At 46.7% G+C, this 53,145-nt stretch carries 48 protein-coding genes (1 of these 48 cut by a window edge); 40 read left to right on the top strand and 8 right to left on the bottom strand.

The window, feature by feature from the left end; translation table 11 throughout:
- Positions 1-266 carry the 3' portion of a serine palmitoyltransferase gene (spt, locus tag C8E01_RS18610; RefSeq protein ID WP_089320857.1) on the top strand. 976 nt of this gene lie to the left of the window's left edge, so the window shows 266 of its 1,242 coding nt (coding positions 977-1,242); its start codon lies beyond the left edge, outside the window; it ends in the stop codon at positions 264-266.
- A 13-nt stretch (positions 267-279) separates the two neighbouring features.
- Here spt and C8E01_RS22200 read toward each other — a convergent pair whose 3' ends face one another.
- Positions 280-1,140 (bottom strand): hypothetical protein, encoded by an 861-nt coding sequence (locus tag C8E01_RS22200; RefSeq protein WP_373422663.1) that lies wholly within the window; start codon positions 1,138-1,140, stop codon positions 280-282.
- A 221-nt stretch (positions 1,141-1,361) separates the two neighbouring features.
- On the opposite strand from C8E01_RS22200, the gene C8E01_RS18620 reads away from it, so the two are divergent.
- From C8E01_RS18620 to C8E01_RS18660, 9 genes are read left to right on the top strand one after another with little or no spacing between them, the layout of a single operon-like run.
- Positions 1,362-2,354, top strand: coding sequence for an NAD-dependent epimerase/dehydratase family protein (locus tag C8E01_RS18620; protein ID WP_089320859.1), 993 nt, complete (start codon positions 1,362-1,364; stop codon positions 2,352-2,354).
- Positions 2,355-2,389: 35 nt separating this feature from the next.
- A complete protein-coding gene (locus C8E01_RS18625; RefSeq protein ID WP_116544968.1) occupies positions 2,390-3,718 on the top strand; it encodes an inositol-3-phosphate synthase in 1,329 nt (442 codons plus the stop codon).
- A 10-nt stretch (positions 3,719-3,728) separates the two neighbouring features.
- Positions 3,729-4,190, top strand: a complete 462-nt coding sequence (locus C8E01_RS18630) for a phosphatidylglycerophosphatase A family protein (RefSeq protein ID WP_116544969.1) — start codon at positions 3,729-3,731, stop codon at positions 4,188-4,190.
- On the top strand, positions 4,191-4,562 hold the full coding sequence (locus C8E01_RS18635; protein ID WP_116544970.1) for a GtrA family protein: 372 nt from the start codon (positions 4,191-4,193) through the stop codon (positions 4,560-4,562).
- A gap of 28 nt (positions 4,563-4,590) precedes the next feature.
- Positions 4,591-7,158: a DUF5686 and carboxypeptidase-like regulatory domain-containing protein gene (locus C8E01_RS18640; RefSeq protein WP_243409698.1), complete on the top strand. Its 2,568-nt coding sequence runs from the start codon at positions 4,591-4,593 to the stop codon at positions 7,156-7,158.
- A gap of 18 nt (positions 7,159-7,176) precedes the next feature.
- Entirely contained in the window at positions 7,177-7,896 is a 720-nt protein-coding gene (locus C8E01_RS18645; RefSeq protein ID WP_116544971.1) for a CDP-alcohol phosphatidyltransferase family protein, read from the top strand.
- Between the two features lie 16 nt (positions 7,897-7,912).
- Positions 7,913-8,473, top strand: coding sequence for a DUF4833 domain-containing protein (locus C8E01_RS18650; protein ID WP_116544972.1), 561 nt, complete (start codon positions 7,913-7,915; stop codon positions 8,471-8,473).
- A gap of 7 nt (positions 8,474-8,480) precedes the next feature.
- Positions 8,481-9,101: a sterol desaturase family protein gene (locus C8E01_RS18655; RefSeq protein ID WP_116544973.1), complete on the top strand. Its 621-nt coding sequence runs from the start codon at positions 8,481-8,483 to the stop codon at positions 9,099-9,101.
- Position 9,102: 1 nt separating this feature from the next.
- Positions 9,103-10,053, top strand: coding sequence for a phosphatase PAP2 family protein (locus tag C8E01_RS18660; RefSeq protein WP_116544974.1), 951 nt, complete (start codon positions 9,103-9,105; stop codon positions 10,051-10,053).
- Positions 10,054-10,264: 211 nt separating this feature from the next.
- Here C8E01_RS18660 and C8E01_RS18665 read toward each other — a convergent pair whose 3' ends face one another.
- Complete coding sequence (locus C8E01_RS18665; protein ID WP_116544975.1) at positions 10,265-11,251, bottom strand: aldo/keto reductase; 987 nt, start codon at positions 11,249-11,251, stop codon at positions 10,265-10,267.
- A 356-nt stretch (positions 11,252-11,607) separates the two neighbouring features.
- Between C8E01_RS18665 and C8E01_RS18670 the strand changes: the two genes are divergently transcribed.
- Positions 11,608-12,396, top strand: a complete 789-nt coding sequence (locus C8E01_RS18670) for an SDR family NAD(P)-dependent oxidoreductase (protein WP_116544976.1) — start codon at positions 11,608-11,610, stop codon at positions 12,394-12,396.
- A 301-nt stretch (positions 12,397-12,697) separates the two neighbouring features.
- On the opposite strand, the gene C8E01_RS18675 is transcribed toward C8E01_RS18670, so the two are convergent.
- The 3 genes from C8E01_RS18675 to C8E01_RS18685 form a co-directional block, all read right to left on the bottom strand.
- On the bottom strand, positions 12,698-13,123 hold the full coding sequence (locus C8E01_RS18675; protein WP_116544977.1) for a DUF6640 family protein: 426 nt from the start codon (positions 13,121-13,123) through the stop codon (positions 12,698-12,700).
- 318 nt (positions 13,124-13,441) lie between these two features.
- Positions 13,442-13,573 carry a ferrochelatase gene (locus C8E01_RS21995; RefSeq protein WP_317046915.1) on the bottom strand — a complete coding sequence of 44 codons (132 nt, stop codon included), beginning with the start codon at positions 13,571-13,573 and terminating at the stop codon, positions 13,442-13,444.
- Between the two features lie 1,272 nt (positions 13,574-14,845).
- Positions 14,846-15,949, bottom strand: coding sequence for a PepSY-associated TM helix domain-containing protein (locus tag C8E01_RS18685; protein ID WP_165820692.1), 1,104 nt, complete (start codon positions 15,947-15,949; stop codon positions 14,846-14,848).
- Positions 15,950-16,176: 227 nt separating this feature from the next.
- On the opposite strand from C8E01_RS18685, the gene C8E01_RS18690 reads away from it, so the two are divergent.
- The 8 genes from C8E01_RS18690 to C8E01_RS18725 all read left to right on the top strand — a co-directional run bounded on the left by C8E01_RS18690 (position 16,177) and on the right by C8E01_RS18725 (position 27,055).
- Positions 16,177-18,537 (top strand): TonB-dependent receptor, encoded by a 2,361-nt coding sequence (locus C8E01_RS18690; protein ID WP_116544979.1) that lies wholly within the window; start codon positions 16,177-16,179, stop codon positions 18,535-18,537.
- 144 nt (positions 18,538-18,681) lie between these two features.
- A complete protein-coding gene (locus C8E01_RS18695; protein WP_116544980.1) occupies positions 18,682-18,999 on the top strand; it encodes a DUF6686 family protein in 318 nt (105 codons plus the stop codon).
- A 441-nt stretch (positions 19,000-19,440) separates the two neighbouring features.
- A complete protein-coding gene (locus C8E01_RS18700; RefSeq protein ID WP_116544981.1) occupies positions 19,441-20,166 on the top strand; it encodes a DUF6088 family protein in 726 nt (241 codons plus the stop codon).
- Positions 20,163-21,137 carry a nucleotidyl transferase AbiEii/AbiGii toxin family protein gene (locus C8E01_RS18705; RefSeq protein WP_116544982.1) on the top strand — a complete coding sequence of 325 codons (975 nt, stop codon included), beginning with the start codon at positions 20,163-20,165 and terminating at the stop codon, positions 21,135-21,137. Before C8E01_RS18700 ends, C8E01_RS18705 begins: the two co-directional genes overlap by 4 nt.
- Positions 21,138-22,076: 939 nt before the next feature.
- Complete coding sequence (locus C8E01_RS18710) at positions 22,077-24,755, top strand: cation-translocating P-type ATPase (RefSeq protein WP_116544983.1); 2,679 nt, start codon at positions 22,077-22,079, stop codon at positions 24,753-24,755.
- Positions 24,756-25,282: 527 nt separating this feature from the next.
- Positions 25,283-25,525, top strand: coding sequence for a hypothetical protein (locus C8E01_RS18715; RefSeq protein ID WP_116544984.1), 243 nt, complete (start codon positions 25,283-25,285; stop codon positions 25,523-25,525).
- Between the two features lie 232 nt (positions 25,526-25,757).
- Complete coding sequence (locus tag C8E01_RS18720) at positions 25,758-26,096, top strand: transposase (RefSeq protein WP_116544985.1); 339 nt, start codon at positions 25,758-25,760, stop codon at positions 26,094-26,096.
- Positions 26,093-27,055, top strand: a complete 963-nt coding sequence (locus C8E01_RS18725; protein ID WP_116544986.1) for an IS3 family transposase — start codon at positions 26,093-26,095, stop codon at positions 27,053-27,055. Before C8E01_RS18720 ends, C8E01_RS18725 begins: the two co-directional genes overlap by 4 nt.
- Before the next feature lie 166 nt (positions 27,056-27,221).
- Here C8E01_RS18725 and C8E01_RS18730 read toward each other — a convergent pair whose 3' ends face one another.
- Complete coding sequence (locus C8E01_RS18730; protein WP_116544987.1) at positions 27,222-28,574, bottom strand: IS110 family RNA-guided transposase; 1,353 nt, start codon at positions 28,572-28,574, stop codon at positions 27,222-27,224.
- Positions 28,575-29,023: 449 nt separating this feature from the next.
- Here C8E01_RS18730 and C8E01_RS18735 point away from each other — a divergent pair, with 449 nt between their 5' ends.
- The 6 genes from C8E01_RS18735 (at position 29,024) to C8E01_RS18760 (ending at position 33,569) form a co-directional block, all read left to right on the top strand.
- Complete coding sequence (locus C8E01_RS18735) at positions 29,024-29,446, top strand: hypothetical protein (RefSeq protein ID WP_116544988.1); 423 nt, start codon at positions 29,024-29,026, stop codon at positions 29,444-29,446.
- A gap of 872 nt (positions 29,447-30,318) precedes the next feature.
- Positions 30,319-30,972: a DUF2490 domain-containing protein gene (locus C8E01_RS18740; RefSeq protein ID WP_116545011.1), complete on the top strand. Its 654-nt coding sequence runs from the start codon at positions 30,319-30,321 to the stop codon at positions 30,970-30,972.
- A gap of 60 nt (positions 30,973-31,032) precedes the next feature.
- Complete coding sequence (locus tag C8E01_RS18745) at positions 31,033-31,779, top strand: carbonic anhydrase family protein (protein ID WP_205943776.1); 747 nt, start codon at positions 31,033-31,035, stop codon at positions 31,777-31,779.
- Between the two features lie 172 nt (positions 31,780-31,951).
- On the top strand, positions 31,952-32,245 hold the full coding sequence (locus C8E01_RS18750) for a hypothetical protein (protein WP_116544989.1): 294 nt from the start codon (positions 31,952-31,954) through the stop codon (positions 32,243-32,245).
- Between the two features lie 10 nt (positions 32,246-32,255).
- Positions 32,256-32,504, top strand: a complete 249-nt coding sequence (locus C8E01_RS18755) for a TFIIB-type zinc ribbon-containing protein (protein ID WP_116544990.1) — start codon at positions 32,256-32,258, stop codon at positions 32,502-32,504.
- Between the two features lie 210 nt (positions 32,505-32,714).
- Positions 32,715-33,569: a hypothetical protein gene (locus C8E01_RS18760; protein WP_133242795.1), complete on the top strand. Its 855-nt coding sequence runs from the start codon at positions 32,715-32,717 to the stop codon at positions 33,567-33,569.
- Between the two features lie 663 nt (positions 33,570-34,232).
- Here the strand turns inward: C8E01_RS18760 and C8E01_RS18765 are convergent.
- A complete protein-coding gene (locus C8E01_RS18765) occupies positions 34,233-34,652 on the bottom strand; it encodes a hypothetical protein (protein ID WP_116544992.1) in 420 nt (139 codons plus the stop codon).
- A 927-nt stretch (positions 34,653-35,579) separates the two neighbouring features.
- On the opposite strand from C8E01_RS18765, the gene C8E01_RS18770 reads away from it, so the two are divergent.
- Positions 35,580-36,164, top strand: coding sequence for a Fic/DOC family protein (locus C8E01_RS18770; RefSeq protein ID WP_116544993.1), 585 nt, complete (start codon positions 35,580-35,582; stop codon positions 36,162-36,164).
- Here C8E01_RS18770 and C8E01_RS21750 read toward each other — a convergent pair.
- A complete protein-coding gene (locus C8E01_RS21750; protein ID WP_165820693.1) occupies positions 36,151-36,321 on the bottom strand; it encodes a hypothetical protein in 171 nt (56 codons plus the stop codon). The genes C8E01_RS18770 and C8E01_RS21750 overlap by 14 nt on opposite strands.
- Positions 36,322-36,363: 42 nt before the next feature.
- Between C8E01_RS21750 and C8E01_RS18775 the strand changes: the two genes are divergently transcribed.
- From C8E01_RS18775 to C8E01_RS18845, 14 genes are all read left to right on the top strand, one after another.
- Positions 36,364-36,669 carry a hypothetical protein gene (locus tag C8E01_RS18775; protein ID WP_116544994.1) on the top strand — a complete coding sequence of 102 codons (306 nt, stop codon included), beginning with the start codon at positions 36,364-36,366 and terminating at the stop codon, positions 36,667-36,669.
- A 71-nt stretch (positions 36,670-36,740) separates the two neighbouring features.
- Entirely contained in the window at positions 36,741-39,917 is a 3,177-nt protein-coding gene (locus C8E01_RS18780) for an Eco57I restriction-modification methylase domain-containing protein (protein WP_116544995.1), read from the top strand.
- A gap of 548 nt (positions 39,918-40,465) precedes the next feature.
- Complete coding sequence (locus tag C8E01_RS18785; RefSeq protein WP_116544996.1) at positions 40,466-41,155, top strand: recombinase family protein; 690 nt, start codon at positions 40,466-40,468, stop codon at positions 41,153-41,155.
- Between the two features lie 78 nt (positions 41,156-41,233).
- The gene (locus tag C8E01_RS18790) at positions 41,234-42,415 is read left to right on the top strand and encodes a DUF3800 domain-containing protein (RefSeq protein WP_116544997.1); all 1,182 of its coding nucleotides are present in this window, start codon (positions 41,234-41,236) and stop codon (positions 42,413-42,415) included.
- Between the two features lie 474 nt (positions 42,416-42,889).
- On the top strand, positions 42,890-43,531 hold the full coding sequence (locus tag C8E01_RS18795; protein WP_018480078.1) for a hypothetical protein: 642 nt from the start codon (positions 42,890-42,892) through the stop codon (positions 43,529-43,531).
- 345 nt (positions 43,532-43,876) lie between these two features.
- Positions 43,877-44,287, top strand: coding sequence for a hypothetical protein (locus C8E01_RS18800; protein WP_116544998.1), 411 nt, complete (start codon positions 43,877-43,879; stop codon positions 44,285-44,287).
- Between the two features lie 116 nt (positions 44,288-44,403).
- Entirely contained in the window at positions 44,404-44,910 is a 507-nt protein-coding gene (locus C8E01_RS18805; protein WP_165820694.1) for a Fic/DOC family protein, read from the top strand.
- Entirely contained in the window at positions 44,907-45,143 is a 237-nt protein-coding gene (locus C8E01_RS18810; protein ID WP_116545000.1) for a hypothetical protein, read from the top strand. The genes C8E01_RS18805 and C8E01_RS18810 overlap by 4 nt, the downstream gene beginning before the upstream one ends.
- 146 nt (positions 45,144-45,289) lie before the next feature.
- Positions 45,290-46,411 (top strand): hypothetical protein, encoded by a 1,122-nt coding sequence (locus tag C8E01_RS18815; RefSeq protein WP_116545001.1) that lies wholly within the window; start codon positions 45,290-45,292, stop codon positions 46,409-46,411.
- Positions 46,412-47,559: 1,148 nt separating this feature from the next.
- Positions 47,560-48,024: a JAB domain-containing protein gene (locus C8E01_RS18820; protein ID WP_116545002.1), complete on the top strand. Its 465-nt coding sequence runs from the start codon at positions 47,560-47,562 to the stop codon at positions 48,022-48,024.
- A 244-nt stretch (positions 48,025-48,268) separates the two neighbouring features.
- Complete coding sequence (locus tag C8E01_RS18830) at positions 48,269-49,210, top strand: ArdC family protein (RefSeq protein WP_116545004.1); 942 nt, start codon at positions 48,269-48,271, stop codon at positions 49,208-49,210.
- A gap of 395 nt (positions 49,211-49,605) precedes the next feature.
- On the top strand, positions 49,606-51,246 hold the full coding sequence (locus C8E01_RS18835; RefSeq protein WP_116545005.1) for a T9SS type A sorting domain-containing protein: 1,641 nt from the start codon (positions 49,606-49,608) through the stop codon (positions 51,244-51,246).
- Positions 51,247-51,539: 293 nt separating this feature from the next.
- Positions 51,540-51,833, top strand: coding sequence for a hypothetical protein (locus C8E01_RS18840; RefSeq protein ID WP_018480089.1), 294 nt, complete (start codon positions 51,540-51,542; stop codon positions 51,831-51,833).
- 769 nt (positions 51,834-52,602) lie between these two features.
- On the top strand, positions 52,603-53,040 hold the full coding sequence (locus C8E01_RS18845; protein ID WP_116545006.1) for a plasmid mobilization protein: 438 nt from the start codon (positions 52,603-52,605) through the stop codon (positions 53,038-53,040).
- Positions 53,041-53,145: the final 105 nt, after the last annotated feature.

The following is a 53,145-nucleotide window of genomic DNA, read 5'->3' on the forward strand; positions in this document are numbered from 1 at the left end:
CCACAGAAACACCCATCATCCCCATCTATGTGCGGGACAACTACAAGACTTTCCTGGTAACGAAGGTGCTGCAGGATAACGGCATCTTCGTGAACCCGGTAGTGGCGCCTGCCGTGCCTGCCGATTCTACCTTGATACGCCTGTCAGTGATGGCAACGCATACCTTCGGCCATATAGAGGAAGCTGCTGCTAAATTAGCGGATGCCTTTAAGCTCTTGGGGATTAATACCAGAAATGCATCCTATGAAGCAAGTACTGCGAGTTGAGACAAAGCGGCAGCTAAAAGCCTTTATTGACTTTCCGCATGCGCTGTACAAGGACGACCCGCATTACGTGCCGGAGCTTTATATTGCGCAAAAAGACCTGCTCACGCCGGGGAAACATCCCTTCCATGAGCACTCTACGCTGCAGCTGTACCTGGCCTACCAGGATGGAAATGTTGTAGGACGGATTGCCGCCATCCTCAACAACAACCATAATACCTTTAACAATGCAAAGGATGGCTTCTTCGGATTCTTTGACTGCGTGAAGGATGGGGAAGTGGCAAACCTGCTTTTTCAGGAGGTGCGCCAGTGGCTCACGGAAAAAGGGGCTAAGACCATGATCGGTCCGGTCAGCTTCTCTACCAACGAAACCTGCGGCATGCTGGTGGAAGGATTTGACAGTTCGCCGGCGGCCATGATGCCCTACAATTACCCTTATTACATAACGCTGCTGGAAAACTTGGGCTTTCAGAAGAAGGTGGACCTGCTGGCCTACCAGTTTGGGGCCGATGGTTACAACGATAAGCCTTACCGGCTGTCGAAGGTAATCCGGGCGAGGCTGGAGCAGAAAGGAATTACCATCAGGCCCATTAGCCTGAAAAACTATAAGCAGGAAGCAGAGAAACTGCGGGAGATCTACAACTCCGCCTGGGACAAGAACCTGGGCTTCGTGCCGATGACGCCGAAGGAGTTTGACTATATGGCCAAGGACCTCAAACTGATCGTGGACCCAGATTTTTGCCTGGTAGCGGAGCACGAGGGCAAGATAATCGGTTTCTCGCTGGCTATACCGGATATTAACCAGATCCTGAAGAAGATCAAAAGAGGACGCCTGCTGCCTACGGGCATATTTAAACTGCTGACGCAGCGTAAGCAGATAAACGCTGTGCGGATAATCGCCCTCGGCGTGGTGGAAGGCTACCGGAAGCTAGGCATTGAGGCGGTGTTCTACGGAGCGGCCATGCAGAAGCACCGCGAGAAGAAGATGCAATCGGCAGAGGCCTCCTGGATACTCGAAAACAATGTGATGATGAACCAGGGGTTACTTAAGATGGGAGCCAGGCCTTACAAGAAGTACAGGATTTTTGAGAAGGCGCTATGAAAGAGCGGGTATTGATAACGGGGGCAAGTGGTTTTGTGGGCTACCACCTGATAGAGGCGGCGCTGCAGGCAGGTATGGACGTGTATGCGGCTGTACGTGCTTCCAGCGAGGTGGCTCATCTGGAGGGGTTTGGCGTACACTACACTTCCCTCGACTTTCAGGATACCAGCGCGCTGGTAAAGGAGCTGGAAGAGAAGCAGTACCGTTACATCATCCATGCGGCAGGCACCACCAAGGCAAAGCACCCGCAGGACTACGTGAACATCAACGCGGTCTATACCCGGAACCTGGCATCGGCGGCGGCAATGGCGGACATACCGCTGAAGAAGTTTGTGTTTATCAGTAGCCTGGCCGCGCTGGGGCCTATCCCTTACCAGGAGGTAGCGCCCATACAGGAGCAGAGCAAGGCACAGCCGGTAACGGCCTATGGCAAAAGCAAGCTCCTGGCCGAGCAGTACCTGGCGGAGTTAAAGGATCTGCCTCTGGTCGTGCTGCGCCCGACAGCAGTGTATGGTCCGCGGGAGAAAGATATTTTCATCGTTCTCAAGACCCTGAACCTGGGGCTGGAGCCTTACATCAGCAACAAGCCGCAGTGGCTAAGCTTTGTGTATGTGAAGGACCTGGCAAAAGCGGTGATGCAGGCGCTCGGTACAAGTATAAGCGGGGTCAGCTACAACGTGTCCGACGGCAACAGCTACGACCGTTACGCCCTGGCCACCGCCGCCAAGCAGATCCTGGGCAAGAAGGCGGTCAAGGTGCATCTGCCGCTGGGGGTGGCTACACTGATAGCCAACCTGCTGGAGACCCTGTATGCTTCCAGCAAAGCCATGCCCGCCCTCAACAGGGAAAAACTAAGCGAGCTGGCTGCCGAGAACTGGAACTGCAGCATCGAGAAAATAAGGTCCGACCTGGGCTATGTGCCTGAGTATGACCTGGAGAAAGGCCTGGCGCAGACTTTAAAGTGGTACAAAGAGAATAAGTGGTTATAGATAAGAGCACAAAAATTAAGACACAAGTACATAAGATGAAATATAAAGTAAAAAACGCCGAAGGGCGCCTGGGTATTCTGCTTCCAGGACTGGGAGCAGTTGCCACCACGTTTATAGCTGGGGTAGAGGCTATCCGTAAAGGAATGTCACAGCCAATCGGCTCACTCTCTCAGATGGGCAACATCCGTTTGGGTAAGAGAACGGAAAACCGTAATCCGCTTATTAAGGACTTTGTACCACTCGCGAACCTGAACGACATCGTGTTCGGGGGCTGGGATGTGTACGAAGACAACGTGTACGAGGCGGCCGTAAACGCGAAGGTGCTGGAGCCAGGCCTGCTGCATGCGCTGAAGCCGGAGCTGGAGGCAATCCAGCCGATGAAAGCCGTGTTCGATAAAGCCTACGCCAGAAACCTGGATGGCACCCATGTGAAAGAAGCCGCTACAAAGTATGAGCTGGCGGAGGCACTGATGGACGATATGCGCAGCTTTAAAGAGGAGACCGGTTGCGACCGCCTGGTTATCGTGTGGTGTGGCTCTACGGAGATTTACGCAGAGATCAGCGACGTGCACGAAACAATCACCGCTTTTGAGGAAGGCCTGCGCAACAACGATCCGCGCATTGCGCCAAGTATGATTTATGCCTACGCTGCTCTGAAACTGGGTGTTCCTTTTGCAAACGGAGCCCCCAACCTAACGGTGGATATTCCTGCCATTGTAGAACTGGCGAAACTAAACGGCGTGGCTATTTCGGGCAAGGACTTCAAAACGGGTCAGACACTGATGAAAACCATTTTGGCGCCAGGCCTGCAGGCCAGAGCGCTGGGCATCAAAGGCTGGTTCTCGTCTAACATCCTGGGTAACCGCGACGGCCTTGTGCTGGACGACCCGGAGAACTTCAAAACGAAGGAAGTATCGAAGTTGGGCGTGCTCGAAGACATTCTGCACCCGGAGGACAACCCGGAGCTGTACGGCGACATCTACCACAAGATCCGCATCAACTACTACCCTCCTCACGGTGACAACAAAGAGAGCTGGGACAACATCGACATCTTCGGCTGGCTGGGCTACCAGATGCAGATCAAGATCAACTTCCTGTGCCGTGACTCTATCCTGGCAGCGCCTATCGTGCTGGACCTAGCTCTGTTCACGGACCTGGCGCAGCGTGCCGGCATGAGCGGAATCCAGGAGTGGCTGTCGTTCTACTACAAGTCGCCACAAACGGCAGAAGGCCTTCGTCCGGAGCATGACATCTTTAAGCAGCTGATTAAACTGCAGAACACGCTTCGCCACATGATGGGAGAGGACCTGATTACGCACCTGGGCCTTGACTACTACGAAGACTTTGTAGAGGAAGAGCTTTAACAGATTTAAGGTGCTTAGAATACACAAATTAGTTTCCACCAGCCTTGGCATCGGCTATATAGGAAAGGGAGGAGGTACGGTAGCCGCCGTAGCCGTTTGTCTTTGCCTGTATGCCGCGCAATGGGCTGGTGGGAGCCAGCTTGTGCTTTGGCTCCCTATCATAACGCTGTTGTTGACGGGGGTAGGCGTCTGGTCCGCCACGGAGGTTGAGCCGCTGTGGGGCAAAGACGACAAAAAAGTGGTGATAGACGAGGTGGCGGGCATGTGCATCAGCATGTTGTTTATACCTGTCACGCTGCAGTACCTGTGCGCAGGCCTGGTCCTGTTCAGGTTCTTCGATATTGCAAAGCCGCTTTTTATAAGAAGGCTGGAAAGAGTGGGAGGAGGCTTAGGCGTAATGCTGGACGACGTGTTGGCGGGCGTTTACGCGAACGTGGTTTTACAGATACTTTTATACTACAAGATTTTTTAAATGTTCACCTTCCTGAAGGCGCAGACGGCCTCTCTGGCAGCATCTGCTGTCGATTTTCTGGTGACGATCATCATGGTGGAACTGTGCGGTCTCTGGTATGTGGCCGGCACCATAGTGGGTACTGTCTCAGGGGGGGGAATGCATTTTACCCTGGGCAGAACCTGGGTTTTTAATGCTGCAGACAAGACTGTACCGGCACAAGCAATCAAATACTTCATGGTCTGGAATGGCAGCCTGTTGCTTAATGCATCAGGCGTGTATGTGATCACGCATTACGGAGGGATTAACTATGTCTACTCTAAAGTTGTCATGTCCTTGCTTGTCGGTTTTTTCTATAACTATATAATACAAAAACGATATGTATTCAAATAAGAATATATACAAGCTATATAAATATTGGTTGTTTTTTACGCTGTTACTTGTTGTTTCAGGTGTTAAGGCGACCGCCGTAAGGGCACAAGGTGCCGTTACAACTATACAGGGGACTGTTAGGGATGCCGTTTCGAATGAGGCGCTTATCGGGGTGTCGGTTTTTGTGCCGGGCACCAGCATCGGTACCAGCACAGACTTTGAGGGAAACTACCTCATTAAAACAAACCAACCTATAAACAAGGTGCAATTCTCGTACTTAGGATACGATGCCGTAACACTGGGTGTATCGCCCGGGCAGGAGCAAACCTTGGACGTGAAACTAGAGACCGGGGCCAAGCAGCTGAGCGAGGTGGTTGTGGTTGGTAAAAAGCGCAAGGTGAAGTACAGCAACAAAGATAACCCGGCCGTGGACCTGATCCGGGAGGTTGTGGACCATAAGGAGCAGAACCGGCCTGAGCACTACGACTATGTGCAGTACGAGCAGTACGAAAAAACGCAGATGTCGCTGGTGAACACGCCGGAGAAGCTGAAAAGGAACATCTTCCTGCGCAAGTATGATTTTATTACCAGCAACCTCGACACCACCCTACTGGAGGGCAAGGCGCTGTTGCCTTTCTTTGTGCAGGAGCAGCTTGCGGAGCATTATTACCGCAAGGACCCGGAGACCAGAAAAACGATCGTGAAAGCCGAGAAGAAAGTCGATTTCGGCGAGTTTATAGACAACAAGGGCTTTACCTCTTACATGCAGCACATGTACCAGGACATCGACATCTATGACAACAACATCACGATCCTGACGAACCAGTTCCTGAGCCCTATCGCCGACATGGCCCCCACATTCTACAAGTTCTACCTCACGGATACCGTCACAACGGAGAGTGGCAGAAAGCTGGCAGAGCTTCGGTTTGAGCCCCGCAACCCTGCTGCCTTTATGTTTACGGGTAAACTATTCGTGACCATAGACGGAACCTATGCCGTGCAGAGCGTGGAAATGGAGGTGGCAAAAAGCGTGAGCATCAACTGGGTGCGCGACCTGAAGATCAACCTGGACTTCGAGAAGAACCCCGACGGGCGCTACCACCTGAGCAAGAGCGTGATCAAAACGGACTTTGGGCTTACCCAGAACAGCGATGCCGGCATGTACGGGGAGCGGGTGGTTTCGTACAAAGACTATAAGGTGAACGAGCCGCAGTCGGCCGCTTTGTACGAAGGCGAAGCCGTGGTGCGCGTGGAGAATGCCATTGCCAAAGACGAGAGCTTCTGGCAGGCCAGCCGGCACGATTCGCTTTCAGCTGTGGAGGCCAAAACATATACCAACATCGACAGCCTCGTGAACATGAAGTCGTTTCAACGGACCATGGACTGGGCCACCGCCCTGATTGCGGGCTACAAGCGCCTGGGGCCGAACATCGAGATTGGCCCTCTGAACACGTTCTATAGCTTTAACCCGGTAGAGGGCTTCCGCCTGCGCTTTGGTGGCCGCACCACCACCACATTCAGCAAAAAGTACATGCTGGAGACCTATGCCGCCTACGGCTTTAAAGATGAGAAGTGGAAGTACTACCTGGGCGGCAGCTATTCGCTCACCGACAGGTCTATCTTTGAGTTCCCGGTGCGGTCTATCAGCGCGAGCTACCAGAAAGACACCAACATACCCGGCCAGGAGCTGCAGTTTGTGCAGGAGGATAACTTCCTGCTTTCCTTTAAGCGGGGCGAAAACGATAAATGGCTCTACAACGAAACCTATAACATAAACTACCTGCACGAGTTCGAGAACCATTTCTCCTACAGGGTGGGCTTCAAGAACTGGCGGCAGACACCTGCGGGATCGCTGCAGTACGTGCGCAACGTGGAAACAGCGTCGGGCGAAATGGAGCTGCTGGATGTGCCACAACTGACCACATCAGAGGCCTCGCTGGAGCTGCGCTGGGCTCCGAATGAGCAGTTCTTCCAGGGCAAGCTGTACCGCACGCCGGTTGCTAACCGGCATCCAGTGTTCACCTTACGGGCAGCGGCCGGTATGAAAGGTCTGCTCGATAGCGAATACGAGTACCAGAAAGTTGCCCTGAACGTGTACAAGCGCTTCTACCTGTCGCAGCTGGGCTATTCGGACGTGGTAACGGAAGGCGGATACATTTTCGGGCAGGTGCCGTTCCCGTTGCTGGCGATCCACCGCGCCAACCAGAGCTATTCGTACCAGCTGCAGTCATACAACCTGATGAACTTCCTGGAGTTTGTCAGCGACCAATACGCGAGTGTGCACATCGACCACAGCTTCAACGGCTTTATCATTAACAAAATACCGCTGCTCAAGAAAACGAAGCTACGGGAGTTTGTTACCTTTAAGGCGCTGTACGGCAAGGTGCGCAGCGAGAACATGCCGCAAGGCGACCCCGACCTGCTGCGCTTCCCGACCTTTGACGACGGGCGGCAGGCGACGTACACGCTGGAGGACAAGCCCTACATGGAGGCCAGTGTGGGCATCGGTAACATCTTTAACTTCTTCAGGATTGATGTGGTGAAACGCCTGACGTATCTCGATCATCCTAATGTGTCAGATATAGGTATAAGGGGTAGATTTAAATTCGATTTTTAAATTAATAGCAGGTAAAGTATGGACAAGAACTCGCTTCGTGACGCCCTGCAGCAGGGAATCTACTCGGTCATTAACCCCTTTGTGCGGTTACTGATCAGGCTGGGATTCACACCCAATGTGGTTACCACCACCGGGCTGATCCTGAACATCGGGGTTGCAGCCATTTTTATCTGGGGAGGGGAAACCAGCAACCGGGGCGAGCTCGAGTACGTGGGCTGGGCCGGAGCGCTTGTGCTGTTTGCCGGCGTGTTCGACATGCTCGACGGGCAGGTGGCCAGGCTCGGCAATATGAAGTCCACCTTCGGGGCCATGTACGATTCGGTGCTCGACCGCTACAGCGAAATGATCATGTTCATGGGTATCTGCTACTACCTGATTGCCCACCATTACCTGCTGAGTTCACTTTTTGCCTTTATTGCTCTTATCGGCTCCATGATGGTGAGCTATACCAGGGCACGGGCCGAAGGCCTGGGCGTGGAGTGCAAGGGAGGCCTGATGCAGCGCCCGGAAAGGGTGGTGCTGATAGGGGTGTCGGCAATTGCCTGCGGTATAATCTCTTCCTTTGTAGGGGCAGATTACAAAGTATACGTGGAGGGCATTCCATTCCATGTGTTCGAAACAATGTCGGTGTTTACGCTGCCTATCACCGTGATGGCGGTAATGACGAACATCACGGCTTATAACAGGCTGATGGACTCCAAAAGAGCCATGGAGCAGAAAGAGATGGCAACACGCTAAGGAGAAGTATAACAACGTGAGAAAGATTTTTTACCTGGCGCTCCTGCTGTTTTGCACAGGTATAGATAGTGTCAGTGGTAGTGACTTAACCGGTATAGCCGAGGCGAAGACTGACACCCTGCCGGTACCGAAGGGCATCAAGGAGTTACTGTTTTATGTGCAGCGTGATCCAAATCCTAACACGGTGGTATACGAACTGAACCGGACGGCGCAAGGAGCGTTAAACGAAGCGGAGCCGATTTACCCGTTCTGGATCCGATATGCAGATGGCGGAGAGCGTAAGGAGCTAAACTATATTCAGCGCAAATTTGCCTATGGCCTGAACACCAAAAAACTGGGCAAAGACCACTATGAGGTCAAGTTTGTGAGTTATGGAAAGCTGCCGCTATACCTGCGCAAAACAGCCGATGGCAAATACCGTGTATATACCACGCTAAACAAGAAAGAAGTGATTTTGGACCGCGTGTTTGTGCGGATCGAAGGCGGTACATTTTGGGTGCCCAATGTGCTGTATGTTGAGTTGAGCGGCCACGATGCCGCTACTGGAAAGGCAGTAACAGGACATTTTAAACCTTAGTTTACAGATGAAAAAGAATTTCGTGTCTAGCTCGCAGGAGTCTGTCAGGATGTTCAGGTATGATTGGATGGAGGCGCTGTCCAAAGTGCACTGGACGGTGCCGCTCTACCTTTACGTGCCGGTCATCCTCTTCCTGAGTTGGCTGGCGCTACATGTGGAGAAACTGTCTGTGCTTGCCTTTATGGGCTACGCCGCACTTGGCTTGTTTGTCTGGACGTTGACGGAGTATGTGCTGCACCGCTTCGTTTTTCATTATGTGCCGAAGGCGAAGTGGGCACTGCGCCTACACTTTATCTTCCACGGAGTGCACCATGACTACCCAAACGATGAAAAGCGGCTGGTGATGCCACCATCTGCCAGCATACCTATGGCCACGGCGCTATACTGTCTGTTTGCGCTACTGCTGTCGGGAGGGGAGCTGTACGCTTTTTTTGCAGCCTTTCTGTTGGGATACCTCTTTTATGATATTTCGCATTACGCCCTGCACCACTTTAACTTTAAAGGGGAGTTCTGGATGAAGCTGAAAAAGCATCACATGCTGCATCACTACTCCGATGCTACAAAAGGTTACGGAGTGAGTTCTTCTCTCTGGGACAAGATTTTCGGTTCTGATTTTGACAAAAAATAAAATGGCTTTAACAACTACCGCAACAGAGGGGAAGGCGAAAGTAAAACGGAAAAATGCCCTTGTTGTAGCTGCCCTTTCTGTTGGCTATTTGCTGCTGTCGTACCTGCTGGTTGGGTTCAAGTCTGATCAGCTGGTGCTGGTGGGGCTGGCAAACGCCCTGTATTTTGCGACGCCCATCACCCGTAAGTTTATCACCGGGTTCTCGATCTTTATTGTGTTCTGGGTGCTCTACGATTACATGAAGGCCTTCCCGAACTACTGGTTCAATGCCGTACACATCAAGGACCTGTATAATGCCGAGAAAGCTGTGTTCGGGATACGTGACGGCGGTGCTATACTGACTCCCAATGAATTCTGGCAGCTGCACAGCCATACCTTTCTGGATGTGCTGAGCGGTATCTTTTACCTCAGCTGGATACCGGTGCCGCTTGCCTTTGCCGGCTTTCTGTTCTTCTGGAACCGACAGCAGTTTGTGTACTTCTCGCTCACTTTTCTGCTCGTCAACCTGCTCGGCTTTGTAGTCTACTACCTATACCCGGCCGCGCCGCCCTGGTATGTGCAGCTGCATGGCTTTGACTTTATCGCCGAAACACCGGGCAATACGGCCGGTTTGGTGCGCTTCGATGAGTTCTTTGGCATTAAGGTCTTTTATTCGCTATATGCCAAAGGCTCCAATGTGTTTGCCGCCATGCCTTCACTGCACTCTGCCTATCCACTCATCGTGCTCTACTATGCCTTAAAGAACAGGCTGGAAGTGGTAGCCAAAGTGCTCTTTACCATCATTACGGGGGGTATCTGGTTTGCGGCGGTCTATACCTCGCACCACTACGTGCTGGACGTGCTGGCAGGTATAGTGTGCGCCACAACGGGCATCCTGCTCTTTAACGGGCTGATCAAAAAAGACACAGCTTTAAGCCGGGCTGTGAAAAGGCTGGTTGTGGCAGTGAAGTAGTAATAGAGCCCATCCGAAGTTTCGCCGACGAGTGCCGGAGCATGTGCAGCAGATAACCATTAGCTTTGATAAGATGGTGCGGCATTATGAGGTGACATACGCTGCTTAACTTAGCAGCAAAAGTAAACCACCTGTGTCTTCAGAACTTTTGGCACAGGTGGTTTAATACATGCGTCGGGCTGAAGCGCTTGTTTTTAAACGCAGCTAACTTTTATACATTCAGGCTCGACATCTGATCTTTTTGGTAGCGTTCTCCGGCGGCTACGCCTTGTGGCGCAATCTTGTCAATCTGCTGCAACTCTTCTTCTGTAAGCGAGACGTCCACAGCCCCCACATTTTCCTCCAGGTACTTTCTGCGTTTGGTGCCGGGTATCGGCACAATGTCCTCTCCCTGTGCCAGCAGCCAGGCAAGCGCCAATTGCGATGGTGTACAACCTTTCTGGCGTGCTATATCCTCTATCTTTTTCACCAGGTCAATGTTTTTCTGAAAGTTCTCCCCCTGAAAACGCGGTGAGTGCCGTCTGTAATCATCCTCCGGCAGGTCTTCGAAGCGCTTTATCTGGCCGGTCAGGAATCCCCTGCCAAGCGGACTGTATGGCACGAAACCTATACCCAGCTCACGGATGGCAGGAAGTATCTCGTCTTCCACGTCGCGGCTCCAGAGCGAATACTCCGTTTGCAAGGCTGTGATCGGGTGCACGCTGTTAGCCCTGCGGATGGTGTTGGCAGAGGCCTCTGATAAGCCGAGAAAGCGCACCTTGCCCTCTTTCACCAGCTCGGCCATGGCCCCTACGGTATCTTCAATGGGTGTATCCTGGTCCACGCGGTGTTGGTAGTAGAGGTCGATATGGTCTACCCCCAGGCGTTTCAGGCTTGCCTCGCAGGCCTTCTTTACATAGTCCGGCTTGCCGTTTATTCCTAAGTAGCTGCCATCCTCACCGCGCACGTTGCCGAACTTGGTAGCCAGCACCACCTGATCGCGGCGGTCTTTGATGGCCTTTCCCACCAGCTCTTCGTTCGCCCCCACGCCATACATGTCGGCAGTGTCCAGAAAATTTACGCCCAGTTCCAGTGCCCGGTGTATGGTGGCAACAGACTCCGCATCATCGCGGTTGCTGTAAAAGTCTGACATGCCCATGCAGCCCAGGCCCAAGGCTGATACTTCAGGTCCTTGTTTTCCTAGCTTTCTTTTTTTCATAATCTAGTAGTCGGTATTTTAGTAATTGATTTATGCAGGCAGTACAAGCCGCCCACTTTAAAAACGTAGTAAAGTTGAGTTTGTTCCTGCAAAACAGCCAAAGCTATTCAGAAAGAACTACTTCCATACCCCCCCAAACCAGGCCGTAATTACTAACTGCACTTGTTTAGCGGCGGCTAAGTATTCTTTTGCTGCTGTTCACTGATATAATGCTCTCACAGCAGTGGATCATCACTGCTTGCAGAGGCGGTGGGGCGGGGGGCATGACTCGCTCAAGCAGAAGGTATCCGTGGGCAAAGTGTCAGTGAAATCATCCGTATGTAGCAAAAGTGTAAAATAAACTTAATCAGATAAAAATGAATGAATCAACCTTACAGGGAAAGAAGGCGCTGATAACAGGCGCTTCCAGCGGATTGGGATTTGCTATGGCAAAAGCATTGGCGCAGGCTGGTGCTTCCGTTGCCATTACGGCCCGCAAAAGTGATAAGTTGGACAAAGCACTGGCGCAGCTAAAAGAGCAGCAGTTAGATGCCTATGCCCTGGAGATGGATGTCCGGGACGAGCATTCTATCGAAAAGGCTGTGCAGTGGGTGCGGCAGCAGTGGGGAAAATTAGACCTGCTTGTCAACAACGCTGGAATCGGGATGCGAACGGTTAACCCGGATTTTCTAACTAAACCGCAGCCTTTTTACCAGGTTAGCGCCGCAGGCTTCCGTGACCTGATCGATACCAATCTGACCGGCTACTTTCTGGTTGCCAAAGCTTTTGTTCCGCTGTTTCTGGAGCAGGGCAAAGGCAAAATCGTGAACATCTCCATGAACCACGAAACCATGAAGCGAAAAGGATTTGTACCCTACGGTCCGTCAAGAGCAGGTACCGATTCCCTTTCCCACATTATGGCTGAAGACCTAAAGGAATACCACGTTGATGTAAACATGTTGCTGCCTGGCGGGGCCACCGAAACAGGTATGATACCCGAACAGGCGAAAGAGGAAATCAAAAGCCGATTTCGGCTACTTGATCCGGATGTGATGGCCACACCAATTATCTTTCTGGCATCTGATGAAAGCAGTGGAATAACCGGTGAGCGCATTACCGCTACCACCTTCGACAGCTGGCGATCAAGCTTAGCTACAAAAAAGTAATCGCCCCATTCTTCTGGCTACTGCACCATTACTCTCTGCGCTATTTTCAGGAGGGATCGCAGCTATTACAGGAGGTGCAATACTGCAACAAAGCAATGATGGCAGATTTACAAATGATGAGACACTTGGGCGTCTCATCATTTGTCCTATTTTCATATGCGTTGTCCTGATGCCCTTTACAAGCCGATTATGATATATATAATGATTTATAAAGACAGAAACTACATAAATGGCGTTGTTTTAAATCAGCAAGATGAAGTGCGACAGATGTATGTTCCTTTAATAATTTATAACGTCCATGCTACCTGCCTTTCTTCCGGGCAATAGAATAGCCAAAAGCAAGAGCCGAAAGCATGATAGTACTGAGCAGACCTTCATTTAGCGGTATCCCACCTATTTTTTTTATTTTGTCTGGAAACTCGGCTTCTAAACCTTTAGCACCGGGAAAAGCAAAGCTAGTGGCCATGGCTATCCAGAAAAAGCTGGGGAGAACGGCACCCCCTAATAATTGTGTTTGGTTGATGTTACCTTTCTTTTGCAACAGGTACCAACCGCTACTACCCAGCAAAGCACCTAACATAATGGTCATGGCATCGTGAAACTTGGCGTGTGGAGTCCATCGGGGGTTAAACAAATGGGTTTTGTTCCAATCGGCTAAGAATCCACCCACCGCCGTAAATGCCGCCGCAGACATGAGGATGATGCGGCCTACTCTATTTTGCTTCATAGTTTTTGCTTTATGTAACAACATATATACCTTTAAACATTTACTTTCAAAACCAACTTAGGTTGCTTTCGGTAATTGGCCGGGACAGAAGAGGTATTTTTGTAAATACCAAAAACACAGTAACCAGCCCACCAACCCTTATTGCATGGTAGTAGCCCACTATCCAGTTCATCTAAAGCACCGTTGTATTTAAAACAATTTGCTTAACAGCCTCCACCCAAAGTGGATGTGTATTCAGGCTTTCTATCAATTGCCAGCGCTATCCACCTGCTTATTCAAACTTCTCTTTGGATTATAAGCCTACTTCTATTGTAGGTTCTATGTAATCTGCAACAAACGCGGGACTAAAAACCAGTACATTCTTTTTCCCTGGGCAGGTAGCTCTTTTAGCACATCGTCAGTAAATGGCTTTAGCCAAGGATCATTACCCAGGAGCGACTGAAACGAAATAGTATACTAGTGTTCTGTTATTTAGTTAATTATAATTCTTTGGCCAATAGACGCGATGTTTCAGAACATTGAGCCCTTGCCCTGGTACATAATTTTGCCAGGAGCGAGCGTGTGGGGCGATCGACAACATTTTACGCTTTAAGCGAAAAGGGCCAGTTCTGGCTTCCTGATCCCCTGCCCAGGTGATCGCTGAATTACTGCAGTCCGTGAGAAACCTTCTAGGGGATAATGCTCTGCAACTATTGATTGGTAACCGGGGAAATCAGACCTGCCAACGATACGAATAGCAATTAAGTAATGCTGCGACCTTGGAAGAACGGTTGGAGACACTGGCCAAAATCCGCTCCGAGGAAGGCTATATAGCTGAATTGAAGAAAGAGGACGATGCATAAAACTATTATCCGATCTGTGCATCGGCTACCGAACGACAGGGTTTTTGCAGAGCGGAGTTCAAGAACTTTAAATCGCTGATCGGCAAAGAATATGAGGTTAACAGAGTTAGGCGTATCATCACAGACGGCCAACGTTGTGTCTATGGCATCACTAAGTAGCGTTTCTCGCCAGCGGCAGTCAAGCGTGTAACAGGCACAATCGCTCTCACTATAATACTTAGCGATGCTTTGATAGTTCTAACGGCTACACCCGACGTTCTGTACATAGAACGATAATCTACTATCAACTGCCTACTGCTCTTCTTTGTCGCTAGCCATCGGACTGAAGAACTCTGTTTCTTATCTATTAAGACATACAACGGTTTTAATGGTAGCAAGCGTATATGCTTTAAAATTAAAGCATATACAGGGTCTTATAATTTACCTTATGTTAAGTAAGGAGTGCTTTATGCTTGTTGCCTACTATGGAAAGCTCCTCTTAGATCAGCCTGAACTGTGCCAGCTTGCCGCTCACAGGTTTCCTGGTGTGGTAGTATAAAGTAAAAAGAAGAAACCGAAGAAAGCTTCATCTATCAAAGATTACCACCGGAAAAGCCCTACATAAGCCCAAAGAAGACGGAGCTACATCTGTATAATTTTTAGCAGATTAAACTATTGTCTCTTTGTAAGCAGAATTCATAACCAAAGCACACAACTATTGAAAACCTATATGAAGACTTGACTGTCATTTTAGGGTTTTACCATTCATGTCAGGATTAAGAGCTGCTACAAACCAATAGCCTATAGATAATTTGAAGTTCTTCCTGATACTTCCCCTGGAAAGCTGCACCATACTAAAGAGCATCAACTGCAAGCATCTCGCAAGCCATGAGCTGCACCTTTACACGGCCCCTCCGGTATGCGAGTAGCGTACAGGCACTTTGCGTTTTTGCATCAACTTATCTGTTTTGTTGTTCTTTAGTCTCCATATGAAAAAGCCTGATACGGCCAGCAGACCAGGCATCATACCGAAGAAACAGTAAATAAGCTTTACTGCAGGGCCGGCATAGTCGCCGAAGTGCAGCGGCTTGAACACCAGCAGCATGCGTTCGTTCCAGGGCTTGTCTCGGGCAAGATTTACGGCCTTCACCCCGCCGGAACTTAGGTCCACCTGTATGTAACTAGAGGTAGACCCGTAGTATGCGGGATCTGATTTGTGTCTTCCGAGGATGGAGAACGCCCCGCCTGCGAAGCGGAGGTAATTGATTTCAAATTCCGGATACTCCCCTCTTACTTGCTCAAGCACAGCGTCCACGGACATTATTCCTGATGGAGCATCCTCTGCGGCACCAGCACTGGCAGGGACAAGAGCGCTTTGTACAATGGTAAAAGCAATCCAGCTACCGGTAACACTTAGAAGTAGGTTAAATACCAAGCTCCACACCCCAATTACCCGGTGCAGACTGGAGAAAAAAGAGCGGCTGCTTTTAAAGGAAACGCGCTGCCGGAAAGAAAGTACCTTCCAAATGGACCTGCGGTAAAGGATAGAGCCGGTGATAGAGAGCAAGATCAGGGACAGTCCGCCCAGCAGCACTAGTATTTTTCCCGGTGTGCCGGAGAGCAGGTTGTAGTGAAGATCAAGTAGTACATGCACCAGGCGCTTGTCCGCACGCGCCACGGTTGCCAGTGCTTTCCCTGTTTGTGGGTGCACAAAAATCCATTTACGGATGCCATCTTTCCTGATCTCATACTTCAGTGCCTGGTTCGGGTCTTTAGGAAGCTCCGGCACCCGAATGTCACTGCCAGGGTAAGCCTGCAGGATCCGCTTTATGGAGTTGTCTATCCTAAGGCCGGCAGCAGGTGCCTCCAAAGTGGAGTGGCTGGCGAATTGTGCATGGTCAATCTCATGATGGAATACCAGCACCGATCCCGTGATACTTGAGATCAACAGGAAGATTCCTGCCAACAGCCCCAGCCAATGATGGATGGAGAAAGTCCTTTTCACCCGCTTCTTCAAAATCTTAGTTTGTATCCTGTTTCCTACAGGCAGCTTTCGCAAGGCTATCTTCCGAAAGCTGCCTGTCCTGCTATAATGATGCATTGCAAATCTATGCGGGAATCACCTAATGTCAAAGCTTATTTAAAATTAATCTAAATAAGCTCTTGCCTTTTTGTTTTTCAGCCTTACTTTTGTCCAACCAACGTATTTATAATTATTCTAAATAATAACTGATGAAAAAACTTTTACCACTGCTGGCCATGTGCATGTTGCTGTCGGCCAGTGCATTTTCCCAAACGGGCAGCATAAGGGGAACAGTACTTGATACAGAGAATCAGCCTGTGTCCTTCAGCAGCGTGTTCCTCAAAGGCACCAACACAGGCACTACCACCAATGAGAAAGGAGCCTTTAATCTGGAGCGGGTGAATGCCGGAGAACACAGACTTATAGTTTCAGCCATAGGTTTTGAGCAGAAAGTCATAGCAGTTACGGTAAATGCAGGAGAGACCCAAACGGTGCAGGTAAGCCTTTCGCCAAGCCAGCAGGGGTTGAACGAGGTGGTGATCTCCGCCAGCCGCACCCCAGAAACCATTGACCAAGTCCCCTCCTCCATTACCGTGCTTTCCCGAAAAGCCATTGAGGAAGACCTGATGGTAAGCACGAACATCATAGATATTCTCAGCAACAAAGTGCCAGGCCTTGCGCCAAGCACAGGCACCAGCAGCAACTGGGGCCAGACACTTCGTGGCCGTGCCATGCTGGTCATGATCGACGGGGTGCCGCAATCAACTCCCCTTCGTAACGGCGCCGTGGATATGCGTGCACTGGATCCGGATGCCATTGAGCAGGTCGAGGTAATAAAAGGAGCCACCGCCATTTACGGAAACGGTGCAGCGGGTGGTCTTATCAACTACATCACCAGAACGCCGCGTCAGCAAAAGCCTCTTAGCGCCCGCACTTCGCTGGGCATGACAGGTTCACTGGTGGATGCTGACAACAGCATTGGCGCCAGGGTAAGCCAGATGTTCTACGGCAAGACAGGCAAGTTCGACTATGTGCTGAGCGGTGCCTATGAGCAGAGCGGTGAGTGGAAGGATGCCGAGGGGGATGTGCTTCCTCCGGACTATGGCCTGGGCGAGACCGATTCTTACAACGGCTTTGTAAAGCTTGGCTATGACTTTACCCCCTTTAACCGTGTGCAGCTGACCTACAACTACTACAGCAGTGAGCAGAAGACGAACTATGTGCCGCAGTACGGGAACTACCAGAACAGGCAAAAAAGCACAGCCGTGCTGGGCGAAACGCTTGGTGTGCCGCAGGGCGTGCGCTCCAACCACAACCTGCACCTGCGCTTCTCCGGGGAGCAAGCCTTCCTCAGCAGCCGCTACGAGGCAGACGCTTACTTCCAGTCAGTGGACAACGTGTTTTTCTGGTCTCCTAATTTTGAGTTCGGCGGGCAGTCCCTGGTCTCCTCTGTAAAAAAGGGGGCAAGAGGCTTGCTCACCACGCCTTACAAAATCAGTGCTTCTGTTGAGGGAGATGTGACCTATGGCCTTGATGTATTGAATGACATTACTTCTCAACCGCTGGTGGACGGCCGCATATGGGTGCCGGAGATGAACATGCTCAACGTCGCGCCTTTTGTGCAGCTGAAGACTGCCATTGCCGAAGACCTGATCTTTAAAGGCGGATTTAGAGCCGAGAAAGTAAATATTGAGGTAGAAGACTACACCACGCTCAGAACAGTAAACCCTACCACAGGAGAGATCGACAACCCGGGCTTTGCGGTAAAGGGCGGTGAGCTGGGCTACAATGCCTACCTTTTCAACGCCGGGTTGCGGTACAACAAATTTGAGTTGTTCACGCCGTACGCCAGCTTCTCCCAAGGCTTTTCTGTGGCCGATATTGGAGTGATGCTACGCTCGGCGAGAGTAGACGATATCAGCAAGATCAGCACCGAGGCCATCGTGATCAACAACTATGAGGCAGGCTTTGTGAGCAAGTTCCGCAAGCTGAGGTTTGAGGGAGTGGGCTTTGTCAGCACCTCCGAACTGGGGGCAAGCGGCCAGTACAAAGACGGTGTGTTCGTGGTCATGCGCACACCGGAGAAAATCTACGGAGTTGAGGCGACTGCCGACGTTTCTCTGCTGGATAACCTGAGTTTTGGTGCTACCTATTCTTTTGTAGAAGGAAAGATGGATGTGAATCAGAACGACAAGTTTAGTGATGCAGGGGATGTTTACCTGGGCGGTGAGCGCATCTCGGCTCCTAAATACACGGCCTACCTTCGTTATGCGCTGTTTGAAAACAAGCTTGGTTTCAACCTGCAGTACACGGGCATCGGCGCCAGAGACCGGTTTGAGCTGAATGAGAAGGGAACTTATAATTTCTATCAGGGGCCTGTGGAACCTTACCAACTGGTGAACCTGTCTGCCAGCTACAAAATGAGCAAGAACACTACGTTCAATATAGGCGTGGAGAACCTGTTTAACGAAGATTACTTCCCTGCGCGCTCGCAGTGGTTCACTTCCCCGACCCTGTACACAAAAGGCAAGGGGGCAGCCTTCAACGTATCAATGGTGGTAGAGCTGTAGAGCAGGTACTAAGACAAACAGGCAGCAGCGCCCCAAGTACTGGGCGCTGCTTATACTGGCAAGCCTGAAGAGGCAATGCAATGCTGCCCGTGCCCCTCATGACCACAGTGGATTAGAATGCACCAATAAAAGTAACTAAGCTTTATGTGTGATACCCGGACGCTCAGTAGCAAAAACAACACCTACATCAGCCATTGCGTAGGCTGCAGGTCCGTCAGCCTTTGGCATAACAACCTTATTGTAAGCTTCACTCCTGAACAGTTTTTCGCCTTCAGCAACCTCATCCGCAGGTACAGCTTTGCTGATGGTGCCATGCCATTTCCGGATGAGCTGGAGCGTATCATGATACGCCTACCCCATAAGGATTTCACGATGGCTTTTACCGAAGCGGAATGGGTGAATCTAGGTGAGGTTGTTGAGGAGGCACTGTACATGCGCCAGATTTACGAGATGCTGGAGTAGATGCAGCATTTGTTAGCAAAGCGGGTTTCTCTAATCATGCTTTTACACCATGCACGTTTGAATGGCTTCTGATCAAGTATATGCACCCCTCTAACTATGGAAATGTTATTCTGGCTATCGGCGTGCCAGCCATTTGCGTTAGCTGAAAAAGTAGCAGCAGTCCTTCTGAGCTTTGCCGAAGATTTCTGATGCCAATACAGGGAAGACCAACCGGCATAAAAGCCAGCCGGTTCTATTAGTAGATTGCCCCTTAATTTACCGAAATCGCCATTTCAAAAGAAAAACAGAATATTACTTCCTTCCTGAATACTCTAGAGCCGTTATCAGAGGAAGAACGGTTGTTTGAAATTTATTATGTCAAGTTTAATAACAAAAAAACTTGACATAATGGAGAGAGGAGGGCTACCTTTGCGGGAACAATATGGTGAAGAACAAACAGCTATGAGCATCATGCAGCAAGTCCGGGAAAGAATTGAACAGGCCCATCCCGGTCAGCTGTTGACTTATGCTGATTTTCAGGTAAATGATAGCCAACTGGAGGCCCTGGCAGCGGCGCTCAGCCGCCTGGCCAGGCAAGGGGTGATCAACCGACTGGCAAAAGGCCGCTACTACAAGCCGAAGGAAACTGTTTTCGGGAAAGTAAGACCATCCGAAAAAGAGATCATTAAGAGCCTGAGCACTTCCAAGGGCAAAGTCAAAGGGTACGAGAGCGGTTTGGGGCTATACAACCAGCTGGGTCTGACCACGCAGGTTCCCCGGGAGGTGACGCTGACGACCCGCAAGCAACGCCGGGTGGCGAACGTCGGGAAAACCAAAATCCGTTATGTTCAGAGCCCTACCAACTTCAAGGAGTCTGACATTGACAAGCTTCAAGTCCTGGACGCACTGCGCGGTTACAAGAAGATCCCGGACCGCAACAGCGAAAAGACGATCCTCATTCTGCTGGAGTATATCAGAAAATTAGCCGAAGGCGATATGGATCGGCTCATGGAGTTGGCGCTGGACTACAACCCCGCTACCCGTGCCCTACTGGGAGCCCTGTTGGAGCAGCTGGGCTATGCACAGGTGGCGGATAGGCTAAGGCAGTCGCTCAACCCGCTGACTAAATACAAACTGGGCATTAGCGAGAGCATTTTGCCCAACAGAAGAGACTGGAATATCATATGAACCTGCACCAAAACCCGGAGGTGTTTCGGGACGCTATTACGGCCACAGCAGAGGCCCTGCAGATCAGGGATGTGTATGTGGAGAAGGATTACTGGGTGACGCTGGTGCTCTATAGGCTGGCCCACTCCCCCTACGTGGAGCAGGCCATCTTCAAGGGCGGTACCTCCCTATCCAAAGCCTATAACCTGATCGAGCGCTTTTCAGAGGACATCGATCTGGCTATTAACGCGCTCGAAGGCATGACTAACAACCAGGTCATGCAGCTGATCCGCAAAATCTCAAAAGAGATCACAAAGGACATGGTTGAGGTAAATGATCCGCACCGAGCCAGCAAAGGCTCCCGCTTCCGCAAAACGCTGCATGAATACGGAGCCACTGTGCAGGGAGACTACGGTCAGGCAACCGACAAGATTCTGGTGGAAATCAATTCCTTTGCCAGCCCTAATCCACACCAGCTGATGCCAATCAAGACCTACATCAGCCAGTTTATGGCTCAGCGCGGCTTGCTGGACCTAATCAGGCAGTACGGCCTGGCTCCTTTCGAGGTGAACGTGGTCAGCCTGGAGCGCACCTTCACAGAGAAAGTACTCGCCTTGGTGCGGGCCTCTTATGCTGAGAACCCCATAGATGAGCTGGGTAGTAAAATCCGCCATGTCTACGACCTGCACGCCATGCTGAAAGCACCTGCAGTAGTCTCCTTTCTGCACAGCGAGGACTTCTTCCAAATGATCAAGGCCGTGCAGGCCGATGATGCCCGCAACAGCGAGTTCCAGGGGGACTGGGCTCTGCATCCGCTGGATGCCTGCCTGCTGTTTGCCGATGTGGGCAGAGCCTGGAAAACATTAAACTCTGCTTACCAGCAGGAATTCCGTTCCCTCGTGTATGGCACGCTGCCTGACCCAGAGGAGATAATTGCCGTCTTGGGAACGGTCGCTGCACGCCTCCAGGTATTTGGAGGCAGGAAGAGTTAAGTCAGATAGGTAGCATTGACTTAGTGTAATTAGTCCCACAAGCTGTGGGATTAACTGCTCCTCAAACTATAGAACTAAATAATAAGAAATCGCACAGGCCGTGCACAGCCACTTTTCCTGGTAATACTCCGCTATATCTCACCGGCTATTGGCTGGCTTCGAAGGTAAGGAAGTGGTTTCCCACCTGTATAAGCGTAGGTTTTCTTATCAGTCTGCTTCCCTTCTTTGTATCCTGAGATTTCCAATTCCATGGCGGCCGGCAGAGTCTTCACCGTCGAGAAACCATAGGTCTGGGTATGAAACTCCGTGACGCCCTCGCCTCATAGGAATAGTTCTCCTCTGTCAGGTGTTCCTGCTCCTACTCCTACTCTCTTGCCCTCCGCCCTGTTATAAATGCTTGTGATACGCTTTGGAAGTAAAGCTGCTCGACTGTATCACCAACTCATCTCATTAATCAAAATACCAGTTTGATTTGTGAGACGGCAATTCGGGACCCACTATACACAGATCTTGCATATTGCTTACAAGCATCGCTAAAACGGTCGTTTTACGGGACAACTGCTGTCAACTTATTTCTGTACAACTTAAAGCTTAATTGGTCTTCTCCTGAAATAGGTTGACAAAAGTTATTCCGCCAAACGGCAGCTTTCTGGGACGGATAATTGAGGTTTTACCGGCGGATAATTAGATAGCTTCTCCAGGGTAAATAGCACCTGACCCTCTCCGGAGCGGACCATAGACTACGTATATTGATATCTTTACTTTCAGTATTAAAATGGGGCTCTGAATAGCTGCAGGACTGATGCTGCAAGGAGCAGAGAGTACCTGAAAATATCTTCCAGTAGGTCATTGTAATTCCAATGCTCTGATGGTATATTTCACAAAAACACATCGGACCTATAGCAACAGTGCCTTAGTCGGCAACAACAAAAAAGCAAGATGAAAGATTGGTATAAAAAGTCTAAAGAGGAAGTTTTAGCAGAACTCGGAACCTCTCCTAAGGGTATTTCAGATACTGAGGCAGATGTGCGCCTGCAAGAGCACGGCCCAAACAAACTGGCTGAAAAGAGGCAGAAAAGTCCTTTTAAACTGCTGTTACAGCAATTTACCGAAACGATGGTGCTGATTCTGATAGCAGCAGCATTGCTCTCCCTGTTTCTTGGAAAGACTACAGAAGCGGTGGCCATTATGGCGATTGTGCTTCTTTTCGGTTTTCTCGGGTTTTTCCAGGAATATCGTGCAGAGCGCGCCATGGCCGCACTGAACCGGATGGTAGTTCCCAAAGTGAGGGTGAGGCGAAACGGGGCAGCCAAAGAAATATCGGCCAAGGAGCTTGTGCCAGGTGATATAGTAGAGCTGGAAGCGGGTAATGTCGTGCCTGCAGATCTTCGGGTGTTAAGTGCTTTCAATCTCAAAATTCAGGAGTCAGCCTTAACAGGAGAGTCCGAGCCAGTAGAAAAGGATGTTGATCCTATAAACCGGGAGGATGTGCCGATAGGTGACCGCAGGTGCATGGCTTTCAAGGGAACAGTGGTAACTTACGGAAGAGGGGTGGGCATTACTGTTTCAACCGGCATGGGAACTGAGCTGGGGAAAATTGCAAACTTAATTGATACCGTTGAAACAGGTAAGACACCGCTGCAGGAAAGGCTAGACAAGCTGGGTAAATTGCTGGCGCTGTTCGGTATTGTGGCCGCCGCCGCCATTTTTGGCATCGGCCTGTTACTGGGGGAATCCGCTGCGGACATGTTCCTGACAGCCGTAAGCGTGGCAGTGGCAGTGGTGCCCGAAGGGTTGCCTGCGGTGGTCACCATTACGCTGGCGCTGGGGGGGCAAAGAATGTTAAAACGGAATGCCCTGATCAGGAAGCTGCCTGCCGTAGAGACACTGGGTTCTGTTACCGTGATCTGCTCAGACAAGACAGGGACACTCACCCAAAATAAAATGACTGTAACGGCAGTAGACCTTCCTGGGCAGACAGTGGCGTTTCAGCCTGGAGCCACGGTAGAAGCAGAGGGGCCGTCAGCGGAAGCCCTTGACTTTGCGCTTGCCGTGTCGGTGCTGTGCAATGATGCTACCTTCAAAAAGGGTGCTGGCCCTGACTCGGAACAAATGGTAGGGGATCCGACAGAGACGGCTTTGCTTATTGCCGGGGGGAAGAGAGGCATTTACCAGGAAGACCTCCTGGAGAAGCTTCCAAGGGTGAACGAGCTTCCCTTTGACAGTGACAGGAAAAGGATGTCCACCGTTCATAAAGTGGATGCGGCTTCACCTGGCTATTTACAACCACTACAGAACACGTCTTTTGTGCTTTGCGCTAAAGGTGCCCCTGACATGCTTTTAACTGTTTCTGACTCTGTGTGGGTGGAGGGGAAGGAAGTGCCGCTTGATGCTGAATGGGAGGAGAAAATTTTAAAGGCAAACACCAGGATGGCCCAAAATGGGATCAGGGTGCTGGGGCTTGCCTTTAGAAGAGTGGATTCGGCAGAAGGTAAAGCGGATATGGAGAAAGGGCTTACCTTCATTGGTCTTGTGGGAATAATCGACCCGCCTCGGGAGGAAGTAAAGGCTGCGGTCGAAAAGTGCAGGCTGGCTGGCATAAGGCCTGTGATGATCACCGGAGACCATCCGCTAACAGCCGCAGCAATCGGCCGGGAGCTTCATTTCGGAGAAGGGTCAGAGGTCATAACAGGAGATCGGCTACAGAGAGCCGACGAAGATGAGCTCTTGGTATTAGCAGAAAACACCTCAGTGTATGCAAGGGTGTCTCCGGAAGATAAACTCAGGATAGTCAGCGCACTTCAGAGGCGGGGGGAAGTTGTGGCAATGACCGGTGACGGGGTGAATGACTCTCCTGCGCTGCGCAAGGCTGATATCGGCGTAGCGATGGGGATAACAGGGACAGATGTGGCCAAGGAAGCTGCAGACATGGTGCTGCTGGACGACAACTTCACGACCATCGTGGCTGCCGTGGAGGAGGGAAGGGTGATATTTGACAACCTGCTCCGGTTTATCAGGTTCTCCCTTGCCGGAAACATCGGTAAGGTGCTGATCATGTTGGTGGCTCCTTTCTTCGGCATGACAATAGCTCTGCAGCCGCTGCAATTACTGTGGCTGAATCTGCTGACTGACGGTTTGCTGGGGCTTGGCCTTGGGACAGAGCCGGCAGAGGAAGATATCATGAGAAGGCCTCCCAGAGATCCGGAGAAGGGTGCACTGGAAAAGAAAGACGCTTTTCAGTTAGTTTTAGTAGGGGCAACCATTGCCGCTACTTCGCTGGGCCTGGCCTTATACTACTATAACCCCGCTGATCCAGAAGACCACACCTGGCAGACAATGATTTTTGCCACTATCGGATTTGCACAGGTTTTCCAGGCGCTTGCCCTGCGCTCTTCAGCCCACTCAGCCTTTGCCGTAACTACCAATCCATTGATGATGGTGGTAGTTGTTGCCTCTGTATTACTGCAACTCGCTGTTATCTACCTGCCCTTTTTAGAAAGCTTTTTCAGACTTGTGCCTTTACCGTTAGAGGACCTGCTTATTTCAGTTGCGGCAGGCAGCGTAGTTTTTATTGTTATAAAGATTGAAAAGATGGTGTTAAGAGATAAGAAGCCTTGAGGCTACCGCTCTTCTACTTTGATGGTATAATCGCACTGATCAGAAATGAAGAGGCTTAATACTCGGCTTGCTCGTACCTAATGCATAAAGGAGAAGTATACTAAGATTCTTTTGAAGGGGTTATAGACTGCGACAGAACTTGCTGAAATTTGACATAGAAAAATCTGCTGCTGCAGCCACCACACCTGCTCCTGTTTTCCGATAAGTTGTGACGTAGTCTATATCTAAAAAACAATAAACACGTTAAACAGTATATCAAACTAAGAAGAGTCTCCGTCGAAACCCGATTGATGAGTGATAAGAAGGGAATAGAGATAGACTATTGCCCAAACTACCGTGGTGTATGCTTGACCGAGGAGAACTGGAGAAGAACACTGAGCGCTCGGCAGACCATTACTCCAAAAAGAGAAGTACGATTCTGACTATATAAGAATCTCTCACCAGCTGAAGGAACGTGTGTAGCCCCCGTGCATGAACTAAGGGATATTGCCTGTACTGATGCAGGCCTTCCCCGTACAATATTTTTAATGTATCTGCCAGAGTTTATCCCACTATCATTAGAAGGCAAGCTCGCCGCTATCCTGGAGCAGGGCATCTTCCTTATAATCCGCACCCAAGGAGAGCATTATGTGGCGCTCTACGACATGAGCAGTTTTTTCTGTGAGGTGTGGCACGACACTGCCACCGATAAGGTCCTGTTGGCAGTGGGCTTTGAAGGCACCAGGCGGCTGGAGCCGTACCTGCAGCTGATCGAGCTGCAGGAGCTCTAACTCTCCGGCTTTCTCCCTTTTTTCGGAGCTCCGCCTTGGTAATTAGATGCTGTCTACCTGTCTGATGTAGCGGTAGCAGGTGCCTGGGTCGAAAGAGGTGCAGCCTATTACTCACCAGAACTTCTGTGTTCAACGCTTTTTAAGACGGGCAATGTCTCTGCTTGTTCCAAAATACCCGGTATTCGATACAGCATGTCTCGTCCTGCTATAGGTTGACACAAAGTCGACAAAAATGAAGGAAAGAAAACTAAGAGAACGGATAGTAGCCGAGTACCTCCTGGGCGGGTTGAGTTATCGTACACTGGGAGAGAAACACGGCATAAATTTTTACCAGATCCGCCGTTGGGTTCTCAAACACGAAGGGCAGATGAAGAATCCACCAAAAGTTAAAAGTGTCAAGCCTTCTCCGGATTTGCAAAGAGATATCCCTCTTTCCAATGACGTGAAGGAACTCCAGGCCGAGCTTCGTAAGGCAAGGCTTCAGAATGAGGTGCTTTTAGAAGTGATCAAAATAGCCGAGGAGGAGCTCGGTATCCCAATTCGAAAAAAGGCTGGCACCAAGCAATCATGAGAGTAGAGCAAAGGAGGCCTTCCTACGCTGTGGGGATGCTTTGCTCATTGTTTGGTTACAGTAGACAGGCCTATTACCAGCAGATAAAAGCCCAGGAGCAGCAGGCCCTGCAAGAGGACCTGCTCTTGCAGGAAGTGTTGCGCATCCGTCAAACCCAAAAGCGGCTGGGCGCTCGCAAGCTGCTGGTGATGATGACCTACTTTATGAGCGAACACCGGATAGAAATGGGCCGGGACGCCTTTTTCGAACTGTTGCGTGAGCAGGGCCTGCTCATCAGGAAACGAAGGCGCTCCAGGCCCCAGACCACCTTCTCCAGTCATTGGCTCCGAAAGTACAGCAACCTGATTATAGGTTTTGTTCCAGTAGCACCTAATCAGCTGTGGGTGAGCGATATCACCTACATTCATTTGCAAAGCGGGTTTGCCTACCTGAGCTTGATTACCGATGCCTACAGCCATAAGATTGTGGGTTTTTACCTCTGTGAGGACCTCTCTGCCTATGGATGTAACTGTGCCCTGGAGATGGCTCTGAGGGGAAATCCTATCCATCAGGGGCTTTTCCATCATTCCGATCGGGGGCTGCAGTACTGCAGTTCCGGCTATGTAAAGCTCTTACAGGATCATGCTGTTGCTATCTCCATGACACAGAAAGGGGACCCGCTGGAGAACGCACTTGCTGAGCGAGTGAATGGCATCCTTAAAGAGGAACTGCTGGAGGTGGTTTACCCTACCTTCGCTGCCGCACAGCTAGCCATAGCTGAGGCCATCAGTATCTATAACTTTCAGCGGCCGCATTCAAGCGTAGACATGCTTACTCCTGTAGAGGCACACGCCAGAACCGGAGCATTGAAAAAACACTGGAAGAATTATTATGCTATCAAAAAAAGTAAAACAGGTGTTGATGGAACATCTCATGCAGGACAAACCGTGGGCGAAAAGACTATAAGTGTAAAGCTATAGCCGGACATGGAAGCAGAATCCGGATGAATAACTTTTTAGGCATCATTGCTCAAATAATATCCAGTGTAAAGGGCTTGCAGGACTAAGTATTATGTGTAAACTTGATGAAGTATTAATCTAAACAACCTGTCAACTTTTCTGTACAACTCTATTTTAAGTGGCTAAATCAGAGCGAACTTGAAAAAAGCTTTTCAAGTTCGCTCTGATTTAGTTGAAGTGCCTGGATGCGTTTTTCCACCTGCCTTAACCCATTCCGTCTGCTTTTCTCGTTACTTTCTCCTATCTCTTTTTTCTTATACGGCTCTGCCTTTGTTACCATATTCCAGATAATGACGGCTAGCTTCCTTGCTGTTGCCGTAATTGCAGCTATTCTCCCTTTCTTGAAGGCTATCCTTTTGAAAAACGGGGTGAGTTCATGGTCCTTTTGGTTGCCAATGGAATTGGCCGCCTGGCGAAGCGCTATTGCCAAACAGGACTTACCCGATGGTGTGTGACTGCTGATAATACGGCCGCCGCTTACCTTGTTATTTGGGACCAGACGCAGCCAACTGGCGAAGCTCTTGGCTGTTGGGAACCTGTGCAGATCTTTTCCCATCGTCGTCAGCAGGCAAAGAACAGTACCGTAGCTGATCCCGGAAATAGCAAGAAGGTCAGTTTTAAAGTATTGGTAGGCTATCTTGGGAACATTGAACTCAGGTGAATTCTTACTGCTCTTCTTTTTGCTTTGCTTCAAGGCTTTCTCTTCGAGTTCAGATATTATGGTCTGCGGCGCATGCTTCATCAGAGAACTCTCAATCATCTGGTCACACTCCCTGAGGGCTTCCTCGTAGAGCCTGTAGAAGTTCAGGCAAGACTTCAGCTCAAACAGCAGCTCTTCCCGCCAGGAGCCATGGAGCGCCTCGGCGATCTGCTGTTGGGTCTTTTTCATCCTCACATCCACCAGCGAGGCAAGGTGCTGCGGATCCCGGCTCCCCGCCAGGATCGCCTCTATTATCGCAAGTCCTGACTTGCCGGTAATGTCACGGATGGCCACGTCAAGCCTGATGTTCATCAGCCGGAGCGCCTTCTGCATTTTGTGCGTGTACCTGGAGATTTGCTCAACCAGGTGCTGCCTGTGGTAATAGTAGGTGCGCATCTCCTGGAGCGTGTCGCTCAGCAGAAAGCTACCCGACAATAGTCCCAGGGAATGCAGCTTCTGGATCCACATGCAGTCAAGCACGTCCGTTTTGCGCCCCTGCACATTCTTTGTCTGGCTTCCCCCGACAAGCAGCACTTCAAACCCGGCTTTCTGGAGTGCGTTGAAAAGGGTCTGCCAGTAGGTCCCGGTGCTTTCCATGGCTACTGATGTGACTCCTGAGTCACGCAAGTGCTCAATCAGCTCCTCATGGTCTTTGGTGCAAATCCCAAAGGAGCGGACATTCCCCCTGACTTGGTCTGTGGCAACGAAATGGCTGCGGGATCCCACGTCTATGCCAGCAGCGTGTGGGTTAACGATTTGAAGTGGTAGTGCTTTTCCCATGGCGTTTCTTTTTCATTTTGAAATAGCTTCAGGGAATGTATTCACTAGTATAAGATTTTTTCTGTACGGGATTCTTCGTAGAGATCACCAGTTAATTCACCAAATGCCCATGCATAGCAAAGGCCTATACATTCCAGCCCAGATTTCAGGAAGGACTTTCCAAGTACCATTAAGGTAAGGAGCTTATTACTGAAGCAAACTCAAGATAAGAAAATTCTATCTGCTGAGGAACTTCAGTTGTCATGCGTATTTAACAGTGCTCGCTCTATCCTTCGATTTCAGGGCAAGAAAGCCTTAGTTGTTAACTTAATTTGTTAGTTATTCCGTTTATCCTCCCAAACCAGGAGGATAAACGGAATAACTAATTTATATCATAATTAGGCGGTAGTTAAGTAAAAATGCAACCAGTTTATCAATCTCAGGGTCGTTATAATAAAAAGTGTATAACTATGAAAAACCATTTAAAGTTAGTGTTCCTCTTATCGCTACTGCTTTTAAGCTGTGAGAAAGACAAGTTGAGTGAGACCTTGGACTTTAAGGACTTTACAATCGAAGCACCATCTAACTGGGAAAGCTTTACAAGTCAAGGTTACGATTCAAAAACTGGAGGCATAACGAATGGAAAGGATGAATTAACTTATGATTACGGTTGGTATGCGTATGACTTTAAGAATGAAACTACTGCTACTCATACTCGAACTTCAACCACGATTGATGGAAGACCTGCTTTGATAGTGAAGCCTATTGAAAAAGGAAAAGGTGTTATTGGTGTATTTATTCAAGTTGACAGCCAAAACAAATTCAACCTTTCAGGTCTGGACATCAAAGATGAAGATACTGTTTTAAAAATTTTTGAATCAGTAAAGTTCTAAAAGAACAACAGAAAACAAGCGCCTAACACTGTACAAACTGTATGTTCGGCTGATGCCTCCACATAGCCTGTACCACCCATTGTATACAATGCCTTCATTACCGATCATTTAGTGTAGGTAGAATTATTTATATAAGTTATTTCTTAAACTATTAAAGTGTCAAGAAGTTGTACACCGTTTTAGTGTAATATTTAAAAAATTCTTATATTGATATAATAAAATTTAACCTTAAAAAGAAGTATATTATGGGAATCAAACCAGGACCAAAAAGAATTGCTGATTCAACTGGAAAACCAGACAGGCGTCAACGAGATAATAGGGAAACGCCCAAAAATACACCATCACTAAAGCCACATAAGCATAAGAAAGGGGATTAATTAATACACCCTCAAAAGTGAGAAATTATCCTTACTCCTATCGTTAAAGTCTGATAGAAATAATATGGTAAGATATTTTATCACTTGCAATAGGACATGTCACAATAGAGATTTAGTATAAAGGGACAGTAGTATCAAATATCGCTTTTAAATAAAAAAGGCTGCAGTTTAAACTGCAGCCTTTTTTATTTAAGGTCCTAGGTTTGGGACACGACAGCAACCTAAAAGCAATCAGCTTTCAACCCTGTAGCAAGCCATTGGCAACCAGGTTAAATCTATCATCTTAATTGATGCTCCTCTCATAGTAGTAGCTGAGATGCCTCAGCAAACTGTCGTTTTACGGGACAAACAACACAATGAGATTATGTTAATTATTAATTTACTATATGGTATATTCGTTAGCCCAGTTCCGGTTATCTGTCAAAAACGACAGATAACCGGAACAGTCTTCCGTTTATACATAAGTTATAGCCAATGGTAAGAACCCAACACGTAATGAAGAAAATTTTCCTGATTTTGACACTTTCCCCTTTTTCCTTGCTTGCGCAGCAAAGCGACATAGGAAACTGGTTTATCTACTTTGGTGACAAAAAGATAAACAATAGATTCAATTGGCACCACGAAGTGCAGTATCGAAACTTCAATTTTATCGGTGATACAGAACAGCTACTGCTCCGTACGGGCATAGGATACAATCTGACCGAAAATAACAACAATGTTCATTTAGGTTATGCTTTTATATACAGCGAACCATACACTGCAGGAACCGATGACAAGACCAATTTCAACGAACATCGTGTTTACCAGCAGTTTATTACAAGGCAAGTATTTGGCAGAGTTTCTGTTCAACACCGGTATCGTTTTGAGCAACGATTTTTTGAGGACGACTTTAGACTTCGTCTTCGCTACTTTCTAGCAGCAAATATTGCTCTCAACCACAAACAAATGGAAGATAAAACTGTCTATTTATCAATTTATAATGAAATTTTTATGAACACAGAGCAATCCTATTTTGACAGAAACCGACTCTATGGAGGAATTGGATATAGGTTCTCAAAATTTGCAAGAACCGAAATAGGAATTATGAATCAAACCACTAACAATGTTTCTCGAAATCAATTTAATCTGATTACCTTTCTGAATTTTTGAAAACAAGCGGAAAAGCCGAAAACCGTTCTACAAAGTAGGCAAAACAATAATAATAAACGAATGAAAAGTATTAAAATTCTAGCTGTAGCTATTGCTACTACGGTAATGGGGGCTTGTAATAATCAGCCCGAACAAAAAACAACAGAAATCCCCACAGAAGTGGAAGAGAAAGTGAAGCCACTTATCCAAGAAGTTTTAACAAAAGAACAGAGAGATGCTTTGTCCCCTGATGATGTGATAAAATCCTTCAAAGAAGGTAATGAACGCTTTGTAACCAATGAATTAACAGCAAGGGACCATTCTGCACAAGTGAGAAAAAGTGCAACAGGACAATTTCCTAAGGCGGTAGTGCTTTCTTGTCTTGATAGCCGAGTTCCCGTAGAAGATGTTTTTGACAGAGGTATTGGCGACATCTTCGTAGGTCGTGTAGCAGGTAATTTTGTGAATGAAGACTTGTTGGGAAGTATGGAATTTGGTTGTAAAGTAGCAGGTGCAAAAGTCATTTTGGTACTTGGCCACGAACACTGCGGAGCAATTAAATCAGCTATTGATGATGTGAAATTGGGCAACATTACTGCAATGCTTTCCAAAATCAGACCTGCTGTGGAGAAAGTGAAGTATGAAGGAGAACGAACCTCTGGAAACCCTGAGTTTGTTCATCAAGTTTGTGAAAGCAACGTAAAAAACACTATTGAACAGATACGAATAAATAGTCCAATCCTTAAAGAAATGGAGGATAACGGACAAATTAAAATTGTGGGAGGTGTTTACGATATGGATTCAGGAAAGGTGACATTCCTTGAATAGAAAAAATGGCTATAACGAATAAGGTTTCGTTCTGTCTGCAAGTTCGAGAATTAAACCTTATTTGTTTTGGCTAATCGTATGCGATACGACCAAAAAACAAAATCTTTGTCAAAATGTTGATGAAAGATTTGATTAACATCAAAACGATTTTAGCCTTTTTAACAATTGATTTATGAAGTATTTACCAAACAAACTTTTTGTAACTGTTGCAACAATGTTTTTCTTGACAGCCTGTGGTGACATAAGCAATAAAGTTGACAATAAACTTAACGAATTACAAAACAAGACGGAGTCTTTAGATTCTTTAATAAATAAAGAAGTTGACAAGGTTTTAACTCTTGACTCACTCATAAATATAGAAAGTGACAAGGTTAAAAAACTTGACACTTTAATAAATAAATCATCTTCTCAACTTGATTCAATCTCAAAGAGAGGAAGTAAGTTATTAGAAAAAATCACCAATTAATTTTAGTTATATGAAATGTCCAAATTGCAATGTGAATTTAGTAATGACAGACCGCAGTGGTATTGAAATTGACTACTGTCCAGATTGTCGTGGAGTCTGGCTTGATCGTGGAGAGCTTGACAAAATCATTGAACGCTCTTCACAAAATGGTAGGAATGCACAACAAGAAAATTATTCTGACAAACAAAGATATCCCACAGACAAGGAACATCAATACAAAAAGAAAAAGGGATTGTTTGGGGAATTGTTTGACTTTTAAAAAACTAAAAACTATTCTAAACTCAAGTCGACAACAGAAAATTGACAAGAACCACTGGCTATAACAGCGGTTTGGCGTAATGGCGGGTGCAGTGCTTCGTATGACAGTTTTGTGGTAGGTTCAAGTGCAGCGCTTCGATTAAACTTTTGTGATAAAAATCCGCCACTACGCCAAGCCGCAAAACGTTGTATGTTACTTATATCAAAAGATATGAACAGAATTCAAGGAGTTTTGAAACTACAACAGCTGCGATGTTCTATCTTTATTGCTTTGGTTGTTCTGCTTCCCAGCAAACTTCTTGCACAAAAAGAATTCTATACTCCAAAGTCGCTATTAATCCCTCTTCACGACCAAAAGAATCAGCTGCATCTTTCAATTGGCAGAGGTGGTGGCTATGACTTTAACCTGTCATATGCCTTTACGGACAAGCTGGCATTATTTTCTGCTGCAACCTTCGATAATGACACTAAGAAAAGAATCAGCATTATTGGCGACAGGTATGATGTTGATCGGCATGATTTTGTCATCAAAGGCGGATTAGGTTATTTTACCAAGACTGAGAATGCTGAGTTTCCCATTATAGAGGCATACGTGGGTACGGGTATCACCAAGATTGACAATTATTGGTACTTTAAAGGCGATACAGATGGAGAAGTCACGCAGGCGCGATATTGGAGCGTGTTCGGGCAATTTAATGCAGGTAAAAGAGTATCGGAAAGTGAGTACGGGCTCGGGCTAAGGTTCACATATTCACAGTATATTGATTTCAGCTTTTACGACACCTATTCTGCTTCTACAAAGAGCAGTTATAAAAAACTAAGAGGCCTGACTGCTGACCCTGCCATAAGTGCGGGTTATAATCTATATGGGGTAAACATAAATGCACAGGTAGGGGTGGGAATTCCTTTAATTGCACCATCTGTAGAGCGAACAGACACTCATACCGCATATGAAGGGACAACTGAAATAAGAACTGTTATAAATTCGGAGGAAAAAATTCGCTTATACTCTTTTATAGGCAGGTTGAGCCTACAATACAAACTAAACTTTAATAAGAAGAGGTAAAAAAGCAACATACAACAAGGTTCAGCCCTTAGGCTTGGCTACGCCTCGCCCATCAGCTGCACCAGCACGTTGGCCACCCGTCACATTCATCTCAAAAATCGTCGTTTTTTGGGACGGGGCAGAGGGTCAACAGGTCAGATGCTCCCTTTTAAGGGCTTGAGCACAGTCTGTACGGCAGGCTGCTGAAAAGTGACTACCGACATTGCCCCTCCAAATCCACCTGCGCTTCCAGGACCCGGTGCAGCAAAGAAGGTTTGCTCCTTAAGTTACTAGGTATATGCTAACAATAAGTACATACGTGCTGTACTTCCTGTTAATCAAGTATATATTTTCTTGAAATATAAAACTTGTTAGATGGCAAACTCGTTATATATTTGTTAAAAAATAAGGGCTTCCACCTTGTGGAGCCCTTACTTCGACTAGCTAGCGCTTCTTTGCATAGAAGCAGAATGGTCGACCATTTGCGCGACGGACCTTTTTGCCCTTGATCGTCACGTACATGGTGCAAACCAATTCGTAGTCTGGGTGATTGGATTTGTCAATCATCTTCTTTCTACTTTTTTGGTTGAACAATTTATTTAAATAAGCCTAGTCAGAGTTGCGACCTCTGATCTAGGTTTTTTTTTGCCCGCATGTTATTGTTTGCGGGCAATGTCTTAAGTACTATTCCTCACCCTCCTCTTTAGAGACTTTACTAATCGAGCGCTTTATATCCTTAGGTCTGCGTTTAAGCTTGTAGATATCCTCTCCGTTATACTTCTCAGCTATAATTTCAAAAATCACCTTATAGTCAGTGTAATTGATACTTAGCTTATTAAAAACACTTGTTAGGGGCAGCGAGTAGTATCCACTGGTCTTTGTTAACTTAACACAGTTGTCTTCTTCTGTTTTAAAGGGCTTGAGGAAGATGTGTTGGTAGCTGGCAATATCTCCATCAAGAGCTACTTTGAAACAAGCTACTTCGCCTAACCTCATTACTTCTGCGGCCTCTGTGTTGAACCCCAATTTGCCAGATAAATGAATCGTTGCTTTCGCCTTATTATCTATATCTGATATTGATAAAAAATTCAATTCCATTTCCATGCTTTATGTGTGCAACGCCTTTTTACTCCCTTAATGCTATATATAGGTATTAGTAACCCAATACCTGTGCACAAATATATCACTTTTTCATAATAATCATTCGTTTGTATATAGTTTTATTCAAACAATTTTCTCCATCTATAGCTGATATTCACATTTTTACATGAATATATCTCTAAATCTCTCTTAATTAATTATTATATTATTCTTCTTAATTAAGAATAATAGCTCCTTCTAATAAACCTTTTATATGTAGCTTGCTCAATAAACTCTGTTTTTAACCTTATAGTTATGTCTATACTTTCTCTTTTTTCTGCCTTTCTATTCTCTTTTATAATATCCTTATACTTCCCTTGTGTAATTGTATAGGATATAATATCTTCTAAGGTTTATTGATATCTCTATTAATAGCTTTAATACATTCCTTAGTAGAATGCTGGTGAACTTTTTTAGCGGTACTGTGGTAGGTTAACCACAGTAATACATACATCTGCGTCAAGTTATCCCCGTTATACTCAACGGGGATACTACTTGTGTATTAAACTGTGTTCACACACGCAGAAGGTGGCCCAGCTCGCTTGGCGCAAAGGAAAGAAGTCAATATCTGCTCGGGCTACTGCCGGAGCCCCGCCTCTCCGTTCGGGCTCTGTTGCTAGCATTTTCGGGAAGCAGCTAAATTATTCCAATAGTATCTAGATGCGCTGTTTAGCTGCTCTTTCTTACTAGAATCTGAATCGGTGCAGTATAATCAAGACCAAGGGGTGGTGCAGAAAAAAAATGAGCCCGACGACGCGGGCTCATGGGACAATACAGTAAGGCACTTGCCTGCCAGCTAAACCACAGCTGGCAGATTATATCTTGATTATTGCACTTTATAACATAGCTACCATTATTTAATATTTACCACCTTTGTACAAAGGTTATACGATGGGAGAATACACAACTGCAGCAGACGATAACTTATTGGGCATAGGCGATAAAGCACAACTCAACGAACTGGAGGCGAAAGGGGTGCTAAGAGCAGAAGAGTACATGTTAGACCTAGACGATTCTGTTGAGATCAGCACCGGCTTAATCTTAGATATTCATAGAACTGCATTCGGAGAGATTTATGAGTGGGCAGGAAAGTGGCGCAATAAGGATTTGCAAGTAGGGGCCTACATACCACCTAGGCACTTTGATGTCCCACGGCTAATGGCTGAGTTCACCTATGACCTTAGATATCGGCTACAGAACAAAGTTGATAAGTATAAGGATACGGAAGCACTAGTGAGGGAGCTCGCCTGGGCACACCACAGGATGGTGCACATACACCCCTTTGTGAACGGTAATGGCCGCTCGGCTCGCTTGATCACTAATCTATTGGCCTACATGCATGGCTATCAGAGCGTGGAGCTGTATCAGCGAGATGGGGACGGCAGAAAAAAATATCTGCAAGCGGTGAAGCTTGCAGATACATATGATTTCTCAGAATTGGAGCAAATGATCAGGGAGCAGCTTAAGCCTTTATAAGCCGCCGCTCTTCCTTCACCTCTGCATAAAGCTTTTCCAGGCGGTCCTTGCTTACGCCCTGGTTCTCCAGCATCATAGAGCCATGCACTGACTTCACCACCATAGAGCGCACGAATGCCTCATCCTTCAGCTTTGGGTAACGGTCTCTTAGTTTCATGGTCTTTTCTTTAATAGAGTAATTATAGCGAATGCTGCTACAATGCAAACAGCTGTCATCAATGACGTTAGCAAAGATAGTTGTTTGTACACTACAAGCAATACCAGTACCAATAATAACAACAACGATAGTGCATACGATAATTCCAACCCAAAAGATAAAGCTGGTGAGGATCCGGGTGTAGGGACAGAGCATAAGGGAGAAAAGCATAAAGAAATAGAGGGTTTTGCAGAGTCAGCAAGCATTCCTTCTGTAGGTCCTGCAAGAGCTCATCCTGTCGATGCTTATACAATCCATAGCCTGTGGCTAACTGGTGATCCTGAACAGCACTTTGTCTTGCATAGATGAAAGTAAACGTCAGATTATGCATAAAGCTAAGTTTACTTTAACTTACTGTCCGTAAACTTAGTCTCCAACCGATGGCGCAACTCTACTCCCCTATATTTTCCAGAAAATACCTCAAATCCAAAGCCCAGAATTTCCATCTGTCCCAGTTCCCAGACTTGGCAAAGAAGCGGGCACTCATTGAAAAATGGCAGAGTGGCATTAAAAGTGGCAAAATCCTGAAGCAGAAAGAAGAGGAACTGCAGAGTGAGTTCCTGAATATTTTCTTTGGGGAGGTGCTTGAGTATGTGTACAGCCCAGAGGCAACGAGGTGGAACCTAAGCAAAGAGCACAAGTCTGACTCAGACAGTACAAAGGCTGACGGTGCATTGGGTTATTTCTGGATGTTCGGTAATGAACGCAAGGCAGATGTGAGGGCTGTGATTGAACTGAAGGACGCACGAACTGACCTGGACAAGCCGCAGAACCGTCTCCACGACAAGCGGAGTCCCGTAGAGCAAGCCTTTAGTTACGTTCCGAAGGCAGGCGGCAACTGCCGCTGGGTATTGGTCAGTAATTTTCTGGAGATAAGGCTCTACCACCACTCCGATCAGAGCCGCTATGAGCAGTTTGATGTGATGCAACTGCATGAAGAGGCAGAGTTGCTTCGCTTCCTATTTCAGGTGCACAAGGACCGGCTAATCCTGGAGCACGGAGAGTCGGCAACAGAACAGCTCTATAGGGAACGGCAGGCAGAGGAGCATAAGATTACAAAAAACTTCTATGGGGACTATAAAAAAGCTCGCTTAGACCTGTTCCGGCATCTCCACAGTCAGAACCCGGAGGTACCGGAGCTAACCATATTCCAGAAAACACAGAAGCTGCTTGACCGTGTAGTATTTGTGTGTTTCTGCGAAGATTTGACAATCATACCGCCATATACCTTCCGAGGTCTGCTAAAGGCAGTAAAGGAGGACAAATTTAATCGGCAGGACACTAGGATTTATGAGCGGGTAAAGGACTTATTCTTTGCCATCGATCAGGGCTACCCGGAGGAAGGAATCAATAAGTTTAACGGAGGCCTCTTCGCCCCCGACACTCTCCTTGACAACCTACAGATTAAAGACAGCACGCTTGAGCACATCATCTCCCTCGAGAAGTATGATTTTGCCTCAGATTTGAATGTGAACATACTGGGGCACATATTTGAGCAGAGCATCTCGGACATAGAAGAAACGAAAGCCGAAATAGCCGGACATGACTTTGAAGCAAAAGCAGGGAAGAGAAAGAAGGACGGTATATTCTACACTCCTGAGTACATTACCCGCTATATCGTAAAAGAAGCTGTGGGAGGATGGCTGCAGGATCGGCAACGAGAGCTAGGCTTCGAGAAGCTACCGGAGCTTACGGAAAGTGACTACGCCAGCATCAGATTCGATGCAAAGAAAAAGCTGGTGACAAACAAGGCGGTAGAGAAGCACCTGAAAGCCTGGGATGCTTACCGGGAGGCCTTGCGTAACATCAAGGTGCTGGACCCGGCTTGCGGATCCGGTGCATTCTTAAATCAAGTATTTGATTTCCTGTTCCAAGAGGGGCAGCGCGTGAACAAGGAGCTTGCCAGATTGCGCGGCGGACAGTTTGAGGCCTTTGACCTAGACAGACACATCCTGAACAACAACATATTCGGTGTGGACCTGAACGAGGAGAGCGTTGAAATCACTAAGCTCAGCCTTTGGCTCAAAACTGCTAATAAAAGCAAGGAGCTCACAACACTTGATGCCAACATCAAGTGCGGTAATTCCTTGGTCTCTGATCCGGCAATTGCTGGAGAGAAGGCTTTCGACTGGCAGCAGGAGTTTCCTGATATCTTCAAGCTGGGAGGCTTTGATGTGATAGTAGGGAATCCACCTTATGGAATCCTGATTGGCAAAGAAGACCAGCGTCATTTCATCGAACACTTTCCAAACACGAAGTACAAGACGAACCTTTACGTGCTCTTCCTAGAGAGAATGTTTCAAGTATTCGACAAAGGAGTGGTCCATTTCATTATCCCTAAGTCCCTCCTGTTTAACTCGTACTACGAAAGCATCCGAAAACACCTAATTGAGCGATCGGAGATAAACGAGATCTTCACTATAGCCGAAAAGGTGTTTGAGGATGCGGAAGTTGGCGGGAGCTTGTTGCTGCGGTTCACGATAATGGAAAATCCTGATCCAAGTAATATGGTGCGATTAGCATCTGTCGAAACAACCGAGAACTTTATCACTTCCTTGGACATAAAGGAAAACAGTTTGCCGCAATCATTCTTCCTAAGTGTCCCTAATTGTGAAATATCAGTTGTGTCAGCAGACTCCCAGTCGATACTGCAAAAGCTAAACAAGCTTAGCACCATAAAAGCCTACTACACTTTGAAGAACGGGCTGAACCCAGGAAACGTGAAGCACATTTTGATATCGGAACACCCCGAGACAGATAAGCACAGACCCATTATCTGGGGAAAAGACATATCGAAATACAGGATAGAGTGGTCAGGCGAATACATTAACTACGACAGCTCTTTAGGAGACCGGATCAGCTTGGAGGAGATAAAGTCTAAGGACGGCATGAACAAGCAAAACCGCATTGATTTTGCCTTGCGAACACCAGACTTATTTGAGCGGAAAAAGATTGTAATCAGAAAAACCGGGGACTCTCTTATAGCTTGTGTTGACAGAGGTAGTTATTACTTCGATACGCTGGTGCATGGCATATACCAGGAAAAGGAGGAATTTAATCTCGATTATCTGGTGGCCCTGCTTAACTCAAGACCTGCTACACTGTTTTACCGCTTGTTACATGATATCAAGGGTAAAGTCTTTGCTAAGATTAGCTTGGATAACTTGGCTTCATTTCCAATACCAGAGGGAACTCCAACGGAAAGAGAACAATTAGCCACAAAGGCAAGAAATGCAGCGGAGCAAACCCAGGAACTGTTCACGCTCTCTCAGAAGTTTCTAAAGTTGCTCTCCAGTGAGCTAGGTGTTAGCAAGCCTAGCAAGAAGCTGGAGAAATGGTATGAATTAACCTGGGAGGAGTTTGCCAAAGAACTAGTTAAGTTGAAAGTAAAGTTGAGCCTGGCTCAAAAAGCCGATTGGCTCTCCTATTTTGAGGCGCAGCAAAAAGCTGCTGCTCAAATACTGCAACAACGTCAACGTTTAGATGATGAGATAGATCAGATGGTTTTTCAACTCTATGGGCTCACGAAAGAAGAAATTGAGTTGATATACGATTAGCAACGAGTACTACTTACTTTACATAAAATAACTTATCGGCTGAACCGCCACAACAGGCATCAATTCAATATATACTCAGATTGAAAGCGACTTTTATAAATAGAGAGGATAATAAAGTTTAGAGGGCACTCCCAATGTGACTACCAGTTGTGACGGCTATAATCCATTCAAATAAATCGCGAACGCATCTGTGTTTACAACAGATCGTCAACGGTGAAAGCATGAGCTATAATAAAGGCTAAAACATCCCGACAGATATTTTCATAGAGGCGATGCACTTGACGTATACATTTCCCTTCTCTTTCCCGTCCGTGAAGGTTAACACCACCTAATCTGTGACCGCGGCGGCGAGCACCTCCACCCCTGCCGCTACTGCATGAAAGCTTTGGCCTCCGCTTCTCCTTTCGACTTCCTAATTTAGAAAATCTCTGGCAGAGCTAGGGGTTTCTGGAATTATCTCACCTTATAACCTTTTACAAACGTCCGTTTATAAAAGGTTATAACTATCTTTGCCCCGAGTTTCACCTATATAATAAGGAGTAGCGAAGATGAAGTACGTAGCCTACTACCGGGTCTCCACCAAGAAGCAAGGCCAGAGCGGGCTGGGCCTGGAGTCACAGCGCGAAATGGTGAAGGGTTTCCTCAAGCCCGGCGACACGCTGCTTGCCGAGCACATTGAGGTGGAGAGCGGCAAGCGCAACGACCGTCCGGAGCTGGAGGCGGCCATCGCCCTGGCCAAGCGGGAGCAGGCCCAGCTGCTGATTGCCAAACTGGATCGTCTCAGTCGTAACGCCGGGTTTATCTTTAAGCTGCGTGACAGCCACGTGGACTTTCTTGCTGTGGACATGCCGGATGCCAATACCCTGACCATCGGAATCTTCGCCGTATTGGCCCAGCATGAGCGGGAGGTAATCAGCTCCAGGACCAGAGCCGCGCTCCAGCAAAAGAAGCTACAGGGTTTTGCCTTGGGTACGCCTGAGAACCTGACCCAGGGAGCCAGGACGAAAGGACTTCAGATACGGCAGGAGAACGCAGCATCGCACAAAGCCAACCGACAGGCCACGGAACTGATCCAGATGTATCGGGAAAAGGATATGACCTATCAGCAAATTGCTGACCGGCTTAACAGCCATGGCTTCACCACCCGCAGGGGGAAGAAATTCTTTGCCATCACCGTTCAGCGGCTGCACATCCGACAAGGGCAGCTTGAAACGGATGCCCTCACCAGCGTAGTTTAGGCTTACTATATTTATATTGAAAGTGCTTCATCTTTTGTATCTTATGTGGCATAAGAGTTATCACCCTATACTCCTCCTATGCAACATGTACATATTTTTCTGGATGAATACGGAAACGCCAGCCTAAACCTGGATAAAGCCGGTACCTTCTCCCATTTTGTTCTGACAGCCGTGCTTTTGGATGATACGAAGCTGGAGCAGGCCCGGCAGCTAAGGGAAACAATTAGCCACCGCTTCTTTCAAGGCCAACCCATCAAGTCTAGCCGTATTCCCAATGATGAGAAGGGCTTCCGGAAAAGATTGGAGGTATTAAGGGAGCTGCGCCAGTTGGACTTCGTGGTGCTGGGGATGGTCATCAACAAGAGCAAGCTGGAGGGAGCAGGTTTTGATCATAATGATGTGTTCTATAAATACTTCAACAGAATCTTTCTCAAGCAGTTTCCCAAAAACTTCACTGCTTTTTCGATTCATGCCGATCAGCTTGGCTGGCCAGAGTTTCGGCGCAGCCTGCACCATTACATTGAAACTAAGGTTATTCAGCGGGATCTGTTTACGCCGGAGCGCTCTTATCGCCTGGTGGAGGATAAGGCAGAGGAGCCCCTAGTGCAGCTGGCAGATTTTCTTTCTGGTTGCCTGGGCAAGATTTACTGCACCAGTCACAGCCACGAAAAGGCATCCGCCCTGTTCGATCTGCTGCACGACCGTACGTTCATTGATTTTTTCCCTTTTGAAAGAACAGACTATCTCCTCTCCCCTACCCCCGAAGACCGGCAGAAGAACCATCTTATTCGAAGAATAGCATCGGAGTCCGCCCAAGAGGCACTCTCTGGTAGAAACAGCCTTTCGGAGGAGGCGCTTGCCGTGTTGCAGTATCTGTACCTGATGTTCCGCACCGCGCCTGACCGCCTCATCGAGAAACGGGAGATCATCGATAAGCTAAAAAGAAGATTTCCGACTTTTTCGGAGCAGCAGCTGCGGGTTTGTGTTCAACACCTGCGCGACAACGGGGTGCTAATCGCAAGTATCCAAGGTAAGTCAGGCTATAAGCTTCCTGACGGCGTGGAAGATATTGCTGGCTTCTATAACCGTTACCTCAACAGCATTGTTCCGATGCTTAACCGCATCAATATCTGTAACCGAAAGTTGATGGTGAATAGTGTGCAGGAGGTGGATCTGCTTCAATCAAACTCCGCTTATTCGCTTTTGAATGAGTTGATCAACACACTGGATAAGGAGAAGCATGCCTCTTTAATCGAGTAAATTGTTGTTTTTTAAGTACGGTGCTTTGGGAGATACTAGAACACTCTTTCTGCCTGTCACAGTTATACCTAAATTTCAGTAAGGTGCATTAAGATGACTTCCTAGCAAGAATTCAATCAAATAATATGTATTACGTAATAATTATTATTTAATATGTTTTAAGTAAAGCGTAATATATTTAATTGTAGAATTATTTTATTTCATCATAGCGTAGGTGCTTTATAAGTAACCAGTTACCATGAAAAGAAGAACGCGGCCCTGCCATGACTACTCCTTTAAGCGTTCTCTTTCACTTAAGATCTTCCATAAGCTAACACTGACTGATTAATTTTATCGGGGGTATTACATTTGGAAGTCGTTGCTTTATGATAACTAGAACATCTAGTATATTCGTTAATCCAATTCCATTTATATAACATTCGCGACTGGCTAAGTGGAATAACCTCCTTCAACTTGCGACCTGTAATTTATAATATGGCAATACACATTATCGATCAGCTTGAAACAACTGAATGCGGACCAGAGGCAAACAATGGAAAGGATTACTTACAAGAGGTTTTTCTAAACCAAGGCTCTATTGACGGTGCTTGTGGACCTTACAGTATTCTTATGGGGCTTTTAGCTCTAGGATTAGCAGATAGAAATGAAGTGATTGCTTTTAATACAGATGGACGGACAAGGTTAGGCAAGCTGATAAATAAGTTGAACAATGATTATACTAGCTTATTTAAACATGGTACTTATCTAGATGATTTAGAGAAGATCCTATTAGATAGTTATGGCAGCTTAATTGACGTAGAAACTAGGGAAACAAAGAATAAGGATTTAATCAATTTTACAATTCAACATTTAAGGGAGAACCGTCCTACTATCGTTGGGATAAATTTTTCTGGAGGTGGGCATTGGATGTTAGCTGTTGGATTTGAAGAAAATAAAGAAAAGGAAATTTTTAGGTTATTGTTACTTGACCCTTCTGGTGCCAAACCCATAGTGTCTTCATGGAATTCAATCATTGATCTGAATGTAACACAAAAGGGAAAGTACCCATTTAAGTGGTGGACAAACTCTTGTCATGTACAATTTGAGCAGGCAATAACAATGTGGCGCAAAAGCTAAAATAATAGGTATCAATGTATAAATATAGCAGATAATGCTGCCTTTAGGCATCAATATCAAGGTCATTAGAGGGCATCTGCTTTAATTCGTAAATATTACCCTTCTACTCACGATGATATTGCTCGCTGTTTAGTTCGATTACTTTTATGGATTCCTCTTGCTTAATAAGCATTATTTAATAAATAATACTTATTAAGCTTTCCCTTACTCTATTAATCAATATATAATATGTTCGGTCATTCCTGGTTATAAGTAAAGCCTACTTATACTTGTTAATGTAACAATATATTGTTACATTTGATAAGCCTATTTCGTATACCAATACAGGCATTACCATGAGTTAGCATGAACAGAGTAAAAGGCATTTTGCAGAACGGGACCACGATCATACTGGAAAACTATGACCAGAGCAACGTGGATGATATGTACTTCATCAAAGCCATAGAAGCTACGAACCGGTGCAATCACAGAACTATAGCAGAGTACTTCAACGGACTGATCAGAAGCCTGGAGACAGTGCAGCAGGAGGTCAGGGAGCAGAAAGTACAGCAGCTTTTATCTCAGTACAGAGACAGGCCTGTGGTATCGGAAAAGGTTCGCCAGGAGCGGAGGGAGCAACTCGGGCAGACAAACCACATCGCTGCCTGCGAGGGCTACGAGGAAGAGGAGCTCAACAAGGTGCTGGACGAGCTGTATATCAACGGGCAAATCACCCCTGAGGAGATGACCGAGGTATTCAACTTAAAGTATCTGTGATGAACGACAGGTACTGCTATCCCGGCACCAGTGTGCTGATCAATCATTTTGACATCAGGGACGCAGCAAAGTTAAGCAAATTAGAGCTTACTCATTGGAGGCATAACGTATTGGCTTTGCCTGATAAACTGCCCAGCCAGCTAAAGTTTGATTTAACGCTTTGGCAGCTGATCCACAAGGAAACATTTGGCTCCGTCTACCCTTGGGCAGGGGAGCTCCGGAGTGTGATGATCTCCAAAGGCAATGCCGTACATGCCGCGCCACGTATGATTGAGCCCTATACCAATCACTTACTCCAGGAGCTGAAGGCAGCAGGGTATTTAAAGGGACTGGACAGAGAGCAGTTCCTGTTGAAGGGATCTTATTTTTTTGAGGAGCTGAATGCCATTCACCCTTTCCGGGAAGGAAACACCAGAACACTAAAGGTTTTCTTTTCCCTTTTGTCCCGACAGGCGGGGTATGAAATAGACTGGCGCAAGGTTTCGGCACAGCAGTACCAACAGGCAGAGCAGGCTTCATTTGCTGCAGGAAACAAAGGCCCCTCCCCTTTTTACCCGCTGTTTAAGGCGGTCCTTCAGCCTGTTGAGTTATCTAATAAGCAGTCTATCAGGTTCAAACTATGAATGAGATTAACCAAGGGGAGACATGCGCAGCGTGTGATCCTAAGACCCACATCAGCGCAGAGGTGAAGGCCATGTTTAAGCAGGCAAACCTAACGTGGGAGAAGTTGGCAGAGCTCGATGAAGGCGTTGGCCGTGGGAAAGGGAGCTATAGGCAAACCTTTTTGGCCAGGCTTGTCAAAGCCCAGGAAACGCTACAGAAGGTCGGGTACAGCATCCGAATCGAGAAAGGTTAGTTCTGTAAAGATTTATATTTTGTACATTGTTAACTTTGAAAGAATTTAACTTACCCAAAGATTTTTATCAACCTGTTTCCTGTAAGGAGGAGGAAGGACTGTACCAGTGGCTGAGTTGCCAATTCGTACCTGTATTTTTGTAACTTATGCAACACGAGAACAAACCCTCTGAGGCCCTTTTAAGCGATCCGACCTACTTCCTAAGTAGGATTGACCGGAGCGTAGCCGATAACATCAGAGACATTGAGAAGTCCTTTGATGAAGATGCCGGTATTGTAAAAGACTTCATCGTCTTCATTTCGAGGAAGATGAAAAAGGACCTATTTGGTTTCACGAGGTTCACGCTTTCAGAGTTCTGCAAAGAGACAGGGCGCAACAAACAGACCTTGTGTGAGGTGCATCCCAAGTTCAAAAATAACCCCAAAGCGGAAGTGCCGGAATATTTCGGTCACAGGTTTGAGACAACCTTTGACTATGCCTTGTTCCATATGCTGAGCAATAACATCATCTTCTCTCGTTCCTACGAGTATAAGCATCAGGATAAGGTGATAGAGCTGAAGAACTTTGCCATTCTCAAGGATATTAAGGTTAGCATCGACAGACATACCAACACCATCAAGATTTATGATGTCCGAATATCGGATGAGCTTATGGAAGGGTTCTTCCGTAGGTACTATACCATCGACACCAATGGCTATAAGCATGTAGGAAAAGGGCGTGGCGGCGACGGGCGCAAGAGCCTGTACATTTTCCTTTACAAGACGCGTCACCAGCTGCTTAGCTCAGGTAAACGCATCACAAAGTTGCCTATAGATCTGTTGGCCTCGGTTGCCCATATTGAGTCAAAGGAACCTCGGTTCAAGAAAAAAAGTGTGAAGAGGGTACTGGACTACATTCGGGAAAAAGGAAAACTGCCTTTTGACTATACTTTTGTCCAAGGGGACCCAACAAAAAAGTACCAGGAGCTCTATTGGGTTAGTTTGGACTTCTCCGTATATCACGAGGTTATGGAGGCGAAGGAGGATCACAACTTTTACATTGCCTTGTTGGAGCGCATGCGGGATCTTTTCGACCATACATATGGGAACCATGTCCAAATCACTGGAGAGAAAGATACTTTTCAGCGTTGGCTTACTAACTCGGACGCGGACCTTACGCACAAAGCAAATGAGCTTTGCAAAGCATATTTTAAGGTGCACAACAAGGATATCACACTGGCAATGGCGAAAAAGCTTATTCGGGGAGGTCTATTCTCCGACGATAATTAAAACGCTATTCAAGTATTGTCACACAGGGCATAACTAAAGTCTATATGGAAACTCCCTACATTGCCCTTGGAAGGACTTTAAGCAAGTGTTCTAGCCTATTATTCAAGTATTGCCACGCATACAAGACATAAAGAGCCAATCTAATATATGGATGAGATATGACTTTTGCAAAATACAAACTTGGAGAAGATGTAGAAGTAAGCGGTACGTTCACAGGATTAGGTGACTAAAAAGGTAGAGTCACCGAAATAGTGTATGACAAGCTGAGCAGCCAATTCTTCTATAACGTGCAATGTGGAGAGAATCGACATTATGCGCAGGAACGATTTGTCTCTACTGTACAGAGACTTAACGAAGGCACTTGAATATTGATAGAAACTTCTAGCGGATGTCTCCAGAATGCCACAAGCGTTCTTTCTGAGGGTCTCTTGACAGGTTACGTTACTGCAAGCCATATGAAGCGGCAGGTTTAATGTATCGCATCGATATTTTCCCTTATGGATGCCTTCTTGAGCCAAGAGGATATTTACTATTCAAGTATTGCCTCACTCTGTCAGAGCCGTTCATGTATTGCCTCAGTAGCCGGAGCCGTTCAAGTACTGCCACAATCCATTCAAGTATTGTCTCAAGTCGTTCAAGTATCGCCACAAATTGGCTATTCCCCTCAACAATAGCTGTTTTACCTACTCAAGTATTGCCTCAAGCCATTCAAGTATTGCCACGCTTCTCCAAAGCTGTTCAAGTATTGCCTCAGTAGCAATAGGTCATTCAAGTATTGCCACACCCACAATGCACCCCATTGGCTCTATTCCGTACAGCCGTTCAAGTATTGCCACTAAATATATATACTTCTATATACTTCCTTATAAATAGTAATTTGAAATGTCGGAGGGGTTCGTGAACAATAAAGATTTAACAAAAGGGAAGAGAAAGAGACTTGCGCTGCGAAAATTACACAACTTCTTCACAAAAACAGCTAAAATATGACCAGTGCTTTAATAACTAGCTATGAAGTCTAAAGATTCCTACACAGGGCCGGGGAAAATAAGATAAAAGCATAAAAATTATACATACATAATGTAACTTTTAATATACATATCGTATATATTAATATATCTTTTATATCAACCCCTTTAAATTTTGTGTGTATGGAACAGACTTCAACAACCGTCAGCCAGATTGCAGAGGTAAAGCTCAGCTACCATCCCCAGGTGAAGCCCTCCGAGCGCCCGCAGATTAGGAGTTCTAAAGACAGTTACACTTTCTTCCTACAGCTATGGGATGAGGGCAGCATACAGTTCCGCGAGCAATTTAAGGTTATGTTATTAAGCAGGGCAAACAAAGTGCTGGGAATATTTGAGGTTTCTACCGGTGGCGTGGCCGGTACGGTGGCAGATCCCAAACTTATCTTTGTCGCTGCGCTCAAAGCCAATGCCAGTGGGATCGTTTTAGCTCATAATCACCCATCGGGCAACTTAAAGCCTAGCAGTGCAGATATTAGCCTTACTAAAAAGGTGAAGGAGGGCGGTAACTTACTTGATATTGCTGTTCTAGATCACATCATCCTTACCAATGAGGGTTATTATTCTTTTGCAGACGAGGGACTTTTATAAAAGTCCCTTACTCCTTCAAATCTCGGCTGTAAACCAACCGTAGCGGCCCGCCTGACGGCGGGTTTTCTTTTTTTCTTTCTGTAGTAATGCCTGTTCTACAATACCACACAAGCAATTTAGCGCTAACATAAGGGGAAATAAAAACTCTATTTTGTGGATAAATTTAATATACCAAATGTAACTAAATAAATACATTACGTATATATTAATATAAGTTTTGTTTAACCTTCTAAAGCTAAAAGTTATGAACGCTTATCAAAAATTCATTCAACTGGCAGATCAGGTAACAAATGAGGTCATCGAGCAATTAGAACAAGGCCAGGTATTCTGGAGAAAGCCATGGACATCTTACGGATTGCCTAAAAACTATGTATCTGGCCGCTATTATGAAGGCTTCAATGCTTTCTTTCTGAACTACCTGACTGATAAGAAAAGCTTTAGGACGCCCTATTTTCTTACCTATAAACAGGCTAAAGAGCTGGGCGGGCATGTAAAGAAGGGAGAGAAAGGAACCCAAATCATCTACTGGAAAGTTTACGCCAAAAGTGATACCAGGGAGGATAAAGGCACTTCAGGAGAGACAGAGGAGGTGTATCAGAGAAGGTTTGTCCCTTTTATTTGGACTGTATTTAACATTGTTCAGGTGGAAGGAATAGAGTTTACCCTCCCTTCTGTTCATGAGCGTACCGATCTGCAGGTAATAGAGGCTTGTCAGGAGGTGGTGGATCAATACCCTATGCCACGCCCGAACGTTCAGCACGGAGGCTCCCAGGCCTACTATGCGCCTTTTAATGATACGGTACAGATGCCGGAGCTGAGCAGCTTTGTTTCCTCTCAGGCTTATCACGCGACTTTGTTTCACGAACTGATTCACTCTACAGGCCATCAAACCAGGCTTAACCGTTTTGCTGATGAAGAGAAGGCGGCCCGGTTTGGCGACATAAATTACTCTAAGGAGGAGCTGATAGCCGAGATGGGAGCAAGTTTCCTCAACGCCTTTGCAGGTATCAAAGCGGAGGTTTTTGAAAACTCGGTGGCTTACCTGCAGGGATGGGCGAAGAAGTTTAAAGACGATAAGACCATGATCATCTATGCAAGCACAAAGGCTTTTAAAGCGGCCAGCTATATCCTAAACCTACAGGCAGAAAGTAACTTGGGGGCAGAAGCAACAACTATGGCAGCGTAGCCTTTAGAAAGATCTTGTCTGGTAACATCAGGCAAGATCTTTCATTTTTAATACTGATGGGGTTAGCTGCGGAAGTTTGAAAGATGAAATCCCGCCATGGCGACCCGCCTTCGGCGGGATTCCTTTTCTTAGTAAGTTAGGGCTTACGGATGATGTTGCCTGATTACTTACTCTTGATGCCCTTTTTTCAATATTGTTAGCAATTAGATGTGCTTAAAAAGACACTAGTTATGGCCAAAACCGAATCTGGAGCAGAAATCGGTTGAGGTACTTTGGGTTCTTTCAGGCGGTAATCTCTAACGGGTTCAGTATTTTATGTTAATATGAATATATAGTATATTCGATAATTCGTCACCGCTCGTACTGCGGTTAGAAACTACCTTGCCTGCATCTATATGAAATACATTCTCCTATTCGTCTGTCAGCTAACTGTTAGTTTTGCGGCAGTTTGCCAAGTTCCTCAGTGGTCAGATTTCAAGCTGTTGGCAGGACAGTCACATGATGAGGGGAATGCGATCACGGTAGACAAACACGATAATACATACCTAGCCGTTTCTTCGCAGAATCCCCTAAGCAGCCTCTTTCATGAACCTTTGCCGGATGAGGTTTGCAATGTCATACAGCCTGTTCGAGGCAATTCATATAACGGCGCTGTGTTTAGGTTCGATTCTTCCCGAAACCTTACCTTATCCGTTGTGATAGAGGGGGCTACACTTGGCCAAATTGGTGTTGACGGCGCTGGGAACATTTACGTGTCCGGCTTAATGCAATACGGCGCACAAAGGGACGCTTTTGTTAAGAAATACTCCTCCACCGGTGATTTGATTTGGTCGAAGCTGGTAGAAAGTGCCTCAAGCGGGCGTAATGCAGATGATTTTATCACGTCCTTAGATGTCTCTTCGGATGGTTCCCTAGTGCTCTGCGGTCTCGGCTATGGTGACCAGGTGGCGCTGTTGGGGCAGTACCATCCTGGTCCTCTTAGCTTCGTAGCCAAGTTAAATCCGGACGGGGAAGTAGCCTGGACCCAGAGCTTTGGAAGCGATCTGGGCTATGGGGCCTTCCGGGTTAAGTTTGACGGGGCTAGTGATGTATTGATGGCTGGAAACGAGAAAGTGGCTGGCACTAACGAGCTCAGGGCTACATTCGCAAAACTTGAGGCCATGACAGGGGATGTACTCTGGAAGAAGCAGTTCCACTCAAACGGGCAGTATGTCCCTAGGGGAACGGCCATAAGCACCACTTCCAACCTCTATGTTTTTGGCGGTACTTTTGGTGGTGAGCTCACAATCGATGGTATTACTGTCCGTGCACGTGGCGCCTTGGATGTTTTCCTGCTGCAATGCGACCTGGACGGGAACATTAACTGGGTAAAGACTGCCGGCAGTTCAGGAAGGGAGACGCTGTATGATTTAGCAGAGGATAATGGAAAGATCTACCTGACAGGAGGATTTGCAGACGGATTTCAATTGAATAGCACCTCTTACGCCTCCAAGGGAAACACAGATGTGTATATAGGCGCTCTAGACAATGACGGAAATACACTGTGGGTGCTGACAGGTGGCAGTGCAGATCAGAAAGATGATATAATCCGTGATGAGAAAGGATCAAAAATGGCCATTAATTCAAAAGGGCACCTTCAGGTAATAGGCACTACTATTGGCAGGGGCAATTTCGGAAGCCTTAATTATGTTGCATCAGAGGAGACACTCACAAATGCCTTCTGGCTTACTTTAGGAGACAAAGCATCAACTTATACGGTATACTATCCTTGTGATGGAACTACTGTTCTTGATTTTTCGCTTACAGTATATCCCAATCCTTTTGAGCAAAGCCTGACAATCTCGAATTCGCAGGGTCTGAACCTGGACTATAACCTAGTTCTTACCAACAGCGTCGGCCAAAAGCTGGATGAAAGGTATTTCCCTGATTCGAGCACTATTACTGTTGATGCGTGGAATGCTCTTGCTGCAGGGGTGTACTTTCTCAAAATTGACGCTGGCGATTATTCCAAAGTGTTTAAGCTGATCAAGAAATAACTCAGCGTACAAATTTTTAAAATTTTATATCATCTCGGCTTGTAAACCTTTCCGAATGGCTGGATGGACACAGCAGCTGCTTTCTCAGAGTACTTGCTTGTGGTTTAGTAAAGAAAAACCTCCTAATTCTGTTATCCAGATTGCGCTTAGACAACAGGAATAAGAAGAATAGACGATAAACTTATCAAATACTTTTAGTATCAAATTGTATATGTTACGTATATATTTGTAGGCATCTATCCTTAGATGTTTTATCTTAAAATAAACCACCAGTATTCGTTAGTTATAGGACAATGCAAATTGAAGATAAGAGCCCTAAGTTTGAGTTAGGTAAGCGTATGCTCGAGAATGAGCAGCTGACTTCCCTTTCTGAGCTGTTTGATATCGTGCCATATACTCCCGTGGCCAAAGCACTAGGTGTAAACAACCAGCGACTGCGAAACAAGATTGACGATCCCCGTTCCTTCCGCGTAAGTGAGGTGCTGGACCTGGCGGTACTATTGGATGTCGATGCAATCAAGCTCTTTGCCTTACTTCAAGAAACGATCAATAAATCGGCACCTGCTGAAGGAATAAGTAAATTATAGTCTTGCTAAGCTTTAAACTGCCTACTACCCTACTGATCAACCTCTCGCTTTTTCGCCTATGAATCTATATGAGTTCAATAGTATTCTTTCACTTAATGACAGGGCACAGGCGGTATGGGATGAGGGGCAGTTTCTTTCAAACCGCCTTGATGGAGAGTACAAGGTATGCCTCTACTACATGGGTGATTTTTTTGCAGAGGTTTGGGTAAGTTCATGCGATAGCGATAGTAGTATATGCCATGTGCGGGCTTTTAAGAGCCGAAGGCTTCTGGAACCTTACCTCTCCCCTATCGACCTGTCTACCCTTTTCTGATTCTTTCTGCTTTTCGTCTCAAACTGTCAACTTTGACTATTAAGCTGCTTGCTTTAATTGGCAAATATTTCTAGCTGAAAAAAACAATTATTATTTAATAACTAATGAATATTATGTTAATAAATAATAACTATTATTTAACATCTAACAATTAATAATTATTAGATGTTTGTACCGTTGGATTTAGCACCTGAAGATATTTCTTACAGAAGGTAGTCATCATCCATTCTTTCCTATTCTCTCTAGCTTGCCCAATGCTCCGTCTTTGGTGTATTACTCTTCCTCTCCCCCCTTCCTTGTATTATTTGCCTGGAATTCTTTCTTTTGATGTATGGTGGGCTTTGTATTGCAAGATGTGTTTTGAGTCCCTCAAAACCTCTTGCCTTGCTTTCAGCGTAGCTATCAGCAAGGGGGAAATCCACTCGCAACTCGTGTCTTTTATTGAGCAAAGAATGTATGGAAGATATTAAGAAAGCAAAGGGAGGGCGTCCAAAACTATCGCCTGAATTAAAGAGAGCCAGACAGTTAAAGCTGACCTTTTCTGATAGCGAATACAGGCAACTGGAGGCTGAGATGACGGCTGCAGGGCATGAATCATTGTCTGTTTACCTGCGGAAGAAGGCGCTGGCGCAGCCTGACGATTTTATTGCTAATCCTAAAGAGTTAATCGCGGTTTTGGATAGGCTCGGCCCAGAGATCAGCAGGGTTGGCAACAATATAAATCAGGTAGCCAGGTATGTCAATTACCTGAAGGCAAACAATATGATAAACCTGCAGTTTCTTGCCGATTTTAACAGACACATGATAGAGTTTAGTATCATAGAAAAAGAATTGGTCAAGGCGCTTCGCTCTTTTCTTCGGATTGCTGCTGCAAGGTTTAAAAAGTTTAAATAATATTTATTATTTAATAAGTAAGAATTAATAAGTAAGAATTAATAAGTAAGAATTAATAAGTAAGAATTAATAAGTAAGAATTAATAAGTAAGAATTAATAAGTAA

The sequence above is a fragment of the Pontibacter virosus genome, from assembly GCF_003096355.1.
In the GTDB taxonomy this organism is placed as follows: Bacteria; Bacteroidota; Bacteroidia; order Cytophagales; family Hymenobacteraceae; genus Pontibacter; species Pontibacter virosus.

What these genes read in the sequence shown, in the direction of transcription:
- C8E01_RS18620 (WP_089320859.1), top strand. Translation starts at nt 1,362, where the DNA reads ATGAAAGAGCGGGTATTGATAACGGGGGCAAGTGGTTTTGTGGGCTAC.
- C8E01_RS18625 (WP_116544968.1), top strand. Translation starts at nt 2,390, where the DNA reads ATGAAATATAAAGTAAAAAACGCCGAAGGGCGCCTGGGTATTCTGCTT.
- C8E01_RS18635 (WP_116544970.1), top strand. Translation starts at nt 4,191, where the DNA reads ATGTTCACCTTCCTGAAGGCGCAGACGGCCTCTCTGGCAGCATCTGCT.
- C8E01_RS18645 (WP_116544971.1), top strand. Translation starts at nt 7,177, where the DNA reads ATGGACAAGAACTCGCTTCGTGACGCCCTGCAGCAGGGAATCTACTCG.
- C8E01_RS18655 (WP_116544973.1), top strand. Translation starts at nt 8,481, where the DNA reads ATGAAAAAGAATTTCGTGTCTAGCTCGCAGGAGTCTGTCAGGATGTTC.
- C8E01_RS18660 (WP_116544974.1), top strand. Translation starts at nt 9,103, where the DNA reads ATGGCTTTAACAACTACCGCAACAGAGGGGAAGGCGAAAGTAAAACGG.
- C8E01_RS18665 (WP_116544975.1), bottom strand. Translation starts at nt 11,251, where the DNA reads ATGAAAAAAAGAAAGCTAGGAAAACAAGGACCTGAAGTATCAGCCTTG.
- C8E01_RS18670 (WP_116544976.1), top strand. Translation starts at nt 11,608, where the DNA reads ATGAATGAATCAACCTTACAGGGAAAGAAGGCGCTGATAACAGGCGCT.
- C8E01_RS18675 (WP_116544977.1), bottom strand. Translation starts at nt 13,123, where the DNA reads ATGAAGCAAAATAGAGTAGGCCGCATCATCCTCATGTCTGCGGCGGCA.
- C8E01_RS18690 (WP_116544979.1), top strand. Translation starts at nt 16,177, where the DNA reads ATGAAAAAACTTTTACCACTGCTGGCCATGTGCATGTTGCTGTCGGCC.
- C8E01_RS18695 (WP_116544980.1), top strand. Translation starts at nt 18,682, where the DNA reads ATGTGTGATACCCGGACGCTCAGTAGCAAAAACAACACCTACATCAGC.
- C8E01_RS18700 (WP_116544981.1), top strand. Translation starts at nt 19,441, where the DNA reads ATGAGCATCATGCAGCAAGTCCGGGAAAGAATTGAACAGGCCCATCCC.
- C8E01_RS18705 (WP_116544982.1), top strand. Translation starts at nt 20,163, where the DNA reads ATGAACCTGCACCAAAACCCGGAGGTGTTTCGGGACGCTATTACGGCC.
- C8E01_RS18710 (WP_116544983.1), top strand. Translation starts at nt 22,077, where the DNA reads ATGAAAGATTGGTATAAAAAGTCTAAAGAGGAAGTTTTAGCAGAACTC.
- C8E01_RS18715 (WP_116544984.1), top strand. Translation starts at nt 25,283, where the DNA reads ATGTATCTGCCAGAGTTTATCCCACTATCATTAGAAGGCAAGCTCGCC.
- C8E01_RS18720 (WP_116544985.1), top strand. Translation starts at nt 25,758, where the DNA reads ATGAAGGAAAGAAAACTAAGAGAACGGATAGTAGCCGAGTACCTCCTG.
- C8E01_RS18725 (WP_116544986.1), top strand. Translation starts at nt 26,093, where the DNA reads ATGAGAGTAGAGCAAAGGAGGCCTTCCTACGCTGTGGGGATGCTTTGC.
- C8E01_RS18730 (WP_116544987.1), bottom strand. Translation starts at nt 28,574, where the DNA reads ATGGGAAAAGCACTACCACTTCAAATCGTTAACCCACACGCTGCTGGC.
- C8E01_RS18735 (WP_116544988.1), top strand. Translation starts at nt 29,024, where the DNA reads ATGAAAAACCATTTAAAGTTAGTGTTCCTCTTATCGCTACTGCTTTTA.
- C8E01_RS18740 (WP_116545011.1), top strand. Translation starts at nt 30,319, where the DNA reads ATGAAGAAAATTTTCCTGATTTTGACACTTTCCCCTTTTTCCTTGCTT.
- C8E01_RS18745 (WP_205943776.1), top strand. Translation starts at nt 31,033, where the DNA reads ATGAAAAGTATTAAAATTCTAGCTGTAGCTATTGCTACTACGGTAATG.
- C8E01_RS18750 (WP_116544989.1), top strand. Translation starts at nt 31,952, where the DNA reads ATGAAGTATTTACCAAACAAACTTTTTGTAACTGTTGCAACAATGTTT.
- C8E01_RS18755 (WP_116544990.1), top strand. Translation starts at nt 32,256, where the DNA reads ATGAAATGTCCAAATTGCAATGTGAATTTAGTAATGACAGACCGCAGT.
- C8E01_RS18760 (WP_133242795.1), top strand. Translation starts at nt 32,715, where the DNA reads ATGAACAGAATTCAAGGAGTTTTGAAACTACAACAGCTGCGATGTTCT.
- C8E01_RS18765 (WP_116544992.1), bottom strand. Translation starts at nt 34,652, where the DNA reads ATGGAAATGGAATTGAATTTTTTATCAATATCAGATATAGATAATAAG.
- C8E01_RS18770 (WP_116544993.1), top strand. Translation starts at nt 35,580, where the DNA reads ATGGGAGAATACACAACTGCAGCAGACGATAACTTATTGGGCATAGGC.
- C8E01_RS21750 (WP_165820693.1), bottom strand. Translation starts at nt 36,321, where the DNA reads ATGAAACTAAGAGACCGTTACCCAAAGCTGAAGGATGAGGCATTCGTG.
- C8E01_RS18775 (WP_116544994.1), top strand. Translation starts at nt 36,364, where the DNA reads ATGCAAACAGCTGTCATCAATGACGTTAGCAAAGATAGTTGTTTGTAC.
- C8E01_RS18780 (WP_116544995.1), top strand. Translation starts at nt 36,741, where the DNA reads ATGGCGCAACTCTACTCCCCTATATTTTCCAGAAAATACCTCAAATCC.
- C8E01_RS18785 (WP_116544996.1), top strand. Translation starts at nt 40,466, where the DNA reads ATGAAGTACGTAGCCTACTACCGGGTCTCCACCAAGAAGCAAGGCCAG.
- C8E01_RS18790 (WP_116544997.1), top strand. Translation starts at nt 41,234, where the DNA reads ATGCAACATGTACATATTTTTCTGGATGAATACGGAAACGCCAGCCTA.
- C8E01_RS18795 (WP_018480078.1), top strand. Translation starts at nt 42,890, where the DNA reads ATGGCAATACACATTATCGATCAGCTTGAAACAACTGAATGCGGACCA.
- C8E01_RS18800 (WP_116544998.1), top strand. Translation starts at nt 43,877, where the DNA reads ATGAACAGAGTAAAAGGCATTTTGCAGAACGGGACCACGATCATACTG.
- C8E01_RS18810 (WP_116545000.1), top strand. Translation starts at nt 44,907, where the DNA reads ATGAATGAGATTAACCAAGGGGAGACATGCGCAGCGTGTGATCCTAAG.
- C8E01_RS18815 (WP_116545001.1), top strand. Translation starts at nt 45,290, where the DNA reads ATGCAACACGAGAACAAACCCTCTGAGGCCCTTTTAAGCGATCCGACC.
- C8E01_RS18820 (WP_116545002.1), top strand. Translation starts at nt 47,560, where the DNA reads ATGGAACAGACTTCAACAACCGTCAGCCAGATTGCAGAGGTAAAGCTC.
- C8E01_RS18830 (WP_116545004.1), top strand. Translation starts at nt 48,269, where the DNA reads ATGAACGCTTATCAAAAATTCATTCAACTGGCAGATCAGGTAACAAAT.
- C8E01_RS18835 (WP_116545005.1), top strand. Translation starts at nt 49,606, where the DNA reads ATGAAATACATTCTCCTATTCGTCTGTCAGCTAACTGTTAGTTTTGCG.
- C8E01_RS18840 (WP_018480089.1), top strand. Translation starts at nt 51,540, where the DNA reads ATGCAAATTGAAGATAAGAGCCCTAAGTTTGAGTTAGGTAAGCGTATG.
- C8E01_RS18845 (WP_116545006.1), top strand. Translation starts at nt 52,603, where the DNA reads ATGGAAGATATTAAGAAAGCAAAGGGAGGGCGTCCAAAACTATCGCCT.